Annotated in this window: 61 protein-coding genes and 1 tRNA gene; 21 read left to right on the top strand and 41 right to left on the bottom strand. The window is 56.7% G+C overall.

All coding sequences use genetic code 11. From position 1 onward, the window contains the following. A partial coding sequence (locus AC2FND_RS06750; RefSeq protein WP_496768715.1) for an SDR family NAD(P)-dependent oxidoreductase occupies positions 1-390 on the bottom strand: 390 nt, incomplete at its 3' end. A gap of 151 nt (positions 391-541) precedes the next feature. On the opposite strand from AC2FND_RS06750, the gene AC2FND_RS06745 reads away from it, so the two are divergent. The 3 genes from AC2FND_RS06745 (at position 542) to AC2FND_RS06735 (ending at position 2,868) form a co-directional block, all read left to right on the top strand. Then, positions 542-1,543, top strand: a complete 1,002-nt coding sequence (locus tag AC2FND_RS06745; protein ID WP_496768713.1) for an NADPH:quinone oxidoreductase family protein — start codon at positions 542-544, stop codon at positions 1,541-1,543. A gap of 123 nt (positions 1,544-1,666) precedes the next feature. Beyond that, on the top strand, positions 1,667-2,116 hold the full coding sequence (gene aroQ / locus AC2FND_RS06740; RefSeq protein ID WP_496768711.1) for a type II 3-dehydroquinate dehydratase: 450 nt from the start codon (positions 1,667-1,669) through the stop codon (positions 2,114-2,116). Then, positions 2,113-2,868: an autoinducer binding domain-containing protein gene (locus tag AC2FND_RS06735; protein ID WP_209503938.1), complete on the top strand. Its 756-nt coding sequence runs from the start codon at positions 2,113-2,115 to the stop codon at positions 2,866-2,868. The genes aroQ and AC2FND_RS06735 overlap by 4 nt, the downstream gene beginning before the upstream one ends. A gap of 354 nt (positions 2,869-3,222) precedes the next feature. Here the strand turns inward: AC2FND_RS06735 and tsf are convergent, their stop codons facing one another. The 5 genes from tsf to AC2FND_RS06710 all read right to left on the bottom strand — a co-directional run bounded on the left by tsf (position 3,223) and on the right by AC2FND_RS06710 (position 7,005). Next, entirely contained in the window at positions 3,223-4,098 is an 876-nt protein-coding gene (tsf, locus tag AC2FND_RS06730; protein ID WP_496768709.1) for a translation elongation factor Ts, read from the bottom strand. 76 nt (positions 4,099-4,174) lie between these two features. Then, positions 4,175-4,957 carry a 30S ribosomal protein S2 gene (gene rpsB, locus AC2FND_RS06725; protein ID WP_496768707.1) on the bottom strand — a complete coding sequence of 261 codons (783 nt, stop codon included), beginning with the start codon at positions 4,955-4,957 and terminating at the stop codon, positions 4,175-4,177. Positions 4,958-5,123: 166 nt separating this feature from the next. Further along, a complete protein-coding gene (olsA, locus tag AC2FND_RS06720; protein ID WP_496768706.1) occupies positions 5,124-5,999 on the bottom strand; it encodes a lyso-ornithine lipid O-acyltransferase in 876 nt (291 codons plus the stop codon). Continuing rightward, positions 5,965-6,720, bottom strand: coding sequence for an L-ornithine N(alpha)-acyltransferase (gene olsB, locus AC2FND_RS06715; RefSeq protein WP_496768704.1), 756 nt, complete (start codon positions 6,718-6,720; stop codon positions 5,965-5,967). Before olsB ends, olsA begins: the two co-directional genes overlap by 35 nt. 102 nt (positions 6,721-6,822) lie before the next feature. Continuing rightward, positions 6,823-7,005: a DUF3553 domain-containing protein gene (locus tag AC2FND_RS06710; RefSeq protein WP_050602459.1), complete on the bottom strand. Its 183-nt coding sequence runs from the start codon at positions 7,003-7,005 to the stop codon at positions 6,823-6,825. A gap of 42 nt (positions 7,006-7,047) precedes the next feature. On the opposite strand from AC2FND_RS06710, the gene AC2FND_RS06705 reads away from it, so the two are divergent. After that, positions 7,048-7,644 (top strand): histidine phosphotransferase family protein, encoded by a 597-nt coding sequence (locus AC2FND_RS06705; protein ID WP_496768702.1) that lies wholly within the window; start codon positions 7,048-7,050, stop codon positions 7,642-7,644. On the opposite strand, the gene AC2FND_RS06700 is transcribed toward AC2FND_RS06705, so the two are convergent. The 9 genes from AC2FND_RS06700 to AC2FND_RS06660 all read right to left on the bottom strand — a co-directional run bounded on the left by AC2FND_RS06700 (position 7,641) and on the right by AC2FND_RS06660 (position 15,098). Next, on the bottom strand, positions 7,641-8,903 hold the full coding sequence (locus tag AC2FND_RS06700; protein WP_496768700.1) for a glutamate-5-semialdehyde dehydrogenase: 1,263 nt from the start codon (positions 8,901-8,903) through the stop codon (positions 7,641-7,643). The two genes, AC2FND_RS06705 and AC2FND_RS06700, sit on opposite strands and share 4 nt — an antisense overlap. Positions 8,904-8,935: 32 nt before the next feature. Beyond that, positions 8,936-10,042 (bottom strand): glutamate 5-kinase, encoded by a 1,107-nt coding sequence (gene proB / locus AC2FND_RS06695; RefSeq protein ID WP_496768698.1) that lies wholly within the window; start codon positions 10,040-10,042, stop codon positions 8,936-8,938. Next, positions 10,030-11,064, bottom strand: coding sequence for a GTPase ObgE (obgE, locus tag AC2FND_RS06690; RefSeq protein ID WP_496768696.1), 1,035 nt, complete (start codon positions 11,062-11,064; stop codon positions 10,030-10,032). The genes proB and obgE overlap by 13 nt, the downstream gene beginning before the upstream one ends. A gap of 37 nt (positions 11,065-11,101) precedes the next feature. Continuing rightward, positions 11,102-11,638: a GNAT family N-acetyltransferase gene (locus AC2FND_RS06685; RefSeq protein WP_480472732.1), complete on the bottom strand. Its 537-nt coding sequence runs from the start codon at positions 11,636-11,638 to the stop codon at positions 11,102-11,104. Continuing rightward, positions 11,635-12,243 (bottom strand): LysE family translocator, encoded by a 609-nt coding sequence (locus tag AC2FND_RS06680; RefSeq protein WP_496768695.1) that lies wholly within the window; start codon positions 12,241-12,243, stop codon positions 11,635-11,637. Before AC2FND_RS06680 ends, AC2FND_RS06685 begins: the two co-directional genes overlap by 4 nt. Positions 12,244-12,339: 96 nt before the next feature. Continuing rightward, entirely contained in the window at positions 12,340-12,609 is a 270-nt protein-coding gene (gene rpmA / locus AC2FND_RS06675) for a 50S ribosomal protein L27 (protein ID WP_050602452.1), read from the bottom strand. An 11-nt stretch (positions 12,610-12,620) separates the two neighbouring features. Then, entirely contained in the window at positions 12,621-13,232 is a 612-nt protein-coding gene (locus tag AC2FND_RS06670) for a 50S ribosomal protein L21 (protein ID WP_496768693.1), read from the bottom strand. A gap of 220 nt (positions 13,233-13,452) precedes the next feature. Next, positions 13,453-14,256: a DUF2059 domain-containing protein gene (locus AC2FND_RS06665; RefSeq protein ID WP_496768691.1), complete on the bottom strand. Its 804-nt coding sequence runs from the start codon at positions 14,254-14,256 to the stop codon at positions 13,453-13,455. Then, entirely contained in the window at positions 14,256-15,098 is an 843-nt protein-coding gene (locus AC2FND_RS06660) for a DUF2059 domain-containing protein (RefSeq protein ID WP_496768689.1), read from the bottom strand. Before AC2FND_RS06660 ends, AC2FND_RS06665 begins: the two co-directional genes overlap by 1 nt. Before the next feature lie 123 nt (positions 15,099-15,221). Between AC2FND_RS06660 and AC2FND_RS06655 the strand changes: the two genes are divergently transcribed. The 9 genes from AC2FND_RS06655 to AC2FND_RS06615 all read left to right on the top strand — a co-directional run bounded on the left by AC2FND_RS06655 (position 15,222) and on the right by AC2FND_RS06615 (position 24,014). Next, a tRNA-Ser gene (locus tag AC2FND_RS06655) sits at positions 15,222-15,311 on the top strand. Positions 15,312-15,560: 249 nt separating this feature from the next. Further along, positions 15,561-16,115, top strand: coding sequence for a hypothetical protein (locus tag AC2FND_RS06650; protein ID WP_496768687.1), 555 nt, complete (start codon positions 15,561-15,563; stop codon positions 16,113-16,115). A gap of 209 nt (positions 16,116-16,324) precedes the next feature. Beyond that, positions 16,325-17,353 carry an alcohol dehydrogenase catalytic domain-containing protein gene (locus AC2FND_RS06645; RefSeq protein ID WP_496768685.1) on the top strand — a complete coding sequence of 343 codons (1,029 nt, stop codon included), beginning with the start codon at positions 16,325-16,327 and terminating at the stop codon, positions 17,351-17,353. Between the two features lie 75 nt (positions 17,354-17,428). Beyond that, complete coding sequence (locus tag AC2FND_RS06640; RefSeq protein ID WP_480537846.1) at positions 17,429-18,304, top strand: branched-chain amino acid ABC transporter permease; 876 nt, start codon at positions 17,429-17,431, stop codon at positions 18,302-18,304. Positions 18,305-18,307: 3 nt separating this feature from the next. Beyond that, a complete protein-coding gene (locus tag AC2FND_RS06635; protein WP_496768684.1) occupies positions 18,308-19,405 on the top strand; it encodes a branched-chain amino acid ABC transporter permease in 1,098 nt (365 codons plus the stop codon). After that, on the top strand, positions 19,402-20,166 hold the full coding sequence (locus AC2FND_RS06630; protein ID WP_496768682.1) for an ABC transporter ATP-binding protein: 765 nt from the start codon (positions 19,402-19,404) through the stop codon (positions 20,164-20,166). The genes AC2FND_RS06635 and AC2FND_RS06630 overlap by 4 nt, the downstream gene beginning before the upstream one ends. Continuing rightward, positions 20,163-20,936: an ABC transporter ATP-binding protein gene (locus AC2FND_RS06625; protein WP_480505203.1), complete on the top strand. Its 774-nt coding sequence runs from the start codon at positions 20,163-20,165 to the stop codon at positions 20,934-20,936. The genes AC2FND_RS06630 and AC2FND_RS06625 overlap by 4 nt, the downstream gene beginning before the upstream one ends. A gap of 5 nt (positions 20,937-20,941) precedes the next feature. After that, positions 20,942-22,828 (top strand): AMP-dependent synthetase/ligase, encoded by a 1,887-nt coding sequence (locus tag AC2FND_RS06620; protein ID WP_496768680.1) that lies wholly within the window; start codon positions 20,942-20,944, stop codon positions 22,826-22,828. A gap of 25 nt (positions 22,829-22,853) precedes the next feature. Then, entirely contained in the window at positions 22,854-24,014 is a 1,161-nt protein-coding gene (locus tag AC2FND_RS06615) for an ABC transporter substrate-binding protein (protein WP_496768678.1), read from the top strand. Between the two features lie 68 nt (positions 24,015-24,082). On the opposite strand, the gene rpsI is transcribed toward AC2FND_RS06615, so the two are convergent. The 3 genes from rpsI to AC2FND_RS06600 form a co-directional block, all read right to left on the bottom strand. Further along, on the bottom strand, positions 24,083-24,568 hold the full coding sequence (rpsI, locus tag AC2FND_RS06610; RefSeq protein ID WP_209503959.1) for a 30S ribosomal protein S9: 486 nt from the start codon (positions 24,566-24,568) through the stop codon (positions 24,083-24,085). Between the two features lie 6 nt (positions 24,569-24,574). Continuing rightward, on the bottom strand, positions 24,575-25,033 hold the full coding sequence (rplM, locus tag AC2FND_RS06605; protein ID WP_209503960.1) for a 50S ribosomal protein L13: 459 nt from the start codon (positions 25,031-25,033) through the stop codon (positions 24,575-24,577). 161 nt (positions 25,034-25,194) lie between these two features. Continuing rightward, positions 25,195-26,598 (bottom strand): aminotransferase-like domain-containing protein, encoded by a 1,404-nt coding sequence (locus AC2FND_RS06600; RefSeq protein ID WP_496768676.1) that lies wholly within the window; start codon positions 26,596-26,598, stop codon positions 25,195-25,197. A 99-nt stretch (positions 26,599-26,697) separates the two neighbouring features. Here AC2FND_RS06600 and AC2FND_RS06595 point away from each other — a divergent pair, with 99 nt between their 5' ends. Then, on the top strand, positions 26,698-26,925 hold the full coding sequence (locus AC2FND_RS06595) for a DUF1127 domain-containing protein (RefSeq protein ID WP_496768674.1): 228 nt from the start codon (positions 26,698-26,700) through the stop codon (positions 26,923-26,925). Positions 26,926-26,985: 60 nt separating this feature from the next. Here the strand turns inward: AC2FND_RS06595 and AC2FND_RS06590 are convergent, their stop codons facing one another. After that, positions 26,986-27,429, bottom strand: a complete 444-nt coding sequence (locus AC2FND_RS06590) for a PaaI family thioesterase (protein ID WP_496768672.1) — start codon at positions 27,427-27,429, stop codon at positions 26,986-26,988. 58 nt (positions 27,430-27,487) lie between these two features. Here AC2FND_RS06590 and AC2FND_RS06585 point away from each other — a divergent pair, with 58 nt between their 5' ends. From AC2FND_RS06585 to gluQRS, 4 genes are all read left to right on the top strand, one after another. Continuing rightward, on the top strand, positions 27,488-28,273 hold the full coding sequence (locus AC2FND_RS06585; RefSeq protein ID WP_496768670.1) for an enoyl-CoA hydratase: 786 nt from the start codon (positions 27,488-27,490) through the stop codon (positions 28,271-28,273). Between the two features lie 255 nt (positions 28,274-28,528). Beyond that, a complete protein-coding gene (gene trmFO / locus AC2FND_RS06580; RefSeq protein ID WP_496768669.1) occupies positions 28,529-29,869 on the top strand; it encodes a methylenetetrahydrofolate--tRNA-(uracil(54)-C(5))-methyltransferase (FADH(2)-oxidizing) TrmFO in 1,341 nt (446 codons plus the stop codon). Between the two features lie 37 nt (positions 29,870-29,906). Continuing rightward, complete coding sequence (locus AC2FND_RS06575; protein WP_496768668.1) at positions 29,907-30,521, top strand: class I SAM-dependent DNA methyltransferase; 615 nt, start codon at positions 29,907-29,909, stop codon at positions 30,519-30,521. Further along, positions 30,518-31,399, top strand: coding sequence for a tRNA glutamyl-Q(34) synthetase GluQRS (gene gluQRS, locus AC2FND_RS06570; RefSeq protein WP_496768666.1), 882 nt, complete (start codon positions 30,518-30,520; stop codon positions 31,397-31,399). Before AC2FND_RS06575 ends, gluQRS begins: the two co-directional genes overlap by 4 nt. Before the next feature lie 3 nt (positions 31,400-31,402). On the opposite strand, the gene hisI is transcribed toward gluQRS, so the two are convergent. Then, the gene (gene hisI, locus AC2FND_RS06565; protein ID WP_496768665.1) at positions 31,403-31,792 is read right to left on the bottom strand and encodes a phosphoribosyl-AMP cyclohydrolase; all 390 of its coding nucleotides are present in this window, start codon (positions 31,790-31,792) and stop codon (positions 31,403-31,405) included. Between the two features lie 48 nt (positions 31,793-31,840). Between hisI and AC2FND_RS06560 the strand changes: the two genes are divergently transcribed. Together AC2FND_RS06560 and AC2FND_RS06555 are read left to right on the top strand one after the other, a co-directional pair. Beyond that, on the top strand, positions 31,841-32,293 hold the full coding sequence (locus tag AC2FND_RS06560; protein ID WP_209503969.1) for an iron-sulfur cluster assembly scaffold protein: 453 nt from the start codon (positions 31,841-31,843) through the stop codon (positions 32,291-32,293). 58 nt (positions 32,294-32,351) lie between these two features. Next, positions 32,352-32,990, top strand: coding sequence for a MarC family protein (locus tag AC2FND_RS06555; RefSeq protein ID WP_209596212.1), 639 nt, complete (start codon positions 32,352-32,354; stop codon positions 32,988-32,990). A 184-nt stretch (positions 32,991-33,174) separates the two neighbouring features. Here AC2FND_RS06555 and AC2FND_RS06550 read toward each other — a convergent pair whose 3' ends face one another. The 5 genes from AC2FND_RS06550 to sciP all read right to left on the bottom strand — a co-directional run bounded on the left by AC2FND_RS06550 (position 33,175) and on the right by sciP (position 38,968). Continuing rightward, complete coding sequence (locus AC2FND_RS06550; RefSeq protein ID WP_280922355.1) at positions 33,175-33,297, bottom strand: hypothetical protein; 123 nt, start codon at positions 33,295-33,297, stop codon at positions 33,175-33,177. Between the two features lie 112 nt (positions 33,298-33,409). Continuing rightward, positions 33,410-35,500: an ATP-dependent DNA helicase RecG gene (gene recG / locus AC2FND_RS06545; RefSeq protein WP_496768663.1), complete on the bottom strand. Its 2,091-nt coding sequence runs from the start codon at positions 35,498-35,500 to the stop codon at positions 33,410-33,412. Continuing rightward, entirely contained in the window at positions 35,497-37,749 is a 2,253-nt protein-coding gene (gene ligA, locus AC2FND_RS06540) for an NAD-dependent DNA ligase LigA (protein WP_496768662.1), read from the bottom strand. The genes recG and ligA overlap by 4 nt, the downstream gene beginning before the upstream one ends. 123 nt (positions 37,750-37,872) lie before the next feature. Continuing rightward, positions 37,873-38,589, bottom strand: a complete 717-nt coding sequence (ctrA, locus tag AC2FND_RS06535; RefSeq protein ID WP_267364745.1) for a response regulator transcription factor CtrA — start codon at positions 38,587-38,589, stop codon at positions 37,873-37,875. A gap of 85 nt (positions 38,590-38,674) precedes the next feature. Further along, positions 38,675-38,968 carry a CtrA inhibitor SciP gene (gene sciP / locus AC2FND_RS06530; RefSeq protein WP_267364743.1) on the bottom strand — a complete coding sequence of 98 codons (294 nt, stop codon included), beginning with the start codon at positions 38,966-38,968 and terminating at the stop codon, positions 38,675-38,677. 128 nt (positions 38,969-39,096) lie between these two features. Here sciP and mnmA point away from each other — a divergent pair, with 128 nt between their 5' ends. Continuing rightward, positions 39,097-40,242, top strand: a complete 1,146-nt coding sequence (mnmA, locus tag AC2FND_RS06525) for a tRNA 2-thiouridine(34) synthase MnmA (RefSeq protein WP_480493209.1) — start codon at positions 39,097-39,099, stop codon at positions 40,240-40,242. Here the strand turns inward: mnmA and AC2FND_RS06520 are convergent. The 16 genes from AC2FND_RS06520 to AC2FND_RS06445 form a co-directional block, all read right to left on the bottom strand. Beyond that, positions 40,239-40,784, bottom strand: a complete 546-nt coding sequence (locus tag AC2FND_RS06520; protein WP_496768660.1) for a carboxymuconolactone decarboxylase family protein — start codon at positions 40,782-40,784, stop codon at positions 40,239-40,241. The genes mnmA and AC2FND_RS06520 overlap by 4 nt on opposite strands. 98 nt (positions 40,785-40,882) lie before the next feature. Then, on the bottom strand, positions 40,883-41,458 hold the full coding sequence (locus AC2FND_RS06515; protein ID WP_496768659.1) for a hypothetical protein: 576 nt from the start codon (positions 41,456-41,458) through the stop codon (positions 40,883-40,885). Then, positions 41,451-42,617, bottom strand: a complete 1,167-nt coding sequence (lpxB, locus tag AC2FND_RS06510) for a lipid-A-disaccharide synthase (protein WP_496768658.1) — start codon at positions 42,615-42,617, stop codon at positions 41,451-41,453. Before lpxB ends, AC2FND_RS06515 begins: the two co-directional genes overlap by 8 nt. Next, entirely contained in the window at positions 42,617-43,411 is a 795-nt protein-coding gene (locus AC2FND_RS06505) for an LpxI family protein (protein ID WP_496768656.1), read from the bottom strand. The genes lpxB and AC2FND_RS06505 overlap by 1 nt, the downstream gene beginning before the upstream one ends. Before the next feature lie 4 nt (positions 43,412-43,415). Next, the gene (lpxA, locus tag AC2FND_RS06500) at positions 43,416-44,201 is read right to left on the bottom strand and encodes an acyl-ACP--UDP-N-acetylglucosamine O-acyltransferase (protein ID WP_496768654.1); all 786 of its coding nucleotides are present in this window, start codon (positions 44,199-44,201) and stop codon (positions 43,416-43,418) included. Then, positions 44,198-44,671, bottom strand: coding sequence for a 3-hydroxyacyl-ACP dehydratase FabZ (fabZ, locus tag AC2FND_RS06495; RefSeq protein WP_209596189.1), 474 nt, complete (start codon positions 44,669-44,671; stop codon positions 44,198-44,200). The genes lpxA and fabZ overlap by 4 nt, the downstream gene beginning before the upstream one ends. A 73-nt stretch (positions 44,672-44,744) precedes the next feature. Further along, positions 44,745-45,323, bottom strand: coding sequence for an OmpH/Skp family outer membrane protein (locus tag AC2FND_RS06490; protein ID WP_496768652.1), 579 nt, complete (start codon positions 45,321-45,323; stop codon positions 44,745-44,747). Between the two features lie 6 nt (positions 45,324-45,329). Then, complete coding sequence (gene bamA / locus AC2FND_RS06485; protein ID WP_480505243.1) at positions 45,330-47,690, bottom strand: outer membrane protein assembly factor BamA; 2,361 nt, start codon at positions 47,688-47,690, stop codon at positions 45,330-45,332. Positions 47,691-47,818: 128 nt separating this feature from the next. Next, positions 47,819-47,947 (bottom strand): hypothetical protein, encoded by a 129-nt coding sequence (locus AC2FND_RS06480; RefSeq protein ID WP_267364732.1) that lies wholly within the window; start codon positions 47,945-47,947, stop codon positions 47,819-47,821. A gap of 79 nt (positions 47,948-48,026) precedes the next feature. After that, positions 48,027-49,379, bottom strand: coding sequence for an RIP metalloprotease RseP (gene rseP, locus AC2FND_RS06475; protein WP_496768650.1), 1,353 nt, complete (start codon positions 49,377-49,379; stop codon positions 48,027-48,029). Positions 49,380-49,383: 4 nt separating this feature from the next. Further along, entirely contained in the window at positions 49,384-50,556 is a 1,173-nt protein-coding gene (gene dxr, locus AC2FND_RS06470) for a 1-deoxy-D-xylulose-5-phosphate reductoisomerase (protein WP_496768648.1), read from the bottom strand. Next, entirely contained in the window at positions 50,556-51,338 is a 783-nt protein-coding gene (locus tag AC2FND_RS06465; RefSeq protein ID WP_480472661.1) for a phosphatidate cytidylyltransferase, read from the bottom strand. The genes dxr and AC2FND_RS06465 overlap by 1 nt, the downstream gene beginning before the upstream one ends. Then, the gene (uppS, locus tag AC2FND_RS06460) at positions 51,335-52,066 is read right to left on the bottom strand and encodes an undecaprenyl pyrophosphate synthase (RefSeq protein WP_480564851.1); all 732 of its coding nucleotides are present in this window, start codon (positions 52,064-52,066) and stop codon (positions 51,335-51,337) included. Before uppS ends, AC2FND_RS06465 begins: the two co-directional genes overlap by 4 nt. Positions 52,067-52,075: 9 nt before the next feature. Continuing rightward, complete coding sequence (gene frr, locus AC2FND_RS06455) at positions 52,076-52,639, bottom strand: ribosome recycling factor (RefSeq protein WP_209596181.1); 564 nt, start codon at positions 52,637-52,639, stop codon at positions 52,076-52,078. Positions 52,640-52,822: 183 nt separating this feature from the next. Next, positions 52,823-53,818, bottom strand: coding sequence for an acryloyl-CoA reductase (gene acuI, locus AC2FND_RS06450; RefSeq protein ID WP_496768647.1), 996 nt, complete (start codon positions 53,816-53,818; stop codon positions 52,823-52,825). Positions 53,819-53,922: 104 nt separating this feature from the next. Continuing rightward, positions 53,923-54,883 (bottom strand): dimethylsulfoniopropionate demethylase (locus AC2FND_RS06445; protein WP_496768645.1); only part of this gene is annotated, 961 nt, incomplete at its 5' end.

The following is a 54,883-nucleotide window of genomic DNA, read 5'->3' as shown; positions in this document are numbered from 1 at the left end:
CTGGGTCAGTTCGAATATCCCTGTCACGTTGACAGACATGACCTTTTCCCATGCATCGTAGGGAAACTGCCCCATAGGGGCACCCCAGGACACCCCCGAGTTGTTCATCAGGATGTCCAGTTTGTCCGTACGCTCCTGAATGTCAGAGACCAGCTTGCCTATACCGGCTGCGCTGCCAATGTCACCGGCAAAGCCTTCGGCGCTGCCCGGCGCGTCCAGCGCATTCAGTTCTGCAGCGACCTCGGCACAGGCGTCTCCTTTTCTTGAGGCAATGAGCACGCGCGCACCCGCCCGTACCAGCGCCTCGGCTGCCATGCGGCCAATACCTGTCGCTCCACCTGTTACCAATGCGGTTTTGCCGTGAAGCGAAAAGAGGGTGTCGGGGGTCATTCTGTACTCCTCAGTTTCTTTGTCACCAGTTCATCCTGATACAAATTGCGTTCTTCTTGCCGTTGCGGCAGGCGTTGGAACGTAGCGTTGACAAAAAACCATGCTGCACCAAAACTTCCTCGACACAAAGTACAGGCAGAACAGAGGCGGTATGCAAGCATTACTCAGCGTCGCACCGGGCGGACCCGAAACCCTGGAACTTACGACCCTACCCGACCCTAAGCCGGGCAAAGGTCAGCTTTTGATCGGTGTGAAAGCTGCGGGCGTGAATTTTCCGGACACGTTGATTATCCGCGATCTGTACCAGATGAAGCCGTCACGGCCTTTTGCTCCGGGCGGTGAGATCGCGGGTGAAGTTCTGGCTTTGGGCGAAGGCGTCAGTGGATTTAAACCTGGCGACCGTGTTTTAGCCATAACCGGACATGGTGGGTTTTCGACCCACTTCACACTCAATGCGGACACTGCGATCCGAATTCCTGATGCGATGCCCTATGAAGATGCCGCCTGTTTCATTTTCACCTACGGCACGTCCTACCACGCGTTGAAAGATCGGGCGGAGATTCAACCCGGTGAAACCCTGTTGGTACTTGGTGCCGCCGGAGGTGTGGGGTCAGCCGCCATTGAACTGGGCAAAGCCATGGGTGCCAGCGTGATCGCAGCCGTTTCATCACCTGAAAAGGCCGAATTCTGTAGCCAGATTGGTGCCGATGACGTGGTGATTTACCCGCGCGACATGGACAAGGATGCGCAAAAAGCCTTCTCAGCCGAAGTTAAGAAACTTGCAGGTCCTGACGGCATAGACGTCGTCTACGACGCTGTTGGCGGTACGCTGGCCGAACCGTCCCTGCGCAGCATGGCCTGGAAAGGCCGTTATCTTGTCGTCGGTTTCCCAGCGGGCATTCCGCGGATTCCCTTGAATCTGGCTCTTTTGAAAGGATGCCAGATCGTTGGTGTGTTTTGGGGCGCGTCAGTTTTCCGCGACCCAATCGGCCATGCTGACAACGTCAAGAATCTGTTCGATCTAAATACAGCCGGGAAAATAAGACCGCGAATTAGCGCCCGGTTCCCGCTAGCCCGCGCGCACGAGGCGCTTGAACAATTGTCGCGACGATCCGTTCTGGGAAAAATCGTTGTCACCATGGAGGAAAGTTGAGGCCGGGAATAAAACGGCGGACCGCTTCGCACTTCGGTTTTTAGGCTGTACTCGATCCGGAAAAGTCAGGTAGACAACCCAACCTTTAGGCGTCTATGTACCATTCATGGGGATCGTGAAGACATGCACAACGTTTTGGTATTGAATGGCCCAAACCTCAACCTGCTTGGCACACGTCAGCCCGAGGTTTACGGCAGCACCACTTTGAGGATGATCGAGGAGGATTGCCTGCGCCATGGCGCGTCCATTGGCCTTGAAGTCTCGCATCTGCAATCCAACCATGAGGGTGTGTTAATTGATGCGATCCACGGCGCACGCGGTGTGCAGGATGGCCTTGTGATCAATGCGGGGGCGTTCACACACACGTCGGTTGCGCTGATGGATGCCATCGCGTCAGTTGACCTGCCGGTTGTAGAGGTTCACCTGTCCAACATCCATGCAAGGGAAGCATTCCGGCACAAATCCTATGTCGCGCCTGTTGCTCTGGGGCAGATCTGTGGCTTTGGCGCCCAAGGCTATGTTTTTGCTCTGGACGCGCTTGCCGCCCATCTGAAAGCAGGTGACACGGCATGACCCTCAGGGATTATCTGCGGTTTGTCAGCTATGCCAAGACTCTGGAAGACCTGTGGGATGCGCATTGCCGACAGATGGCGGAGTTCGGGTTCGATCGTCTTATCTACGGCCACACGCAATACAGGACGGCAACCTCATTGGGTGATCCAGAGGACTTTGTCATTCTGACCAACCATAACCGTGCCTATGTGGATGGTTTCATCAAGGACGGTTTGTATTTTCACGCCCCCATGTTGAAATGGGCGCTGGACAATGAAGGCGCCGCCAGTTGGAAAATGTTGCTGGACATGCATTCTCGAGGGTCGATGACCGACAAAGAGCGCGAGGTTTTCGAGTTCAACAAGTCCATGGGTGTCGTTTCTGGTTACACCATCAGCTTCAACTCGGTCTCGGTGAGGTCTAAAGGGGCGATTTCCCTGTCCGCCAAGGAAGGGATGAGCCAGGAAGACATTGACGCGATCTGGCACGAGCATGGCGAAGACATTCTTTTGATGAACAACGTTGCGCATCTGAAGATCCTGACCTTGCCTTTCAACCCACCGAACCGGGCCCTGACAAAGCGTCAGCGCGAGGCATTGCAATGGGTCGGTGACGGCAAAACCACGCAGGACATTGCCCTGCTGATGGGCCTGACAGCGGCAACCGTTGAAAAGCATCTTCGACTCGCCCGTGAGGCGTTGTCGGTCGAAACGACAGCACAGGCTGTGTTAAAAGCGTCTTTGCATAATCAAATGTTCATTATGGAAGTTTAGGAGTGTTTTTCTGACGCTATCCAGCGTCAGTTTACCCTAGGTAAGGAAATCACTACTTTTCAAATCTAACTTAAAAGTTGCAAAGTGAGAGTGTTCCGTGAGTGGTGGCTTTAGCCAGGGAACATTCGATTGGATCTTTGCAATTTCAAAGCTCTCCAATCACTCTGACAAGGGGGCGCCTATTCGTCCGCGTACCTGTGTCGGAATTTTGGGGGGCCTCGACCATCCCCATCATGCGGGGCCCTCCAATCCTTCACTTCTTCGCTAATTCTAAGATGTGCCACCAACAAAAAAGGGCTACGCGACGCGTAACCCTTTCACTTTGTTCAGCAAGGCCCCTGTCGGAGCCTTTCTTTAGCCCTGAGCAGCTTTTGCGACTTCGGCAGCGAAGTCTTCTTTTTCCACAACGATGCCTTCGCCAACTTCCAGGCGAACAAAGCCGGTGATGGTTGCGCCTGCTTCTTTAGCAGCGGCTTCAACGGTCAGATCAGGGTTCACAACGAATTGCTGGCTCAGCAATGTCGATTCGGCGACGAATTTCTTCATGCGACCTTCGATCATCTTTTCGATCACCTGCTCCGGCTTGCCGGATTCGCGGGCGATGTCCATCTGAACCTGCTTTTCCTTCTCGACAATTGCCGGGTCCATGTCGGCCTCAGACAGGGCGGCCGGGTTCACAGCTGCGATGTGCATCGCAACCTGCTTGCCGATAGCCTCATCACCACCCGACAGAGCGACCAGCACACCGATTTTGCCCATGCCATTGGTCGCAGCGTTGTGCACATAAGACACAACAGTTTCGCCGGACAGCTTGGCCATGCGGCGCACCGACATGTTTTCGCCAATTGTGGCGATCTTGTCGGTCAGGGTGTCGGCAACGCTTTTTCCGCCCAGATCAGCAGCCAGCAGTGCTTCGATGTTGTCCACACCTTCAGCAGCGTTCGCAATCTTGCCGACCATTTCCTGAAACTCAGCGTTCTTCGCAACGAAATCGGTTTCCGAGTTCACTTCGACAGCAACACCGTTGCCACCGCTGACGTGAACAGCAACCAGACCTTCTGCTGCGGTACGGCCCGATTTCTTGGCTGCTTTGGCCAGGCCTTTGGTGCGCAGCCAGTCAACGGCGTCGTCCATGTTGCCGCCGGTTTCAGTCAGCGCTTTTTTTGCGTCCATCATGCCTGCGCCGGTCGAGTCGCGCAGTTCTTTAACCATTGCTGCTGTGATTGCCATCTTTTGGCTCTCCTCAATTCAAACGGAATTGGGGCAGGTCTACCCTGCCCCATATGTCATTTACGTGACGGGCAGCTTACGCTTCGGCAGGGGCTTCTGCGGCTTCTTCCGCAAGAGCTTCTTCAACCGGAGCTTCTTCGAATGCGCCCAGGTCTACGCCTGCTGCACCCATCTGCGCGGTCATACCGTCCAGAGCGGCGCGTGCGGCCAGATCGCAGTACAGAGCGATTGCGCGAGCTGCGTCGTCGTTGCCGGGGATGATGTAGTCAACGCCATCGGGCGAGCAGTTGGTGTCGACAACAGCCACAACCGGGATACCCAGTTTGTTGGCTTCTGCGATGGCCAATGCTTCTTTCTTAACGTCGATGACGAACAGCAGGTCCGGAACGCCGCCCATTTCGCGGATACCACCCAGCGACGCCTGAAGTTTGCCCTGGTCACGTTCCATGCCCAGACGCTCTTTCTTGGTCAGGCCTTCTGCGCCCGATTCCATGGCTTCGTCGATCTGGTTCAGACGGTTGATCGACTGGGAAACGGTTTTCCAGTTGGTCAGCGTGCCGCCCAGCCAGCGGTGGTTCATGTAGTACTGAGCCGACTTTTCAGCCGCTTCAGCAATCGGGCCAGCGGCCTGGCGCTTGGTGCCAACAAACAGAATGCGGCCACCCTTTGCAACGGTGTCACGAACAGCCTGCAGAGCCTGATCCAGCATCGGAACGGTCTGGGTCAGGTCCATGATGTGGATGCCATTGCGCGAGCCGTAGATAAACGGTCCCATGCGGGGGTTCCAACGCTGTGTCTGGTGACCAAAGTGAACGCCAGCTTCCAGCAGCTGACGCATGGAGAACTCGGGAAGAGCCATGCTATTTTCCTTTTCCGGTTTACGCCTGGGCGGGGGTGAAAGAAGCGGATGCTCCAACCGGCGGTCTTGATGAGGATGTCTCCCTCAAAAAGGCCAAACCCCGCCTGCGGGTTTTAATGGCGCGCGTATAAGGCAGGTTTGCGCGATGCGCAAGGGCCAATCGGCCTTATTTTTCAAGCTGCGCCAATGCGTGCGCATGCCTGACAGCGTCTTCACAATGGGCGGCCAGAGCCTTGCGATTTTCAAAGTCACTGACCCGTGCAGGCGCATGATAGATCAGTTCAACACTTCCCTGCCGACGTGCGCCTAGGGTCTTCAGCAAATGCGGCCCGAACTCCATATCGCCCCACCAGCCATAAAAGCGTTTTGGCTGGCCTTTGGGCGCGTGAAACACCACGGAAACGGGTTGGATATACATGAAATCACGTAATTCATCTGCAAAGAACGCGGCGAAAAGCGTTGTTTTGAAGGGTAAAATGCGAAGTCCATCTGTTGAAGTGCCTTCGGGGAAAAACAATAGTTTATGACCCACCTTCAGGCGGGTTTCAAACAGCTTGGTTTGTTCCTTGGCTTTTTTGCGATCCCGTTCGATGAACAGGGTTCCGGTCGCACGGGCCAGCCAGCCGATACCGGGCCATTTGGCAACTTCTGCCTTGGAGACAAAATAGACCCGCTTGCGCGCGTTCAGGGCGAAAATATCCAGCCAGGACGTGTGGTTTGCGACCACCGCGCCCCTCTCTTTCATCAGCGCGCCTGATGTGCAGTACCCGATACCAAGAATTCGAAACGCGTTTCGACAGACAAACTGCGTGATGAACGGCGTGACAGGTCGCCGGACACCGAAAAACGGATACTCGATCAGGCGAACAGCCAGAAGGATGATCAGGCCACCAAAGACAAGGGCCGCCAGCGGGACTCCGCGCAGAATGACCAGAACCCATCCAATAACGCCCAGCTCGATCGGATCGGGCGCGTCTTCACTATTCCAGAGCGGGTCGTTCACTGCGTCACGCCCCGCCATAAATTCGACGCTGCCGTTCATTCATGCGCGTCGTGTCGAGGATCAGGCAAACATCCGTTGTGTTGAAGCTGTGGTCGATAAAGGCGCCCTCGCCCACGAATCCGCCAAGCCGCAGATAGGCTTTGATCAGCGCGGGCACCTGCACCATGGCAGAGCGTCGATCCAAAGCCTCAGGCGCTACAAGGTCCATGCTCTGAAACACTTTCGGCTGCGCCCGCACCCGCAACTCGGGCGGTGCCAGATGGTTGTGGTGAAGCATGGATAAGGGCTGCGCCAATGTGGCCACGTCTGTTCCGTGAAAACTCGCAACGCCGAAAAGCACCTCAATTTCACGCGCGGCGACATAAGCGGCTAAACCGTTCCATAGGTGATACATTGCCGTACCCCCACGGTAGTCGGGGTGCAGGCACGACCGTCCCAACTCTAACAGTTTGCGCCCACTGTTCTTGAGAACGGTCAGGTCGTATTCATCTTCGGAATAGAATTGCCCCAGTTCCGCGGCACGTTCGCCCGGTAACATCCTGTAGACGCCAATAATTTCGCCGGTGTGATCATCATAAGCCAACATATGATCGAAATACGGGTCGAAACGGTCTTTCTCGAGGCCCGCATCATGATCGACCATCTCTCCACCGCCCCCCAACTCGCGCACGAAGACGTCATAACGCAGGCGTTGAGCTGCTTGCAGGTCGGCTTCGGTCTCGGCCAGTTTTACGGTGAAAGAAGGGCCAGTATCCGGCATATGGGGTGATCCGTGTTCTTTTGGCTGCTGATAGCGCAGTTTTTTAGCCAAAGGCAACAAGCCCCGCTTTGGGCAGCGTTGTTAACCTTTCCTAAACCACTTTCACGGATCAAAGACCGGCATCAGGGCGATGCGCGTTCCGTCGATCACCACTTTTCCCTGCTCACGAAAGTTGACGGTGATCTTGCCTGCAATGTTGGACTGAACCTGTCCGACACCCCATTCGGGAAAATCCGGGTGGCGGACAAACATGCCCGGTGCAAGTATAGCATTCATGTCTGTCATAGGGGCCTCCGGGACGTGCGGCAGATACAGTCGGAGGTACGCATGGGCGAGAGCAACGTCAACCTGGCCGAATTGATCGGTTCGCGGATTTGCCATGATCTGATCAGCCCGATCGGGGCGATCACCAACGGGCTTGAGCTGTTGGATATGGTGGGCGCCGTACAGGGCCCCGAGATGGAGTTGATTTCGGGCAGTGTCGGAAGTGCCGGGGCACGTATTCGCTTTTTCCGCGTTGCCTTTGGCTCGGCCAGTGATCAGCCGCTTGGTCGGACCGAAGTAACCGAATTGTTGAAAGATATCGAGCGTGCCGGGCGAATACAGGTCAACTGGAACCTGTCCGGGCCTGTGCCGCGTAATCAGGTCAAACTGGCCTTTCTGGCGCTTATGTGCTGCGAAAGTGCCATGCCACTTGGCGGCGCGGTCGAGATCGTAAATCAGGGCAACAATTGGATAGTGACCGGGGTTGCAGACAAGTTGAATGTTGATGGTGATCTTTGGAAGAACGTCGTGACAGGTCGGTTTCCCACCAAGATCACGCCCGCGCACGTTCAATTCGCGTTGCTGCCTGAAACGGCGGCTGCGATGGGTCGGCGGGTTGCCGTTGAAACTTCGGCAACCCGCGTGTCACTTCGGTTTTAAGCCCGGATCGTTCCGTTCCCGCGCACGAGATATTTGAAACTGGTTAATTGTGCGGCGCCGACCGGCCCGCGCGCGTGCATCTTACCCGTCGCGATTCCGATTTCGGCCCCCATACCGAACTCGCCGCCATCCGCAAACTGGGTCGAGGCATTGTGCATCAGGATTGCGCTGTCGAGACGCTCAAAGAAACGGGCCGCTGCCGCGTCATCCTCGGTCATTATGCAATCGGTGTGGTTCGAGCCGTGTTGTTGAATATGGGCAATCGCCGCGTCGATATCGGCAACAGGCTTCGCCGCGATCACGCTGTCGAGGAACTCTTTTCCCCAGTCATCCGCCGTAGCATCAACCGTACCCTCTCCAGCGAGAACACCGTCGGCGTGAACCTCGACGCCTGAATGGACCAGTGCCGCAACCACGTCGCGCCCAAGGGTTTCGGCGATATCCTGATGAACCAGCAAGCATTCAGCCGCACCGCAGATGCCGGTGCGACGGGTCTTGGCATTCAGTACCACTTCCAACGTTTTCTGCGGGTCAGCAGCCTTGTCGATGTAAATGTGCACGATGCCTTCGAGATGGGCAAAGACCGGCACACGGGCCTCTCGTTGTACAAGGCCCACCAGTCCCTTGCCACCGCGTGGAACGATGACGTCGACATAGTCGGTCAGCGTCAGCAACTCCTGCACAGCAGCACGGTCGCGTGTGGGCACGAGTTGAATGGCGTCTTCAGGTAGATTCGCGGCCTTCAGCCCTTCGATCAGACAGGTATGGATCGCAGCTGAGGAATGAAAGCTTTCGGATCCGCCACGCAGGATTACCGCATTGCCCGATTTCAGACACAGCGCCCCGGCATCCGCAGTAACGTTGGGTCGGCTTTCATAGATCACGCCGATAACCCCCAACGGTGTCCGGACGCGCTGGATGTTAAGGCCCGTGGGCATGTTCCATTCAGACAGAACCTCACCCACCGGGTCGGCCTGCTCCGCGACGGTTCTCAGCCCGTCCACCATGCCCTGAACACGCGCCTCATCCAGCATCAGGCGATCCATCATTGCGGGGCTCAGTCCCTTGTCGCGGCCGAATTCCAGATCTTTTTGATTGGCTTCGATGATCCGTGCCCGGTTGTCCCAAACCGCGTCGGCGGCTGCAATCAGCGCCGCGTGCTTTCGTTCAGCTGTTGCGAAAGCCAGTTCACGCGAAGCGGCTTTGGCACGTTTCCCAAGATCTTCCATCAGAGCAGGAATGCTGTTGAAGTCTTTCATATCGCGTGCCTTTCAGATCATCTTATTGAAGGTTAAAGGGCCAGGTCGTCCCGGTGGATCAGGGCCGCACGGCCGGGATAGCCCAGCGTCGCTTCAATCTCAGAAGACTTACGCCCCTTGATCGCATCGGCTTCCTGCGCCGTATACCGGCTGATCCCCTGAGCCAGACGGCGGGATTCCAGATCAAGGACGGCGACAGGATCGCCACGACCGAAATCTCCGGTCACTTCCACAATCCCGGCAGGTAGCAGGCTTTTGCCATTGGCCAGTGCCTTGGCCGCCCCCTCGTCCACGGTAATCTCACCCCGAGGTTTCATCGCCGAAATCCAGCGTTTGCGGGCTGCGTGTGGATCCAATGTCGCGGTAAACCATGTGGAATTGGCACCGTTTTCGAGCGTTTTCAGAGGGTTAAGAACCGACCCTTCGGTAATTGCCATAGCGCAACCACCTGCGGTTGCCATCTTGGCCGCCAACAGCTTTGTCTTCATCCCGCCTTTGGACAGTCCCGAACCCGCGTCACCAGCCATGGCTTCAATCTGGGGTGTGATCCTGTCGATTGTCTCGAAGCGCTTCGCCGAAGAATCTTCCTTTGGATTACCGGAATAGAAACCATCCACATCCGACAGCAGAATTAGTTGGTCGGCCCCTACTGTCACGGCGATTTGCGCGGCCAGACGGTCATTGTCGCCATACCTGATTTCGTCCGTTGCGACCGTGTCGTTTTCATTGACGATCGGCACGACGCCCAATCCCAACAGAGTTTCCAAGGTTGCGCGCGAGTTCAGATACCTGCGTCGATCTTCGCTGTCTTCAAGCGTCACCAGAACCTGCGCCGTGGTGATCCCATGGGGTGCCAACGCTTCTTCGTAAGCGCGTGCAAGCCGGATTTGCCCAACCGCAGCAGCGGCCTGCGACTGTTCCAAAGGCAGTGCCGCCAACGGCAGGCCCAATACACCGCGACCCAGTGCAATCGAACCAGACGAAACAAGGATTACATCTTTCCCCTGCCCCTTGAGCCAGGAAACATCCTGCGCCAACGACAGCAGCCAGTCAGACCGCAGAAGGCCAGTGTCGCGATCAACCAGCAAAGCCGACCCGATTTTTACCACCAGACGGCGTGCCGAGGTCAGGGTTGCCAAGGCTGTGCCTCCTCAGCGGGTTTCTGACGCACACGGTTGTCGTCAATCTGGCTGCGCAGCGCCCGCAGAACTTCGGTTACACCCAGATGTGCCACACCGGACATGGTCATGACGGGGCCGCCCACGGCCTCCTCAAGCTCTGCGACGGCAAGGGCGCGTTCTTCGTCATCCAGCGCGTCGATCTTGTTCAGAACAGTGATCCGGGGCTTTTCGGCTAGTTCCCCGCCATAAGCTTCCAGCTCGTGAATGATCGTGCGGTAATCATCTGCGACCGTCTCTGAGGTGCCGTCGACCAGATGCAACAATACGGCACAGCGTTCCACGTGGCCCAGAAAACGGTCACCAATGCCACGGCCTTCATGAGCACCTTCGATCAGGCCGGGGATATCGGCCACAACAAATTCGACGTTGTCCACGCCGACAACGCCCAGATTGGGATGCAGCGTGGTAAACGGATAGTCGGCAATCTTGGGCCGCGCATTCGACGTGGCCGCCAGAAAGGTTGACTTGCCCGCATTCGGCATACCCAAAAGACCCACATCAGCAATCAGCTTGAGCCGCAACCAGATTGTGCGGTCAATCCCTGCCTGCCCCGAATTGGCACGGCGCGGGGCCTGATTGGTGGCAGATTTGAAATGCAGGTTGCCAAAGCCGCCATTGCCGCCCTTGGCCAGCAGAACGCGTTGCCCGACTTCGGTCAGGTCGCAGATGACAGTTTCTTCGTCTTCGTCCAGGATTTCAGTCCCAACCGGAACACGCAGAACGATATCGTCCCCATCCTTGCCGGTGCGTTGCTGCCCCCGGCCCGGTTGCCCGTTTTTGGCGAAGAAGTGTTGCTGATAGCGGAAGTCGATCAGGGTGTTTAGCCCATCCACAACTTCGGCCCAGACAGACCCGCCTTTGCCGCCGTCCCCGCCATCGGGGCCGCCGTATTCGATAAACTTTTCGCGTCTGAAGCTGACGCAGCCGCTACCGCCGGCCCCGGACCGGATGTAGACCTTTGCGAGATCGAGAAATTTCATGTGTGTCCCCTACTGCAAAGGCCCCATCGGCCACAAGTCAGAGTTTTTTACTGTATGTCCAGGTGGGCACATTCGCATCGCGCGCCACCGAATAGCTTTCCGCATCGCCCAGATACTGGAACCCGCAATGGGTCAGAACCCGGGCCGAGGCCGGATTATCCTGAAACACACTGGCAAACATCGTCGCGTTTTCCAGCGGGTTGGCGTTAACAAGCGCTTCCACAGCCATCGAAGCAATGCCTGTGTTCCAATAGATCGGCGCGACCCAATAGCCAACTTCGGACTGATTCCGGTCCAGCCGCTTCAGCGAAATCACACCGATCAGTTCCGGACCACCGTCCTTGGTAGCATCCATGACCCAGACGTCCTCGTCCCGGTTGTCAGCCATCGAACGGGTTACAAAGGCTTCGATCGAACCGGGGGCCAGTGGATGTGCAATACTGGTGGTCATCCGCGCCACGCGCTCATCACCTGCGTAATGCTCGATAAGGCCCATATCCGACCGGCGCAGGGGGCGCAGGTCGAACCGCTCGGTTTCAATGACCGGCTGATTTATTATTGTCTCAAGCTTCATTGGTGTGTTCCTCCTCCGAACAACACGAACAGTACGGACGCGACCGTAAGACCCGCCAACGTCCACATCAGGTATTTTTCCGCCGGGCGACCTTCAACCGCATGCGCGATTCTATCCCCAGCAAAAGTCCAGATCGGGTGTAAAACGATCTGGCAGATCAACAAACTAAGAGCGATCGTGAGCGTGGCGTCAAAGCTGGAGGTCCCCGCAGCGACAAAGCCCGTAAAACCCGCAACAATCATGGCCCAGGCTTTTGGATTCAGCGGATGCACAATCAACCCCGCCCAAAATCCCGGAACTTCACCGACCGCAGTTTCACGCGACAGTCGCAAATTCGCGATCTTCCACGCCAGCCAGAAAATATATGCAGCCGAAGCATATTTCAGCGCCGCAAAGACTGTCGGGACTTGTTCCGCCAGTTGCAGCAGGCCAAAGCCTACGGGCCAGATAATCAGCTGCTTGCCAAGCACGACACCGGCCACAAAAGGTAATGCGGCACGAAACCCATAGCGCGCACCCGTTCCCAGCAGGACCATGTTGGCCGGCCCCGGCGTACCGACCTGAGAGGCGGCAAAGATCAGGAAACTGGTGGTTGCGACTGTCATCGGTTCTTTCGGTCACGACTGCGTTAAAACGAGAAAGGGGACCGGCACTTTGTGCCGGTCCCCCATGAATTTTTCTTAAACCTTCTGGGTCTCGGCTTACTCTGCGGCCTCCGCCACTGGCAGGACCGAAATAAAGGTGCGGTTTTTAAGTCCCTTGTGGAACTTCACGGCGCCATCGACAGTTGCAAAGATGGTGTGATCTTTGCCAATGCCTACGCCTTCGCCCGGCCAGAACTTGGTGCCGCGCTGACGCACGATGATGTTGCCTGCGATAGCGGCCTGGCCACCATACAGTTTTACGCCAAGGCGACGACCAGCTGAGTCGCGACCGTTACGGGAGGAACCGCCAGCTTTTTTATGTGCCATTCTCTCTCTCCTTAGCCTTTAGCCAATTCTTTGGCTTGCTCAACCCATTCGGGTTTCACTTTGACCGTTTCGATAGCAGCAATCTGCTCATCCGACAAGGCGGCCAGAGCGGCAAAGCTCGCGATACCGGCCTCAACCAGCTTCTTGGCGGCGGCAGGGCCGACACCGTTCAGTTGGGTCAGATCGTCAGCAGCGGCAGCAGCGGGTGCTTCAGCCTTGGCTTCGGCTTTCTTGGCAGGCTTTGCAGCGGGTGCCGCCTCGCCAGCCGGAGCGGAACCGGTTGCAGCTTTGATGCCCGATTTGTCGGCGCCCGACGCCAGAATGTCGGTGATTTTGACCAGTGTCAGTTTCTGACGGTGGCCAACGGTACGCTTCGAGCTGTGCTTACGACGGCGTTTGACGAACTTGATGACCTTGTCACCTTTGATCTGTTCGATCACTTCGGCCTGAACGCCTGCGCCTGCAACGAAAGGTGCGCCAACAACCGGAGCGTCACCGCCCAGCATCAGAACATCGTTGAATTGAACTTTTTCACCTGCGTCGGCAGCCAGTTTTTCAACGCGGAGGATATCGCCCGCCTGAACCTTGTACTGCTTGCCGCCAGTCTTGAGGACCGCAAACATGCGTCTTTCCTTTTCTAACCCGCGTTCTGTGGTCCCCTTTACGGGTGTTCTGGCCCCAAGAAACTTGAAAGCCACCTCGAACAGCGCGCCCTTTTCGGGCTGTGTGAATGGCCCCTGACAATGTCATGCGGGCCAAATAATAACGATACCCGGCGCGGAAAACCGGCCGGGATGCGCGCTTATCCATAGATTGCAGGTAAAAGTCAACACCAAAGCGGTGTCAAAGATCGGACGCCCTCAGCGCCTGTGCAACCGCCTGCCCTAGACGATAAGAAATATCATTGAATATGCGATCAAAGCCGTCAAACACGGCGTCATTCAGGGCCTGTCCCGTTTCGGTTCTGGAAAACGCGATATTTTCGCGCATCTCAGCCTCGTCCAAAGGGCGGTAGGCCATAAGAAGAAACGAGAAAAGCCACTCCTCGGTGTCCTCGGCCCGGCTGTCTTTCTGCAACAATAGCTCTGCCAGCAGTTCCTGATCGTCAGTCCGCGCATCAACATCAAGACCCTGAAAGAAGCTGTAGTCATACGTCAATGCCCCCTGAACATTCTTTTCGATCAGGTCATTTGCCTCGATATACTCCTTGACCAAAGCAAACTGAGCGGTGCTGCGTTCTGCGGATTTGTAGGCTTCTAGGGCCATGTCTTCGATTGCCTGATCCGACATCGCGCGCCGCGCCGAGTTTTCCAGCGTTACGATGGTCTGGCCAAGATCGCTTTCAAAAAACAAGATGGCCTGATCAAGCTGAACATCGGATAAACCATCTTTGAAGGCGTTCGTCATGTGTTGCCGCATCCAAAGCGGATCGTAGATACGGTTGACCTGCGACTCGAAAAAAGCGCCGCCCTTGTTGTCCAAAAAAGTATCGTCAAGAGTCTCGCGGTGGCCCTGCCCCTCGTGAACAAGGATTTCCATCACCTGTGTCAGACGCATGGCTTTTGCCAATCGATCGACTTTCCCATCGGCATAAAGCGGCAGTGCCCAACACAAGGCGACCACAAATGCCAGAATAGCGCGCTGCATCAAATGTCCTGTGCCGGATGCAATTCGGCCATCCGCGCGGCCAGAACCTCGAACCTCATGGCCATGATCTCATATTGGATGGCGTTCAACAGCTCGTAGACTTCCTGCATCAGCGGCTGTTCCAGCGCGTCAACATAAGTATCCACATCAGCGTCGGAAAAATCCTGATAGGTGTAGGCCGCACCCGCCAGATTAGAAAGTTGCAGTGACTGACGCATTGCCGGTTCATTTCGCTTGATCAATTCACGCAGTTCATCTCCGTTCAGCTGCAACTCGATGACGCCCGATGCGCTGGCCGCCAGCAGGAAGCGCACCTGAATTTCCTGCAAGGCACGCAACGCCGTATCTGCGGAATCGATCGCGGAATTCATGCGTTTAAAACTTTCGACCCGTTTCGATCCGCTTTTGATCAGGTCAGAGATGATCCTTTGGCCTGCCAATTGCTTGACGTCATCGTCTTCTTGCATGTGTGAGGCATTTTCGGCCTCGACCAGACGCTGCCCCAGATCAGACGCGTAAAACTCCACCGCGTGTAAAAGGGCCTCGTCGCTTAGGGTCTGCTCCAAAATGGACACCGCGGTGTCGTGCATTGCACCGACTTCAAAAACCTCGTCCGTCAAACGAGACCAGTCCGAACCGAACCCCTCGGGGTCGACACCCAACATCTGCGGCGCGGACCGTGAACTCAGGGCGATGCTTTCAAGAGCTACGTCAAAGCCCGTTGTGATCAGAAAAGCCTCAATCCGATCCCGGTTCGCTGCGGAAAGCTCGGGAGGAACCAGAACGAGTGCCAGAAACGAGGCGAGAAACCAAAAGGCGATGCGGCGTGCAAACTGTGTCATACCTTTCAGAGTAGGTGTTTTGCGCTGGCAGGCAACGGAAAATCCCGGCAATCACGATTTCCGGAATTTTCTGCTTGCGCCCCCGTTCGTTCCTGACTAAATCCCCCCCTCACAGACCCCCGCGGAGAGGTGCCGGAGTGGTCGAACGGGGCGGTCTCGAAAACCGTTGTGGGTGCAAGCCCACCCAGGGTTCGAATCCCTGTCTCTCCGCCACATTCCCAATATCGAAGGCTGTCAGAAAACGTCTTCCGGTCTGATTTGGGTTCTCAACAAAATTGCAAGTGGTCCGCTGTCAGAAACTGTAGTGGCCTAGGTCACCCGGCGTGTTCTTGCCGTGAAATCTGGTGCAATCAGCGTAGCACGGCCCAAACCTGTATTCTGCTGAGAATTCACAGGAATTCCCCTTTGTATCTCCGCTACATTTAACGCATCCCGGCGACACATTTTCCAAAGGAGACACACATGTCGCGTATTCTTATCCTGATCATCATCGCCGCTGTCGGTGTTGGTGGTTACTACTATCTCAACCAGTCCGAACAAACTCCGGCTGAACAAGTGCAATCCGCAGCGCAGGAGGCGGGCGATGCAGTGGCTGATGCCGCGTCAACCGCTCAGGAAGCTTCGACTGACGCGCTTGAAGACGCAACAGAACAGGCCAGCGAGGCAGCTTCATCCTTGACCGAACAGGCGCAGGAAGCCGCATCGTCGGTTGCCGATCAAGCCAGTGAGGCAGCTTCGTCTGTCGCGGAGCAAGCATCCGAGGCAGCACAGCAAGCCGGTGATCAGGTGGCGGCGCTGGCGGGTCAGGGACAGGAATTGCTGAGCTCCTGGATTCAGGAAGGCAAGCTGGACCCCACCAATTTCGACTATGAAGGTATCATGACCTCGATTCAGGACAGCACATTGGCCACGGATCTGAAAGAACAGGCGATCAAGATCGTAAATGACATTAAAGAGTCGCCTGAAACCATCGCCTTGAAGATTCAGGAACTGACCGCGCTGTTGACGCAGCAATAACAAAGAAGGGGCCGGTTGCCCGTTCCCGGCCCCTACCCCGCACGCCAATTTTCCAGTCGTGCCCTTACGTTATCGTTTCTCTGAATTGACCCAGTGTGTGGCTTTTGATTGGCTGCCCCGACAACACATCCTCACCCCGGGGTCGCCCGTTGGCAATCTCCTGTTTAAGGGGGTGTGCGCATTGAACAAGCCATCTTGAGGATGATCCCATGACTGACCTGCCCCAAACAATGAAAGCTGCCATCCTGAAACACGGCGGGTACTCGGCCACTTCGACCGGACCGGTTATCGAGGATGCAGCAGACTGGCTTGAAGCGGCAGAGCTGCCCGTTCCCAATCCCGGCCCCGGTCAGGTTTTGATCCGCCTGCGCGGGTCGTCGGTCAATCCGTCCGACCTCCACTTCATTAAGGGTGAATACGGCCAGCCGCGCGTCAAAGGTGCGGCGGCCGGTTTCGAAGGCTGTGGCGACGTCGTTGCAACCGGAAAAGGTGCCGAGGCGCTGAATGGACAGCGTGTCGCTTTCGTGGCCGCAGGTTCCGGTGCCTGGGCGGAATACATCGTGACGCAGATGCAAATGTGTATTCCCTTGCGTCCGGATATTTCAGATGATGACGGGGCCGCGCAAATCGTCAACCCTCTCACCGCGATGGCGATGGTGGACATGGCAAGGGAAGACGGCGATGCATTTGTGATATCCGCTGCATCCAGCCAATTGGGAAAACTGATGTGCAGCCTCGGGCGTGATCTGGGGTTGAAACCCATCGCGCTGGTGCGCCGGGCCGAGACAGTCGACATGCTGAAAAGTCTTGGAGCAGCCGAAGTACTTGTGACTTCCGACCCTGAAATCGTCGAGAAGTTTGCCGCGATAAGCACCACGCTGAAGCCTCGGGTCTTCCTTGATGCGGTGACGGATCAACTGTCCGAAAAACTGTTCTGCGCCATGCCCAACCGGGCGCGCTGGGTCAGCTACGGCAAACTTTCGACCGAAGCGCCAACGCTTTCTCAGACCGGCCAGCTGATCTTCATGGGCAAACGGATCGAAGGTTTCTGGCTGACGCAATGGATGATGTCGACACCGCCCGCTGACCAAATGCGGGTTGTGGCCGAAGTTCAGGCCCGCTTTGCCGATGGACGCTGGAAAACGGATGTTTCCGAACACCTTACACTCGAAAATCTTGTGTCGAATCTTGCCGATGCGCTGAAAAAGAGTGACGGAAAGGTGATTATCACCCCATAGTAGAACTCACCTGCGTTGCCGGAGGATACACGCGGGCGGAAGAAGACGCTGGAAAACCGGTGGAGGGAGGACAGTGTGGATAATGCGCAGCTGCTGATTAGCGGGCTGGCGAACGGGTGTGTCTACGGCCTGATCGCGCTTGGCTTTGTATTGATCTACAAGGCAACCGAAGCGGTGAACTTTGCGCAGGGCGATTTCATGATGCTGGGCGCATTTGTGACCATCGGCCTGACAAATACCGAATATATGGGGTTGCCGTTCTGGCTCGCTCTGCCTGTTTCATTGGGAATCATGGGGGCGCTTGGTTATCTTCTGGATCGCCTGATCATTCGCCGCCTGTTTGGTGAAAGCCAGACCGCCGTTGTCATCCTGACCATTGCTTTGGGCTTTGTGATCCGTTTCATTGCCGGTCTGATCTGGGGGCACGAGCCGCAAACGCTGCAAAACCCGCTTGCGGGCAAAGAAGTGCGTATGGGCGGTCTTGTACTGGGGATGGAAGATGTCGCGATAATCATCGTCACGGTGCTGCTGACATGGTCGCTCTATGTTTTCTTCAGCCGCACCAAACTGGGGCTGGCGATGCAGGGCGCCTCGCAAAACCAGCTGGCAGCTTATTACATGGGCATTCCCGTCAGGCGTGTTCAAGGATGGGTCTGGGCTTTGGCCGGAGGCGTTGCGGGAATTGCCGGAATTCTCTTTGCTGCAAAAGGTGCTGTGGATCCGACAACCGGATTGCTGGGTATCAAGGCGTTTGCCGCCGCCGTTATCGGCGGGTTCGGCAGTTTGCCGGGTGCATTGGCCGGAGGGCTGATTGTCGGTGTTATCGAACCCTTCGCCAGCCGGTACATTGCGGCAGGTTACAGCCAGGTCGCGCCATACGCTTTGCTGCTTGCCGTCCTGATCTTCCGACCAAACGGGCTGTTCAGTCAGGTCCGGGTCAAGAAAGTCTGAGCTATGCGGATCGTTTTCAAAACCGACTACATGCAGGATATTCGCCCCTGGAAAGACGGGTTCCAGCTGCGCCTTTATCTACTTCTTCTGTTTGTCGTCGCGGCCGCGCCTTTCGCGCTCGACGAATTCTATCTGGGTGAACTGACAAACGTTCTGATCTGGGCCATCGCTGGTCTGGGTCTGATGATCCTGACCGGACATACAGGGCAAGTCAGTTTGGGCCATGCGGCCTTTCTGGCCTTTGGCTGTTACGCCAACGTGGCCCTGATTGAGGCAGGCGTGCCGTTTCTGGTCGCGTTTCCGCTGGCCGGAATTCTGACCGGGATCGCGGGCGTGACCGTCGCAGTCCCTGCCCTGCGGCTTCACGGTATCTACCTGGCGATCTTTACGATGGCGCTTTCCATCCTGATGGATGACATCATCGTTCTGTCCGAGCCGATCACTGGTGGTGTCGCGGGTAAATATATCGGCGGGGTCGCGGTCTTTGGCCTTACGGTTGACCGCTGGGGGACGCCTGATCTTTTTTACTGGCTGGTTCTGTTCGTCACCGTTCTGGTCACGTTGGGATATATAAACCTGCTGCGGGCCCCGCTAGGACGCAGCTTCATCGCCGTGCGCGACTCCGAGGTATCGGCGCAGGCGATGGGTATCGATATCGCGCGAACAAAGATGATTTCATTCGCCCTGTCCTGTGCGGTTACAGGTTGGGCCGGCGCGTTAATGGGGCTGTTTGCCGGTGCGTTTAACAATGAAACCTTCAGCGTCCTGATCTCGATCCAATTGCTGATGATGATCGTTATCGGCGGGCTGGGCTCGATCCACGGCGCGTTTCTGGGCGCGATTGTCATCGGCTTTTTGCCGCAGTTTCTATCGATTTCAAAGGAATATGTCGGCGCGATCTTCGGCGGAAACACCGTTGCCATTCCGGGGCTGGAGTTCGGCATCTTTGGCATGATCCTGATCGGCTTCATCCTTTTCGAACCCATGGGCATCTATGGCCGCTGGCTGAAAATCCGCACCTGGTTCGAACTGTTTCCTTTCTATCGCAAGGACATGTTCAAACGGCAGAAATCCTATCTCAAGACGGAGCGTCTGAGATGAGCTTGCTTGAATTTGAAAACGTTACCTTGAAATTTGGTGGTCTGACGGCCGTGGACAATTTGTCCTTCGAGGTTCAGCAGGGCGAAGTCTTTGCCATAGTCGGGCCGAATGGCGCGGGCAAATCGACGGTCTTCAATCTGATCTCGCGCTTTTACGATCCGTTTTCAGGGTCGATCCGGTTTGATGGTCACGATCTGCTTCAGGCCAAACCATCAGGCGTGGCGGCCTTTGGTGTGGCGCGGACCTTCCAGAACATCGAGCTCTTCGAACACGCAACTGTCCTGCAAAACCTTTTGGTTGGACGGCATCGGCACCGCAAGACGAACCTGATTTCAGAACTCTTGTTCACCCCTGCGGTCCGACGGCAAGAGCTGGAGAACCGGGAAAAAGTTGAACAGATCATCGATTTCCTCGACCTGCAGGCCTATCGCGACAAGATGATTTCCGGGCTGCCTTACGGCGTGCGCAAAGTGGTCGAAGTTGCACGCGCCCTGGCGACCGATCCCAAGTTGCTGCTGCTGGATGAACCGGCCTCGGGACTGTCAGTGGAAGAGACGACCGATATGCGTTGGTGGATCGACGATATCCGGCGGCAAATGGGAATTACCGTGCTGATGGTCGAACACGACATGGGATTGGTATCAGGCGTGTCCGACCGGGTCCTGGCCATGGCAGATGGGGCAAAGCTGGCCCTCGGGCCACCGGCAGACGTGCAATCGCACCCGGCAGTGATCGAGGCATATCTGGGGAAAGCCTCATGAACGCTCCGATCTTGCAAGTTCGCAATATCGAAAGTTTCTACGGTCCGATCATGGCCATTCGGGGCGTTTCTCTGGATGTGCACGAAGGAAAAATCGTGTCGATCCTTGGCGCAAACGGCGCAGGCAAAACCACATTGATGAAAACCATCTCTGGAGTGATGGACCCGGAAAAGGGAACGATTACCTTTGACGGCGGTGACATCCAGGGCTGGGAGCCGCACAAGGTTGTCCAGCGCGGGGTGGTCCACATCCCGGAAGGGCGCGAAGTGTTTCCTCTGTTAACGGTTGATGAAAACCTAAGCCTCGGCGCCTACACCCGCAAAGACAAAGACCAGATCGAACAGGATCGTGAGCTGGTTTTTCGTTATTTTCCGGTTCTGAAAAGCCGTCGGTCGCAAGAGGCCGGAACCCTTTCGGGTGGGCAGCAACAGATGCTGGCCATAGGGCGCGGATTGATGGCCAGACCTCGTATCATGTTGCTGGATGAGCCGTCTTTGGGCCTGTCCCCTCTGCTGGTGCAAGAGATCTTTGGCATTCTCAAACGTCTGAACGAAGAACAGAATATGACGATGTTGCTGGTTGAACAGAATGCCAATGCGGCGCTGGAACTGGCGCATCACGGCTATGTCATGGAGGTGGGTCGCATCGTCATGGACGGGGCCGCGGATGCGCTTTTGCGATCCGAGGATATTCAAAGCTTCTATCTTGGAAAACAAGAAGAAGGCGCGCGCGAAAGCCGCCGCTGGAAGCGGAAAAAGACGTGGAGGTAAAACGGATGGACGCCACGCCCCTACCCCCACAGGTCGTGATAAACGGCGTTCAGTTCAACGCAACGGCAGGTCAGCGCCCGGTGCGTGTTGATGGCTGCATCACAATTGCTGAGTTGTTCCAAAGCCGATGTGCCGAACTGGGCAGCCGAACGGCGCATCGCGAAAAAGACCTGGGTATCTGGAAGTCCTATTCCTGGGCCGATTACTGGCAGCATGCCAAATGGATCGGGCTGGCCTTGCGCAAGCTGGGGCTGGAGCGTGGCGATGTGGTCTCAATCCTGTCCGAAGATCGCAAGGAATGGGCCTGGCTCGACATGGGTATTCAGGGCGTTGGCGGTATCGCTTCCGGCGTCTACACCACGGATTCCGCCAGTCAGTTGCAGTATCTGATCAACGACAGCGGCAGCCGGTTTCTGATTGTCGAGGATGAAGAACATCTGGACAAGTTTCTGGGAATTGAGACCGAGGTTCCCGATCTGATCAAGGTAATCATCCTTGAGGACGAAGGATTGCATGACCTGAACCATCCGCGCTGCATGATGATCGACGAGCTGTTCGCCTTGGGCCAAAAGGCAGAACTGGCCGAGCCCGGGCGCTTCGAAGCGGAAATTGCATTGGCCAAACCGCAGGACACTGCCTTGCTGGTCTATACGTCGGGCACAACCGGTCAGCCGAAAGGCGCAATGCTTAGCCATGAAAATATCCTGGCCGCCGTCGAATCCGCGGCACGGGCGCTGCCAGCGCTGCCTGGCGATGAACAGCTGTGTTTCCTGCCTCTGTGTCACATTCTGGAACGTAATGTCTCGGTCTATTTTCCTTTGGCGGCCCGCTGCACTGTCAATTTTGCCGAAAGCCCTGAAACCGTATTTGCAAACCTTCAGGAGGTCTCGCCGACAACCTTCACAGCGGTGCCAAGGGTTTGGGAAAAGATCTACTCACACGTCCAGATCCTGACGCAGGAAGCCACACCTTTGGGGCGGCTGGCATTCGGCCTGGCATTGAAAATTGGTGCGCGCCGTGCCGGATATCTGAGTGCCGGCCAACCTGTTCCAACCGGCGTCGCCACCAGATTCTGGTTCTGGGATCAGCTGGTTTTGAAAAACCTTCGCCGAATGCTGGGCTTGGACAAACTGCGACGAGGAGGAACGGGTGCTGCCCCAATCTCGACCGATCTGCTTAAATGGTACTGGTCCATCGGCGTGCCGTTAGTGGAAGGGTTCGGGATGACCGAAACTTCGGGCCTTGCCACGCTCAACACCACAGACAGCAATAAGATCGGAACCATAGGCAAAGCCGTCGAAGGGTGCGACATCCGCATCTCGGACGATGGTGAAATCCAACTGAAGGGCCTGAACATTTTTCAAGGATACTGGCGCAACAACGCGAAGACGGCAGAAACCTTCACCGCCGATGGCTGGCTGCGTACGGGGGATATGGGGTCAATAGATACGGATGGCTATGTCACCATCACGGGCCGCCTGAAGGATATCATTATCACCGCGGGGGGTAAGAACATCACCCCAGCCGAGATCGAAAGCCGCCTTAAGTTCAGTCATTATGTCGCGGACGCAATCATTATCGGGGACAGGCGCAAATTTCTGACGGCACTGATCATGATTGATCAGGAAAATGTCGAAAAATACGCGCAAGGCCATAAAATCCCATTCTCGAATTTTGCCTCGCTATGCGCAGCACCGGAAATCAGGCAGTTGATCAGTTCAGAAATTGCCGCTGTGAATGCAGAATTTGCGCGGGTCGAGCAGGTCAAGGATTTCCGTCTGATTGACGTCCTGCTGACCGCTGAAGACGACGAGCTTACAGCCACGATGAAGCTGAAGCGCGGATTGGTGGAAAAGAAACACGGGCATCTGATCGAAGACATGTACACTTGACCAAAAGATTAACGGGAGGAAAGAGATGAAGAAATTACGTAACAGGCTGGCGGTCGCATCATTGCTGACGGCAACGGCAACACTTGGTTGGGCGCAAACACAGGGCGTGACCGATGATGAGATTGTCATTGGTTCTGTCAACGACCTGAGCGGGATTTTCGCCGCAGTGGGTGTTCCGGCGACCAAAGGTGCAAATGTCGTCTTTGATCGGGTGAATGCGGCTGGTGGCGTGCACGGGCGCAAAATTCGTTACGTGGTCGAAGACAATGGCTATCAGATGCCGCGAGCCATGCAGGGCTATAACAAATTGCTCAATCGCGACAAGGTATTTGCCATGTTGCAGTCGCTTGGAACGCCGATGAACATGGCAGGATTCAAGCTGTTGGATCCCAAGGGCATTCCCAACGTGGCGCCACTTACTGCTGCGCGTCAGATGTTGCAGGAACCCATGCGGAACAAGTTCACCTCTTTCTCGACCTATTTCGATCAGGCGCGTGTCGGTGTGAACTATCTGGCAGGCGAGTTTGGATCAAAGACGGTCTGCACCATGTACCTGCCGACAGATTTTGGTGAGGAAATTCTAGAAGGCAGCAAGGCCGGAGCCGAAGAAGCCGGGATCACTTTTGGATCAGAAACCACTCACAAACCGGATGAGACGGATTTCGTTGGATCGCTGAGCAAGCTCAAGGAAGAGGGTTGCGATATCGTCACCATGGCGCTTGGGGTGCGGCAGGCGATCACTGTCGTGGGCACCGCTAAGAAAATGGGCCTGACCGATATGAAATTTCTCGGCACCTCGGCCAGTTTCCTGACGGTCGTGGCGCAGGTACCCGGTGGCGTGACCGATGGATTCTACGCGGCGGCTTCGTGGCAGGATCTTTGGGCGCGTGCGGATCAACCTGCTCCGGCGGCATTTATCGAGGAGTACAAGGCAGCCACGGGCGAAGATCCGGTCGGATTTGCCATGCTGGGTTATTCGGCGGCTGAAATGATGGTCAAGGCGTTAGAAGCCGCAGGACCCGATCTGACGCAGGACAGTTTCATCGCAGCGATGGAAACGCTGGATTATCAGGACGATCTGGTTGGCAACCATATCACCTATGGCCCTGAAGACCATCAGGGCGCGGATACTGTGTTCGTCAACGTTGTTGATAACGGTGCGTGGAAACTCGTTTACGAAGAATGAATCCCTGACCAGCGCAAAGCAAAAGGGCTCGCAAGTGCGAGCCCTTTCTTTTGGGTATTCCCGGCGAATTAACGCTTCGAGAACTGGAACGAACGGCGGGCTTTGCGCTTACCGAATTTCTTACGTTCCACAACGCGGCTGTCGCGGGTCAGGAAGCCAGCGGCTTTCAGGGCACCACGCAGGTTCGGATCATAGAGTTGCAGCGCTTTCGAGATGCCGTGCTTGACCGCACCGGCCTGACCGGTCAGGCCACCGCCTTTGACGGTTGCAACAACGTCGAATTCACCTTCTACGCCGGCAACCTGGAACGGCTGGCGCAGGATCAGCTGCAGAACAGGGCGTGCAAAATAGACGTCCTGATCTTTGCCGTTCACGGTGACTTTGCCGGAACCCGGCTTGATCCAAACGCGGGCAACAGCGTCTTTACGTTTGCCAGTGGCGTAGGAGCGGCCCAGCTCGTCACGTACGGGTTCACGCACGATGACTTCTTCGGCCACGGTTTCAACGCCTGCGACGGCGCTCAGCTCTTCGAGAGTATTGATCTGATCAACCATCGGTCATTAGCTCCGGGTGTTTTTCTTGTTCATGGACTTGACGTCCAGAACTTCGGGGGCCTGGGCCTCGTGCGGGTGCTCGGCACCGGCATAGATACGCAGGTTGGTCATCTGCTGGCGCGACAGGCGGTTGCCTGGCAGCATGCGCTTGACGGCCTGGAAGACCACGCGCTCGGGGTGTGCACCTTCCAGAATCTGCTGTTTGGTGCGCGACTTGATGCCGCCGGGGTGGCCAGTGTGCCAGTAGAAGTTTTCTTCGCGCTTCTTACCAGTCATCTGGATTTTGTCAGCGTTGATCACGATGACATTGTCGCCCATGTCCATGTTCGGAGTAAACGACGCTTTGTGCTTGCCACGCAGGCGCATGGCGACGATCGAAGCAAGACGGCCCAGAACAACGCCTTCGGCGTCGATCAGGATCCATTTCTTGTCGATGTCTGCAGGTGTTGCAGAAAAGGTTTTCATGGCAGGATAGTCCTGTTTGATGTGAAAGACCGCCCCAGCGGAGCGGCCCGAATTCGATGGACGGGTTTTATGAGGTGCCTGCACGCAGGTCAAGCGGCACTTTCCTTATTTATATAAATAAAAACAAAGTCTTGCAAAATAGGTATTATTTTACCCCACCTTCAAACGCTGATTTGTTCTGGCGGATTGTCCAATAGAACACGCAGGCGCTGCATCGCGTCCTCGAACCGTTCAAGCGACACATGACCATTCATGGCGATACGGACCGCGTTCGGCGCGCGCCCATCGCGCAGCGCGAACTCGTCGGCGGATCGGAGTTGTATCCCTTCCCGCTCGGCCGCGCGACTGAATGCAGCCGACCGCCAGCCAGACGGAAGGTTCAGCCAGACAAAGGGAACGTCAGGGGCCCAGTTCAGATCAAACCCACCCAAGGTATTGACAGCAACGCGTAGATAATCCCCCATCCGCGTACGCACATCCCTGGCAATCTGGCGCGTGCGCGGATCGGACAGCAGAAGGCGGGTCAATTCCGCCAAGGGTTGGGCCAATCCGAAATATCCGTATTCAGCGGACCGGCGCAGATCCACACTTCTTTCTCTGGGGGCGATAGCAAAACCCACACGCAATGCCGGTGTCAGAATTTTCGAGATTGATGACACATGCCATCCCCGTTCAGGCGCCAGCGCCCGAAAGCTGGGCTCTCGGGCATCGCCCATGCGATAGCAGTCATCTTCAATGATCTGCAAATCAAAGCGCCGGGCAATCTCAACGATTTCCTTTCGACGCGCCAACGGTGTGTGCGCGCCCGTTGGATTTTGAACTTCTGGCGACACGCAGACGGCCTGCGCTGTGGTCTGGCGCAGAACATGCTCTAGCGCCGCGGGATCGACACCCCATTTGTCCATCTTTACACCGACCACTTCCGCCCGCATCAGTTCACCTGCACGGCGGAACCCGGCGTAAGACAGGTCCTCGACCAGTACGACAGGTTTGGGCCCGCGCAGGATCGTCTGAAACACAACGCAAAGCCCGTTCTGGCCACCGTGTGTCAACACAATATCATCATGGGTCAGCGCGCCCAGCGGGAGGTCTGACAACCAGTCCACAACCGCCTGTCGTACGGGCTGATACGCATCGCGCGTCGGGTAATTCAGAAACAAACCCGGATCGGCTTGCGAAACTTTCTTCAGACATTCACGGATCAGGGACACCTGCCCCATATCTGCCAACCTTGGGCTGAACAGGCTTACATTGGCATTGCACTTGTCGTCCCGAAGGTGCAGTTGTCGCGCCCAAACGTCGTCAAGAATGGGCGATTTTGGCGGCGCAACAAATGTACCACGCCCGACTTCGGCTTGTAACAACCCCTCATCTGTCAGGATTGTATAGGCGCGCGCGACTGTCCCAGGTGTTATTTGCAGGCGATACGCCAGTTCGCGCACCGGAGGAAGTTTGACGCCGACTTCCAAAGATTTGTTATCTATGGCTTTTCGAATTGTGTCTGCGACTAGAGTGTATTTCGGTCCTTTGGATTTCGGCAGCACCTCTGGCCAAATTGTATCCATTACAATTCTTCCTTTGCTTTTGACACAATTTCGAATGTATCAGTCATGTGTACCAAGTACAGCTATTTTGTGTCAATACAATTTGAAAGGAATTCCGAGATGACACGCACAATGCACACCCCCGCCCTTCTGCTGCTGACCGACAGCCCCCGGCTGCCTCTGGCCGCCGCACTGGCCGTGCGGTTTGCGGCGGCGGTCACTCAATGGGAACGCCGTCGTCGCAGCCGCATTAACCTTAGTTATCTGGATGACCGCTTGCTGAGAGATGTCGGTCTGACACGCCATGATGCGCGCAGCGAGGTAAAGCGCCATTTTTGGCAGATTTAACTGATCCCCAGTCCCATTATTGGGACCTCTTCCTGGCCGGGGCTTGTCCCCGGTCTTTTTTTATCCGAACTTCGCCGCCGCAGACCCTGCAGGTGGCAGGGAATAGGTCATCGTCGCTCTGGCAACAGGGTCTTCCGCGCCGTCGGAATACATCAGCACGTCACCGACGGCCAAAGACCGGCCCAGTTTCAGCAGGCGACATCTGGCGATCATGTCCGTGTTGCCTTTTGGTTTGCGCAGAAAGTCCAGGGAACTGTTCGTTGTGACCGCCAGGGATTGACGCCCTTTTCGCGCCAGAACCATCGCGTATACACAAACATCGGCCAGCCCAAACATGGATGGCCCCGAAACCGTGCCCCCCGGCCGCAGATGCTGATCCTGCACAACAAGGCGCATGGTGATTGTATCTTGGGTCAGGTCTTCGACGACAAAGTCTTTATGCACCTGTGGGAAAACCTCCTTTAGGTATTGTGACAGTTCGTCCCGGTTCATTGCCAACGCCATGCTTTCCCTCCTGCTCATACCGACTTAGAGTTGGCCCAACATGGGATCGGAGGGCAAGATGGCAATTCTGGAACGTAACGACACCGGCGCTGTTGCAAGGCTTACAATGAACGCCCCAGAGCGGCTGAACGCGCTGAGCGACGAGATGCTTTCGGCGCTTCAGGCTGAACTGGACACGTTGCGTAAAGACACGTCGATCCGGGCAGTGATCCTGGCGGGTCAGGGCAAGGCTTTTTGCGCCGGGCACGACCTGAAACAGATGACGGCCGGACGCCAGTCCGAAGATGGTGGCAAGGCTTATTTCAATGACCTGTTTTCGCGCTGCGCGAAGGTGATGATGTCGATCCAGTCCCTGCCCCAGCCCGTCATCGCACAGGTCCACGGCATTGCAACCGCCGCCGGGTGTCAGCTGGTGGCCACCTGTGACATGGCCGTCGCCGCCGAAGGCACACGGTTTGGGGTGAACGGGGTCAATATCGGCTTGTTCTGCTCGACCCCCATGGTGGCCCTCAGCCGCAATATCCCCAGAAAGCAGGCATTTGAGATGCTGACAACCGGAGACTTCATATCAGCCGAACGTTCTGCCGATCTGGGTTTGGTCAACCGCGTTGTCCCCGAGACACGGCTTGAACACGAAGCCAATGCGCTTGCAGAACTGGTCGCCTCCAAACTGGGAGCCGCGGTCAAAATCGGTAAAGAGGCGTTTTATCAACAGCTTCTGATGCCGTTGGATCAGGCCTATGCCTATGCCGGCGACGTCATGGCGCAGAACATGCTTTACCGGGATACAGAAGAAGGCATTTCAGCCTTTATCGAAAAACGTCCCCCAAATTGGTCCCAATAAAGCAATTGTTTTGCACATTTTTCGCCACTGTTTTGAATTTTGCACTTTTCAAAAGGGCGACTCTGTGGCAAAGCTGGGTCGAGGCCAAGGCCTCAGGACACTTTTGGGTCGCCGTGGGCGGAAGGTCCCTCCAGCTGGTCTCTCTCACCAGCGCTGACAATCCCGCAGCGGCGACCCCAAGACACCTTCCATAAAATTCGCGAAACCGCTTTGCCTCAGTTGCGCCCGATTGTGGTCTGCCCTATGTGGCATCGCATGACACAAGTTTTGCATATTGTAGGCGGCGGCATGGCCGGGTCAGAAGCGGCCTGGCAAGCTGCTGAAATGGGCGTGGATGTTGTGATTCACGAAATGCGTCCGACCATCGGCACCTTTGCACACCAGACCGGCAACCTGGCGGAAATGGTGTGCTCGAACTCGTTCCGTTCGGATGATGATGAGCAGAACGCAGTGGGCCTGCTGCATTGGGAAATGCGCGCCGCCAATGGGTTGATCATGACAACAGCCGATGAACACCGCTTGCCAGCCGGTGGCGCTCTGGCTGTGGATCGTGACCCGTTTGCAGAAAGTGTGACTGCAAAACTTCGCGCCCATCCGCGCGTGACGGTAACCGACGAAGAAGTAACGACCCTGCCCGACGAAGGTCAGTGGGTCTTTGCGACCGGTCCCCTGACGTCGTCCGCGCTGGGTCAGGCCATCCAGGCCGAGACAGGGTCTGACGCACTTGCCTTTTTCGACGCCATCGCACCGATCGTCTATGCCGAGAGCATCGACATGAGCAAAGCGTGGATGCAATCACGCTACGACAAGGGCGAGACTGAAGAAGAGCGGACAGCCTATCTGAACTGTCCGATGGACCGGGATCAGTACGAAGCCTTCATAGATGCGCTTCTGGCAGCAGATAAAACCGAATTTCACGAAGGAGAGACAGCAGGTTACTTTGACGGCTGTCTACCCATCGAGGTTATGGCCGAACGCGGTCGCGAAACGCTGCGCCATGGTCCGATGAAACCGGTCGGGCTGACCAACACGCATGAGCCCGATGTGAAACCGCATGCAGTGGTGCAGCTGCGCCGTGATAACGCGTTGGGCACCTTGTTCAACATCGTGGGTTTCCAGACCAAGATGAAGTATGGCGCCCAGACCGACGTGTTCCGTATGATCCCGGGTTTGGAAAATGCCAGCTTTGCCCGGTTGGGCGGCATCCACCGCAACACGTTCATCAACTCTCCCACGCTTTTGGATTCGCAAATGCGGTTGAAATCCAAACCCAACATCCGGTTTGCCGGACAGATCACGGGCGTCGAAGGCTATGTAGAAAGCGCCGCGATGGGGTTGCTGGCTGGTCGGCTTGCCGCTGCTCAGATTTTGGGGCGTGACCTGCCAACCGTTCCGCAAGACAGCGCAATGGGTGCTTTGATCCATCACATTACGGGCGGTGCCGAGGCCAAGACCTTTCAGCCGATGAACGTGAATTTCGGCCTGTTTCGCCCCGTGGATGGCCTGAAAGGCGGGCGCCGGGGTCGTAAAGACCGGTACAAGGCCTATACCGACCGGGCCAAAGCTGAATGGAGTACCTGGTTGGAACATTGCTGACTGGACGCGTAATGCGGTCTCGGCCTAGCATGCTGGAATGAACGACACGTTTCTGAACAGCACATACAACCTCAGCACGCCTGAAGCGACTGAAGCGCACTATCAGAACTGGGCTGCGACCTATGAAAAGGAAGTTGGTGAACACGGTTACGCCACGCCGGGCCGTGTAGCTGCGGCTTTGTGGTCTTTCGCACCGAAGCCTCAGACACCTATTCTGGACTACGGCTGCGGCACCGGGTTGTCAGGGCTTGCCCTGCGCGCTGTCGGCTTTGAGGTCATCGATGGGATGGACCCAACAGAGAACATGCTTCAGGAAGCCGCCAGCAAGGGCGTTTACCGAACATTGACCGGATTCGATATCGCCAAGCCTGCGCCGTTGAAACGTGGGGAGTACACGATGATCACTGCTATTGGAGTGATTGGAAAAGGTGCTGCCCCGCCCGAGACACTGGATTTGTTGATGCACGCACTGCCCAAGGGTGGTTTACTTGGCTTTTCGCTGAACGATCATGCGTTGGCGGACCATAAATTCACCTGCCGTCTGACGGATTGGGTCGACATGGGGGCAGCACGTTTGTTATTTCGTGAACACGGCCCCCACCTGCCTGGGATCAACCTTAACTCTGACGTGTATGTATTAGAAAAAGCGTGACTCTTGTAACGCGCTTTGCGCCATCCCCAACAGGCCCCCTTCACCTTGGTCACGCGTATTCTGCGTTGGTTGCCAGCGATAGGGCCGCATCTGAAAGCGGCCGGTTCTTGCTGCGAATTGAGGATATCGATCGATCCCGCTCACGACAGCTATGGGAGGATCAGATATACAGCGACCTCAGATGGCTGGGGCTGACATGGCCTGAACCCGTAATGCGCCAATCGGATCGTATGGACGTTTACCATAAGGCGCTGGACCAGCTATGGGCGCAGGGGCTTTTGTATCCGTGCACGTGTAATCGCAAAGATATAGCAGCAGCAGCCAGTGCGCCGCAGGAAGGCGCGCCGATGCTTGGACCCGACGGGCTTGTTTATCCCGGGACCTGTCGAAAAAGGTTTGTTGGCAAAGATTTATCGATCCTTCCTCGTCCAACTCAGGACCCCTTGCGATTGGACGTGGTCAAGGCGTGTCGGGCAGTCCGCAACCCCGACAGGTATCGGTTTCTTGAGCTGGGTTCGGGTCCGGGCGGCGAAACCGGTATTACCACTTTCACGCCTGATGAGTTGATAACCACCATAGGTGATGTTGTTCTGTCTCGCCGTGACATGGGGACGTCGTATCATTTGTCCGTCGTACTTGACGATGCTGCTCAGGGCGTAACACAGGTGGTTCGAGGACGGGACCTGTTTGACGCGACCCGCATCCACGTTCTGTTGCAGGCGTTACTGAACCTGCCGACACCCGAGTATTTCCACCATGATCTGATCCGCGATGGTGCAGGCAAACGGCTGGCCAAACGCGACGATGCCCGCGCGATTTCAAAATACCGGGCCGAAGGAGCCAGCCCCGACGACATTCGCCGAATGGTTGGGCTTTGACCCCTACTCCATTGGCGCCATCAGTTCAGTTTCGATCCCATCCCGAACGGCGGTAAAAAAACAGGTTCGTCGGTTGGTATGGCAGGCTGCACCGGTTTGACGGACCAGAACCAATAGGCAGTCCCGGTCGCAATCGATCCGGAAATCCACCAATTCCTGCACATGGCCCGAGGTTTCGCCCTTGATCCAGAAGGCCTGCCGCGAGCGCGACCAATAGGTTACCCGCCCGGTTTCAAGGGTCTTCTCAACCGACTGCACATTCATCCAGGCCATCATCAGAACTTCGCCTGATGTTTCATCCTGCGCAATCGCCGGGATCAGACCCGCCTCATTAAATCTCAAGGTAAAGGGATCAAACACGACTGGGTCAGACATCTTAAAAACCTTTTGCAACCGGTGGGCTGGCCACTATGTATGGGTAACACACGACGAGGGAAAGCCATGAGCGGCGAGAACGACCTGATTAAGCTGTACTCCGGGCGCATTCTGGCGCTGGCTGCGGATATTCCGTATCTTGAACGACTGGAAGATCCCGATGCAACTGTTAAGAAACGCTCACCTTTATGCGGATCGACTGTAACTGTGGACATCAAGGTTCGCGATGGTCAGATCAGTGCCTTTGGTCAGGACGTCAAGGCCTGTGCTTTGGGGCAAGCGTCCGCCTCGGTCGTCGGAGATGCAATAATTGGCGCGTCGCGGGCGCAGGTCGAAGCTGCGCGCGATCAGTTGGCGGCCATGCTCAAGACTGGTGGCCCTGCACCCGATGCGCCGTTTGACGGGCTTGAAGTGCTTATGCCCGCACGGGATTATAAGAACCGCCACGCGTCGATCCTGCTGGTTCTGGATGCCGCGGCTGAGGCTATGGCGCAGGCTGAACAGGCAAACTGCGCCTGATTATAGCTATTTGGCGTAAACCCGTTTACCCTCAGCACAGATTTCAGGAGGGATGGGTTTGAATAATTTGCTCGAGCATTTCGTGACGCTTTGGGTCGTTATCGACCCGATTGGAACAATTCCCGTTTTCATCGCAGTTACGGCCGGATTGGACGCGGCAGGCCGGCGGCGGACAGCGCTGTTAGCAGCCGTGATAAGTGCTGCCGTATTGCTGTTCTTCCTAGTATTTGGTCAGGTGCTGATTGAAGCGCTGGATATCGGGCTGAATTCGTTTCAGGTCGCTGGCGGTATTATCCTGTTCCTTTTTGCCCTGACGATGATCTTTGGTGAGAGCAAACAAGAGGTTGAACAAAGGCAAGCCGAAGAAGACCGTGAAGACGCGTATCACCAGCAGAACCCGGCGATCTTCCCGCTTGCCGTGCCTTCACTGGCATCGCCCGGTGCAATGCTGGCAATCGTTATCCTGACGGACAACCACCGCTACAGTATCGCAGATCAGGGTATCACAGCGCTTGTCATGCTTTCTGTATTGCTGGTTGCGTTTGTGCTGATGCTATTGGCCGAGCCCATCATTCGGCTGATCGGTCATTCAGGCGCGGCAATCATCAGCCGTGTCATGGGCATGATCTTGGCCTCGGTAGCTGCTAACTCAGTCCTGTCCGCGCTGTTGGAAATCTTCAAAACCGGCCAATTGTAAAAAAAGCCGCCGCGCTTTCCGGGCGAAAGGGCGGCGGCAGGTATTGCGTGTCTCGTGTGGGGTCCGGTGTACCGCGCGGGGCCGAGGCATGGCCCCTCAAGGGGTTTGGGACAGGCAGGTCACCCTTGACTGAAATGGGGATGACAGCGCGGATTTTTCGGCACGAGATCGCAGGCAGAAAGGCTTAAAAACCAACCGGTAGGTGAAGAGCCACCATCAGCATCACGACCAAAGACACCACGCCAACGGCATCCTGCAGGATAGTCGATTGCGCGCGGCAGAAAGCGGTCTTGATCTGGGTCAGCATAGGGTCACCTCCGGTCAGAGTTTTAATCCTTTGTTGACCTTTTGTTCTCATATTTCCAAGCGCAGGTAAAGAACTTTTTGAGAACATTTGTGAACTTTAGAGAACGTTAAAGCTAACCCACTGAAATCAAACGGATCGCCTGATCCTGTTTCATCAGCCAAAGCAGAACACGCGCGGCCTGTCCCCTGTCCGAGGTCAGTTTGGGATCGGTCGTTAGCAGCGCCCGCGCATCGGATTGGGCGACGGCCATCAATCCTGCCTGACGTTCCAGGTCCGCGATATGGAATTTTGGCAACCCGGATTGCGCAGTCCCGATCAGATCGCCCGCGCCTCGCATCTCAAGGTCAGTTTCCGAGATTCGGAAGCCATCCTCTGTCTCGCGCAGAACCTCCAGCCGCTTGCGCCCACCCTCGCTGAGCGGTGGTTGATACATCAGCAAACAGGTGGATTCCGCATCCCCGCGCCCAACGCGCCCCCGCAACTGGTGCAATTGCGCCAGCCCAAAGATCTCGGCCCGTTCAATGACCATGATCGTTGCGTTGGGTACGTTCACGCCGACCTCGATCACCGTCGTGGCAACAAGCACCTTTGTTTGCCCGTTCTGAAACGCGGTCATCGCGGCGTCTTTGTCAGCAGGTGGCATCTGACCATGAACCAGCCCCACAACGCCCTCACCCAAAATGGCCCGCAGGCGTTTGAAGCGTTCCTCGGCCGCTGTAAGGTCTGAAACTTCGGATTCGTCGACCAGAGGACACACCCAGTAACACTGTCGCCCCTCATCAATCGCGCGCCGCAGGTGGGCGATGACTTCGTCCATACGCTGTGTGCTGACAATTGCCGTTTTGATCGGTTTTCGCCCCGGAGGTTTTTCATCCAACACCGAAACATCCATATCGCCATATTGCGCCAGCGCCAGACTGCGCGGGATGGGGGTGGCGGTCATTACCAGAACATCGGCTCCCTTGCCTTTTTCCGACAATTCCATCCTCTGCCGCACGCCAAACCGGTGCTGTTCGTCGACGATGGCCAATCTCAGCGCCTTGAATTCAACATCGCTTTGAAACACTGCATGTGTGCCAACCAGAATGTGAATATCGCCTTGTTTAAGCGCCTCAAGCTTGGCACGCCGCTCCGCGCCCTTGTCACGTCCGGTAAGCAGTTCCAGAACCACTCCGGCCTGCTCCGCCAGGGGGCGCAATCCTTCCAGATGCTGGCGTGCCAGAATTTCAGTCGGGGCCATCATCACGCCCTGCCCGCCTGCCTCAACCGCGATCAGAAGGGCCATGAAGGCAACCAGCGTCTTACCGGCGCCGACGTCGCCCTGTAACAGCCGGTTCATTCGGGCGTCAGACGCCACATCAGCCGAAATCTCATCAATGGCGCGCGTTTGTGCGCCAGTGGGGCGATATGGAAGGCTTGCCAACACCTTTGATTGCAGTGCCCCGGTTCCAACGCTGACGATCCCCCGCGACTTGCGCTCTCGCTGCCGGGCCAGAGCGAGCGTCAGCTGATGCGCAAACAACTCGTCATACGCCAGCCGCTGTCGCGCGGGGGCAAACGGCGCGACATCATCAGCGCCGCGCGGATTGTGACCGGCGTGAATGGCCGAAGCCCAATCCGGCCAGTTTTGCTGTGACACCTGCGCCGGATCGATCCATTCCTCTAGCTTGGGAGCGCGTGCCAATGCACTGCGACTGGCCTTGAATGCTGTTTTCTGGGTCAGCCCTTGCGTCAGGTGGTAAACCGGTTCGAATTCCGGGATATCTCCGGCTTGTTCAACGGGCAGCATGTGGTCCGGATGCACCATCTGTGCCATGCCGTCGAACAGTTCCAACTTGCCGGAAACCACGCGGCGTGATCCTTGCGGCAACACTTTCTTCAGATACTCACCACGTGCGTGGAAAAAGACCAGCTGGAAATCGGCCTGACTGTCTTCGACATGAACGCGGTAGGCCCCCCCCTTGTTGCGGGGTGGCCTGTGCAGGCCAACTGTCACGTCGACAGTCAGAGTGGCCGGCAGGTCCACCCCCTGAATTGTATCCCGCCTGCGCCGATCCACCACGGCATAAGGCAGGCTGAACAGAACATCGCGCGGGGATACCGCCCCGGTCTGTGCCATGGCTTGTGCGGTCTTGGGGCCGACGCCATCCAACGTTTCCAGCCCCGCAAATAGCGGGAAAAGCTGTTCGGGCCGTCCGCTCATGCGCCTTCTATCAGCTGAAGCCAGCCATCCTCGTCCAAAGTTTCGATCCCAAGTTCCGCTGCCTTCTTCGCCTTTGACCCGGCCCCGGGACCCGCAACCAGAATATCGGTTTTCTTGCTGACAGATCCGGAAACCTTCGCGCCCAACGCCTCGGCCCGCGCTTTCGCCTCGGCGCGGGTCATCTTTTCCAGCGTTCCGGTGAACACTACGGTTTTACCCGCGACCGGACTGTCCGAGGCTGGCGCGTCGGGGGCGATAACCGTCAATTCGCTGCGCAGCGTGTCGAAAGCCCGTCGTTCCTCTTCATTGGCAAATGCGTCCGACAGCGAAAGGCCAAGCGTTGCGCCAATACCGTCGATGCCGATCAGCTCTGTCCAGGCGGCATTGGCATCTGCACCGACATTGGCATCCGCGATGGCTGCGTCCCGCACTTCTTTCACGCGCGCGCGACGCCCTTCAAGCTGGGCCGCCGCACGCTCGGCATCTTCCGCCTCATCCGCCCGCCTTTGGGCCAGCGCAGCCGGGCGTGCAGTGTCCAACGCGAGCGCCATTGCATCCCAGTCGCGGTAAAAAAGTGCCAGATCACGCGCGCCCACTTCACCAACATGTCGAATGCCCAGTGCGAACAACAAGCGCGCAAAGGGTATTTTCCGTTTTTCATCAATGGCTTCGAACAGGTTCCTGGCGGATGTTTCGCCCCACCCGTCCCGGTTTTTCAACCGCGTCAGACTAGCTGAGTCCCGCTGTTCCAGCGTGAAGATATCAGCTGGCGCATTGATCGGAAGGGTTGGATCACCATAGAACATTTCAATCTGTTTTGCACCCAGCCCTTCTATATCAAAAGCTTTGCGGGACACGAAATGTTTCAGCTTTTCAACGGCCTGCGCAGGACAGATCAGGCCGCCGGTGCACCGTCGAACCGCGTCGCCTTCTTCGCGGATCGCATCGCTCTCGCATTCGGGGCAATGTGTCGGAAAGGCAAAGGGACGTGCATCGGCGGGGCGTTTGGACAAGTCGACATCCGACAGTTTGGGGATCACGTCGCCCGCGCGATAGACCTGAACCCAATCGCCCACTCGGATATCTTTTCCATCACGGATCGTGCCGCCTTTGGCGTCGCGCCCGGCGATGTAATCCTCGTTGTGCAAAGTGGCATTGGAGACGACCACCCCGCCAACCGTTACAGGATGCAACCGTGCCACGGGGCTGAGCGCCCCTGTGCGACCAACCTGAATGTCGATCGCCTCCAATCTGGTCCAGGCCAGTTCGGCTGGGAATTTATGTGCGATTGCCCATCTTGGCGTCGTTGAGCGGAAACCCAAACGCGCCTGCAACGACAGATCGTTTACCTTGTAGACAACCCCATCGATGTCATACCCCAAGGTCGCACGCTGCGCTTCGATATCCCGGTAATGAGCGATCATGTCCTCAGTCGTGGTACATAGCCGGGTCAAGGGATTCGTGGGGAACCCAAGGGCCGCAAGACGCTCAATCGCTCCCATCTGGGTATCCGCCAAAGGTTCTGACAGTTCACCCCAGGCATAGGCGAAGAAGCGCAACGGGCGCGATCGGGTAATTTCCGAATCCAGCTGACGCAGTGACCCTGCCGCCGCATTGCGCGGGTTGGCAAAGGACTTGCCCCCCCGTTCAGCCTGCCGCTTATTCAACGCTTCGAAATCAGAGTGAGACATGTAAATCTCGCCCCGGACCTCAAGAATTTCGGGCGCGTTTTCAATCTGCTGTGGAATATCAGAGACGGTGCACGCGTTGGCCGTCACGTTCTCGCCAACTTCACCGTCGCCCCGCGTTGCGGCCTGAACCAGCTGTCCGCTCTCATAGCGCAAGGACAAAGACAGGCCGTCAATCTTGGGTTCGGCTGTGAAAGCCAGCGGCGCGCCTGCATCAAGGCCCAGATATTTGCGAATCGAGGTGTCGAAATCGGCAATGTCCCCATCGTCGAACGCGTTGCCCAGTGACATCATTCGGACGGCATGAGTAACTTTCGAAAACCCGTCCGCCGGTTTGGCACCGACTTGCTCTGTTGGGCTGTCAGCACGTTTCAAGTGGGGGAAACGCGCCTCGATCTCGGCGTTTCTGCGTTTGAGGGCATCATAATCCGCATCCGACAACTCGGGCGCATCTTCTGCGTGATACAGAGTGTTGGCTCGCGACAGGATGTCCGCCAACCGCGCCAGTTCGGCACGCGCCTCATCATCCGTCAGGTCTGATATGGGAATGGAATTGCTCATGGCCTCGCCCTGTCACGCGTTCTTGGACCTCAGTGATAGGGCGAGGTCATGGCCAGGTCCAGATGTGCTGAGCCGTGAGTGCAACGTGCCGCCCTGGACTACCAGCGACACAAACGGTTCAAATCAGAGGCCGACCGCCATTCTCGTCTCGTCCAGAGTGTTGCTTTGCGGATCGCGCAACACGTAACCCCGGCCCCATACGGTTTCGATATAATTCTCGCCACCCGTTGCGTTGCTGAGTTTTTTGCGCAGTTTGCAGATGAAGACGTCGATGATCTTCAACTCGGGTTCATCCATGCCGCCGTAAAGGTGGTTCAGAAACATTTCCTTGGTCAGAGTCGTGCCCTTACGCAAGCTGAGCAATTCCAGCATCTGGTACTCTTTTCCTGTCAGGTGCACGGTTTTTCCGTCCACCTCAACGGTCTTGGCGTCCAGATTTACAGCCACGCGACCAGTGTGGATGATGGACTGCGAATGCCCTTTCGACCGGCGGATGATGGCATGAATGCGAGCCACCAGTTCTTCGCGATGGAAGGGTTTGGTCAGATAGTCATCCGCGCCAAACCCGAAACCTTTGATCTTGCTGTCCGTATCATCTGCGCCCGAAAGGATCAGGATAGGTGTTTCCACCCGGGCAATCCGCAACTGGCGCAACACTTCATGCCCGTTCATATCCGGCAGGTTCAGGTCCAGCAAGATCAGGTCGTAATCGTAGAGCTTTGCCAGATCGATACCTTCTTCGCCAAGATCCGTTGCATAAACGTTTAGGTTCGCATGCGTCAGCATCAGTTCGATGCTTTTAGACGTGGTCGGATCATCCTCGACAAGAAGTATACGCATTTTCACTGCTCCAATTCGGGTCAATAATTCCAATTAAAATCAAACCTGACCAAGAATGGTTAATCTGACGTTACCGTTGAATCATTTATTCCCGCTCTCCCTTAGGTTGTCGATATTTTTTTAAGGCCGTGGCTTTCAAAGCCTCGACACCGTGTTCCGCGACTAGGGAAACCCAGCCGTTGAACTCTTCGTCACTTATGCCGTATTTCTGTTTTGCCTCAGACAGGCTGATCAGCCCGTAAAGCACACCACGCACGACCAGAATCTTGCGTGAGGCCACCCACCGCCTTGTGCTTGTCGGCGGCAGATCGGCGCGCGTCAGTATGGACCCATCCGGCAAAGAAACAGACCTTGGCCCTTCCACTTTGTGCAAATACATCGCTTTACCCTTTTTGCTGCATCAAAGCTGACGCCAGCCTACTTAAGGTCGTATGAAACCGCCTCTTGAGAGTGTGTAGAATTTTCCTATATTCTGCCGGTCTTTCTTAACCCGGACAGGAACCGCCAATGGCCCTCGACACCGAGACCCCGCTGAACTCGCTTGGCTTTGCCAAACCGCCGTCGGAAACACGGGTGGTTGTGGCCATGTCAGGGGGCGTCGATAGCTCTGTCGTCGCGGCCTACTTGGCCGATCAGGGCTATGATGTGGTGGGGGTGACACTGCAACTCTATGACCATGGCGCGGCTCTGGCCAAGAAAGGGGCGTGTTGTGCCGGGATCGATATCCACGATGCGCGCCGTGTGGCGGAAGAGCGCGGGTTTCCCCACTATGTTCTGGACTATGAAAACATCTTCAAAGACGCGGTGATCGATGAGTTTGCGGAAAGCTATCTGGCAGGCGCAACACCCGTCCCCTGCATTCGCTGCAACGAGCGGGTAAAATTCAAGGACCTTCTGGAAACCGCCAAGGATCTTGAGGCCGACTGTATGGCCACCGGGCACTATATCCAGCGCAAAATGGGGCCAGACGGCCCGGAACTGCACAGCGCCGAAGATGCTAACCGGGACCAATCCTATTTCCTGTTTTCGACAACGCCGGAACAGCTTGATTTCCTGCGCTTCCCGCTTGGTCACCTGCCCTCAAAAGACGCGACCCGCGAAATGGCGGCTCAATATGGGTTGTCTGTAGCGGACAAGCCCGACAGTCAGGACATCTGCTTTGTGCCCGACGGCAACTATGCCAGCGTCATTGAAAAGCTGCGCCCCGGTGCTGCGGAACCGGGCGAGATTGTTCATGCCGATGGCCACGTACTGGCACAGCATAACGGTGTGATCCACTATACGATCGGCCAAAGGCGCGGCTTGGGCATCGGCGGCCTGAGCGAGCCGCTTTATGTGGTCAAGCTGGACGTGGACAAGAAACAGGTCGTCGTCGGCCCCAAAGAGATGTTGGCAACGCGTGTCGTTCCCGTGCGTGAGATCAACTGGCTGGGCGATGAACCCTTCACTTCGCGCGAAGAATGGCACCTTTCAGTCAAGGTCCGTTCGACCCGCCCCCCGCGCGAGGCCATTATTCGACCGCTGTCCGACACCACTGCCGAAGTTGAATTGCTGACACCCGAAGAAGGCATCTCGCCCGGTCAGGCCTGCGTCTTCTATGCCTCGGAAGGCAGCCGCATTTTTGGTGGCGGCTGGATCTGGCGCGGATACTAGGCCGAAACCGGTTCAACCTCTGGTTCGATCTGGATCTGAAGCGCATCGTTGAACCGGTTGAATGCACCGCACAATGCGATGCGCCAGGTTAACTCGACAATCTGGGCATCGCTGAACCAGTCCCGCAGGCCGGAAACCTCGGCGTCGCGCATACGGCCTGATCGTGTCGTTACAGCCTCGGCGTATCGCACGACGGCCTTGTCGCACGCGTCCAGTTCGGGGTGGTTGTCGACATCTAGCAAACGCGCAGCGCCTTCGGGGCTGAGACCTGCAACCGTCAACAGCGGAGTATGATGTGAGACGCAGTAGTCACAGGCGTTCAATTTGGAAACCGTCACCATGGCCAATTCCAGCGCACGACGCGGCAAGGTCTGCTGTTCCCGCAACGCCGTCAACATGCCCGCGATATGTTCCAGAACCGGTGGACAATGTGCGGCGACCCGGGCCCAATTGTCGAACGAGCCATAAGCACCCAAAACCGCATGTGACACGCGTGTCTCGTCTGCCATCTCGGCGTCCGCCAAAGGGGGGATGCGGGTCATGATTAAATCTCCTTTTCCGCTAGGATATCTTAAGTCCGCTCCGCAGCAACAGACGCTCGCGGATCACAAACCCGAGACGGAACGCCGGAACAAGCCTGTTACAGGGTATCCGTGGGCGAATTGAAGAGGATATAGAGCCCGACGCAGACCATGATGTATGGGGCGATCCGATCCATACGGGCAACGCGTGGCCCCAGGCTTTTGGCCCGAGGGGCGCCCCAGGCGGCGGTAAAGACCAGAACTGAAGCAGCCAATGCTGCGCCAATCAAGGCGGCAACACGGTATGAAGGGGCAGAATCCGCCAATAGCGGTGTCATGACCGCGAAACTGTCAATCGACAGGCTCAGGAACAGGGTAACCACCGATGTTACGGCCCCTTTTGCCTCGGTTTCTCCAGAATTGGCCCCGACGAACTGCCGCCAGATACCGCGCAGACCAAAGACCAGTGGCACAAGACCCAGAAACCCGATCCAAAACGGCGCGCCACTCTGGTCAACGCCCAATGCGACGGTCATGGCCATTGTCAGAACGATTGTCTGTGCGACAGCAAAGCCAATGATGGCGCGGCGCTGCTCGATCACCAATACCAAACCCAGCAAGACGGCCAGATTGTCCAGATTAGTGGATATCATGGCAATCCCGGCTGAAGCGGCGAACAGCGCGTGATCAAGCATTCTTAATCTGCATTCTGTCCAGCACAGCCCGTGCCGCCCGCAATCCCGGAGCATCTCCTCCGCGCCCCAACCGTTCCATTGTCAGGTTCATCGCGAGTTTCTGAGCGTCAGGGGCGTTGGTCACATCATGCAGGGCTTTGGCGATCATTTCTGGTTGGCAATCGTTCAGCAGGCATTCAGGCACGGCGCGTGTTTCAGATACCAGATTGACCAATGTAACAGTGTCCAGCTTGACCATGCGTTCAGCCATTTTCTGGGTTAGCCAATTGAGTTTGTAGGCGATCACCATAGGTGTATTCTGCGCGGCCAGTTCCAACGAAACAGTACCCGAAGCGGCCAGCGCAATACATGCCGTGCCAAAGGCCGCGCGTTTTTCGACCGTGGCTAGCCCGGCCCCCATTTGTCGCGGGTCGAGCACTTTTGGTGCACCCGGCCAGTTTTGCGTCAGAGCGTTGACCAAATCAGTTGTCGCACCCACGGTTGGAACCACGACGCGATAACTTGGATGGTCCTTCAAAAACAGCTGCAATGCCTCACCGAACGTGTCTGCCAGACGCTCAATTTCACCCCGGCGCGATCCGGGCAGAGCCAGCAGGATTGGTGCATCGCCCAGGTCGTACTTGCTCCGGAATGCCGAAATCTCGGCCGGTGTTGCCGTCGGTTCGCTGGTGACCGGGTGGCCGACAAAGTCGCACTCCATCCCGGCCCGCTCCATGTATGGCGGCTCGAACGGAAGCAGTGCCAGCACATGGTCGATGACCTTTGCCATTTTATCCGCCCGCCCCGGACGCCAGGCCCAGACACTGGGCGCAACGTAGTGCACGGTGCGAATATCACTGGCACCTTTGACGATTTTGGCGACACGCAGGCTGAAATCAGGGCTGTCGATGGTGATCAGAACATCCGGCCGCGTGTCCAACACTGCGTGCGCGGTCTCCGAGATCCGACGCTTGAGGTGGAAAAACTTCGGCAGAACCTCGATCAAACCCATCACCGAAAGCTCCGACATGGGAAACCGGCTGGTCAGCCCCTGAGCCGCCATCAAAGGTCCGCCCACCCCGTCGAATTCAATATCGGGGATCAGTGTTTTCAGCCCCTCCATCAACGCGCCGCCCAGCCGGTCGCCCGAAGGTTCACCGGCGACCAGAAAGACGCGCATCAGACCGCCCGCTCGCGAATATACAGGAACAGCCCAAGACGGTTACATTCGGCGACGACCTGTTCTTTTTCCAAAACCAGTACACCGCCCTTTTCCAGAACGATGCCAGACAAGCCTGCCGCGACCGCATCCGTGACGGTATCGGGCCCGATGGCAGGCAGATCAGCACGCCGGTCCTGATCGGGCTTTGGGCCTTTGAACAATATGCCGCCGCCCGCGTCCGGGCGTTGCGTCAGGGATTGAAGCATCCAGGCGGTTCCAAAGACACCCTCGACTGCCAACACCTGCCCTTTTGAGACGGCACAGGCCTGACCAATATCCGCAGCCCCCATGGCCCGCAGAATTCCGGCAGCACGGTCTGCATCTGTCATGTCACTTTCGGATGGATGCACTTCGGTCAGACAGCCCAAAGGCGGCAACAGGCTTGGGGCGATTTCCTGCGCTGCCCGGACTCGCATACCGGCACCTTCCAGCAGGCCAATGATAGCCCGCAATGCTCCGTCATCACCCGACAGCATGGCCTGCTGGATCACCGGAACCAACGGCATCGTTGCCGCGTCAATAAGTTTGGGATCAACCTGCGGGCGCCGAACTGCACCGGCCATGCAGATCTCGGTCACGCCCCTTGCCTGAAGCCCTGCGATAAAACTGCCAAGCTGTTCAAGCGGAAACACGACATCTGCGACCAGATCATCCGGCAGGAACCCTTCCATCGCGCAGATCAGCGGGCGTTCCGCCAGTTGGGCAACCAATTCGGTCGGCAGCGCCCCGGTTCCCGCAATCAACGCAAGCATGTTCCTATTTCCTCGGTGTCAGGAACGACCGATCGCTGTGTCCGGTGACAAAATCAACGATCCGTTGCACATAGTCACTTTCGTTACCCTGACCAAGACGGTTTGCGCGATCCATGAACGTTCCATCGCCTTCAGACAGCTCCTTGAACGCGGAACGCAATGCCGAGATGTCTTCGCGCGAAACACCTTTACGCTTGAGACCCACGAGGTTCAGACCTTCAAGCTCACCCCTGGATGCCTGTACCAGACCGTAGGGAATGACGTCCTTTGGCACCATGGTGAGCGCACCGATGATCGCCCCACGACCAACACGCACCCACTGGTGCAGGCCCGAAATACCACCGACGATCACATCATCCTCGACAATACAGTGACCGGCTGCTCCGGCGTGGTTCACCATGATTACCCGGTTGCCGATTTGCACATCATGGGCCACGTGAACGCCTGCCATCAGCAGGCAATCATCCCCGATCCGGGTTACACCGCCGCCACCTTCGGTCCCGGTATTGATCGTCACGTGCTCGCGAATGCGGTTGCGCTGACCGATTTCAAGGCGCGTATTTTCACCGCCGAATTTCAGGTCCTGCGGAATCTCACCGATCACCGAAAAATTAAAGATCACGGTGTCTTCGCCGATCGATGTATCACCGGTCACAACAACATGAGACTTCAACTCGACGCGGTCCGCCAGTTTTACATTGGCACCCACATAGCTGAAAGGACCGATGATGCAATCCTGCCCGATCTGCGCCCCGTCTTCGATAATCGCGCTGGGGTGGATACCGCTCATGTTGTTTTTTCCATATCCCAATCGACATAGGCCGAGAATTCTGCTTCCGCTGCCACTTCACCATCAACAGTGGCCCGGCCACTGAACTTGAAAAGCTTGCCACCCTTCTTGCCGCGAACCGTTTCGACATGCATCTCCAGCACGTCGCCAGGAACAACTTTCCTGCGAAATTTGCACTTGTCTATGCTCATGAAATAGATCAGCAACTCGGTGTCGATGACATCCATCCCTACGCCCAGCATTACGCCTGCGGTCTGCGCCATCGCCTCGACGATGGTAACACCCGGCATGATCGGTGTTCCCGGGAAGTGGCCCTGGAAATGCGGCTCGTTCATGGTGACGTTCTTGATACCTCGGGCCGATTGATAGCCAGAGATGTCCACCACCTTGTCGACCAGCAAAAACGGATAACGATGCGGCAGGATCCTTTGGATCAACTGAATATCGGCACTTTTGGTTTCCGTTGTCATGATGCGGTTATCCTGTTCTGGATGTTTCTTTTTCAGCGTGGTTAGCAATACAGCCTCGCAAGGGCAAGCGAACCTATTCGCTTGTGTCCTTTTGAAGTCCGCTGCCATCGCCAATTGCCGTGTTCACGCGGATTATCGCAGCCTCTGTGATATCTGACGTGCTCACAACGACATTGGAGCGTTCGATGATCACGCTGGCACCAAATTCGCGCAGCAAATCGACAAGGATCGGGCGAACTATATCGAAAAACGTTTGTTGCGCTTCCTCGCTGCGACGTGCCAGCGCGTCAAGCTTTGCCCTTTGCCCGTCGCGATGGGACTGAACCTTGACATCGAACGCTTCGGCCAGTGGGCGAAACTCCTCTGCTGGCATAGTCGCGCGCTTTTCGGTCAGGTCTTTTTCTTCTCGGCTGAGTTCCGCGACAATCCGTTCATTTTCTTCCGCCAGCATCGCGCTTTCTTTTTCGATCTCGCGCAGTACGCGCTGCCCGAATGCCGAGTTCTTGAACAGCTGCTCGCCGGACAACGTGACCACGCTGGCTTGCGGAACACCCAGTTGCTGTGCCTCAGCCGAAGGGGCCTGAAACAGCATCAAAAATGCACACAGGGCCCAAAGCGGGCCCTGTATCAAGGTAAAGAACCTGTTCGTCATCGCAGATCAGAACCGGGCCTGAATGGTCAGGTCAAAGTTCTGCTCCTTGTCGAACGTTTCCTTTTTCAGAGCTTTCGAGAAGTTGAACTGCAAAGGTCCAAACGGCGTTTCCCACAAGACCGAGATGCCGATTACGTGACGAATGGACCCGTCTGCACCAACGATATTTGCCCCTGCAGTGTTCACATCGTTGATGTTGTAAAGGTTTCCAACATCATAGAACAGACCGCCCCGCAGGCCCAGCTCCTCGGGCAGACCCAAGGGGAAATCGGTTTCAAAACGCGCGACCCAGTAATAGTTGCCGCCGATGGCATCATCCTGGCCGTTGGACAAATCACGCGGGCCAAGACCTGCAGGCTCAAAGCCGCGGAAGGTGCTGGGACCTAACACAAATCGGTCAACTGCACGGCTGAAACCATTACCAGACCAATTCAGTGCGCCAAGTTCCAGAGTTGCACGCAGAACAACCTCTTCGTTCCAGACCCGTGTTTGAGCGATACCGCGCGCGGTGGTTTTGAAGTATTTGTTATCGCCGCCAAGGCCTGCCGCATCGACGCCCACTTCGAACAGAACACCCGAGTTCGGGTTCAGACCACCAATACGGCTGTCATAGATGTAGGAAAGTCCGAGCGAGCTGGACGTCCGTTTTCCCTGCGCGATCTCGGACGCAATCACCGCTCCGCTGGTCTGATTACTCTGCTGTGTCATTTCGCTGCGGTCCCAGCCGTAGCGCAGCCGAAGAGCAGACAGTTCCCCAATTGCGTAGGTCAACTGAGGTCTAAAAAACAACGAGCTCGTGTCGTAACTTGCAAAGCCCGAATTGGTTGCCGACAGACCCAGTCCAAGGTCGAAACGAAGCTTGCGGCCAAGCAGATAGGGTTCGGTGAAGTTAATGGTGTACTGTTCCGAATCCTGCGCTGTTGACAGCGACACGCCAAGATTCTGACCACGCCCCAGGAAGTTTGCCTCGTTCAGGCCGATTGCAATCCCAAAACCGTCTGTGACCGAGTAGCTGCCGCCCAGGCTGAGCGAACCTGTAGGTTGTTCTTCGACATCCACATCCAGAATGACTTGGCTGGGGGACGACCCTTCCCGAGGTTCGACCTCGGCAACGGCAAAGAACCCGAGCGCATTGATGCGTTCCGCGGCCTGACGGATTTCACGCGGGTTGAAGGGGTCACCTTCTACAGTGTCGAACTGGCGGCGGATCACACGGTCCAGCGTGGTGGTGTTGCCTTCGATATCGATCCGCTCGACAAAGATCCGCGGACCCTTCGTCAGAACAAATTCGATATCCAGAGTAAGGTCGCGGTCATTGCGCGTCACACGTGGTTCCACCCGCAGGAAGTCAACACCCTGTTTCAAGCCAAGACGTTCCTGCCGCGCGATCGAGTTTTCCACCAGCGTCGGCGTATAGGTCACGCCAGGTTTGATTTTCAGCGCATCCTGATACGGCGCCGCATCAACACCAGGAATTTCGCTAACCGTCGTGATTCTTCCAAACGAGAATTTTTGGCCTTCGGTGACGTTCATCACCAGAAAGAACGCATCCCGTTCGCGGGTAAACTCGACGTTGGCGCTGTTCACACGGAAATCGATATAGCCCCGCGACAGGTAGAAATCGCGAATGACCTGTTTGTCGAATTCGATGCGGTCGCCGATAAACGTGTCGTTGCGGAAGAAAGTCCGCAGGAACGTTGCCTGTTTGGTTTCCAGAATCCGGCGCAGCCTCCGGTCCGAAAAGGCGCGGTTGCCGACAAAGCTGACGCGCTCGACCTCGATGGTCGTGCCTTCTGCCACTTCAAAAACCAGATCGACGCGATTATCGCTACGACGGATGATGCGGGGAATGACAGTTGCCGCGACGCGACCCTGCGCCGAATACACTTCGGCAATGGTATCAGCGTCCGCTTCGGCCGCCTGAGGTGTAAAGACCCGGCGTGGTTGCGATGAGATCACATCCAAAAGAACATCGTCTTTGACGCGAGCATTCCCTTCGATGCTGATCTGGTTGATCGTTGGGTATTCCTGAACCTGAATGGCCAGAGTCGTGCCGCGCGGCGTCAGTTCAACTGTCTCAAATACACCACTGTCAAGCAAACGCTGATAGGCATCGTTAAGCTGCCCGGCAGTTACAGTCTGGCCCGGTTCGATTCCGGTCCGAGCGATAATTGTTCCGGTTTCGATCCGGCGGTTCCCCTCAACATCAAACGAGTTGATCGTGTAGCTTTGCGCCGATGCCGCATGTGGAAACGCCAGTAAACTTACCGCAACAAAAAGGAAAAAAACCGTTAGCGCCTGCCACAAAATATTGTTTGTTGGCTTATGCCCCCCGCAGGATGTGCCTGCGTCTCGCCTGTCAGTCATTTTATGCTCTACCCAGAATTTTGAGACTTTAATGCTGAGTAACGGGATTGAATGAGCTTGTCAAAAGGCGATATCGAAGCAGTCAGGCTGACAGCCACGCGACAACAGGCCTACGATTTTCCGAAGAATCACATTCCCGCCAGATAAGCGGCTCCAGCCATCGCCAACGCTGTAACGGCAAAACTCAGCATAACGTCCCAGTTCAACATGAAGAGGAAGCTAAAGCTTTGATACGATTTTTTCAGCGTTTTGGACATGACTGTTCCCTTTAGACGGGAATACTGTAACGTCGAAATATGGCGGGAATGCGGCTGGAATTTGCTCCAGCCGCCACATTCAGCAGAACAGGTCGTTGCTGACCGAAAACAGCATCAGCGTCAGGATGATCGCAATTCCAATGCCCATGAGCACACGCAACGCTCGGTCGCTGGGTGGTTTCCCTGCAATGGCCTCGTAGGCGTAGAAAACCAGATGCCCGCCATCCAATGCAGGAATGGGAAACAGGTTCAACAACCCGACCGCAGTCGACAGGACAGCGATGAAAAAGATAAAGTTCTGCGCCCCCTGGCTGGCCATTGCCCCCGAGGTTTCGGCAATTCCGATTGGCCCTGAGATGTTGCAGGTACTGATTGCGCCCGTCACCATGTGCCACATGCCAGACAAGGACCCTTCAATGATGCGACCAGTCTGGATGACACCGCCCCTAAAGGAATCGAAAAGCCCAGCCGGTACGGTTGCCGGCTCCAGCATCATGCCACCGACGATTCCGATGCGCCAATGCGTGACAAAGCCACCATCAGGCTGGGGCTCGTCCGTGCGCCGCGGCGCAAGGGCAAATTCCAACTCGGACCCATCCCGCCAGACCTCAAGCAGTAAGACGCGACCGTCCGATCCTTCGACATGATCCTTTAGCTGATCGAAGGCAAAGATCGGTTCACCGTTGACCGAGGTGATGACGTCCCCTTGCTTCAGCTGGATATCCATCGCCGCGCTGCGCGGGGCAACCTGACGGATCAGCGGCGGGAACATCCAAGGGGCCTGAACCTCAAGGGGTTCACCGTCCCGGATCACAGAATAATCCAGAACCGGTTGAACAGGCAGGTCGTCGATAAACTCCTTCCATGCACCTTCTTCGTCATAGTCCGGCGTAGGACGACCGGCGATAGCCGTGATCACATCGCCTTCGCGTAACTCCTGCACGGTGCCCGGCAAAGGCTGCAACGCGCCAACGGTCAGGGGTTCGCGCGAAACGCCCTGCGACCAGAAGATCAGGCCAAAAACGAGAATTGACATGGCAAAGTTAAAGGCCGGGCCAGCGGCGACAGTGGCGGCTCGTGCCCATAGCGGGGCACCGTGCATGGTGCGGCGCAACTCCTCAGGACTTTGGGTCGCGATGTCTTCCATCGCTTCTTCATTCTTGCCCGAGGCCGCATTGGCATCGCCCAGAAACTTCACGTATCCACCAAAAGGCAACGCCGCGATCTGCCACTTGGTTCCGCGCTTATCCTTGCGGCTCCAGAGCACCGGCCCAAACCCGAGCGAAAAGACTTCGGCATGGATACCAGACCACCGGCCCACAATGTAATGGCCATATTCATGCACGGCCACAATGACCGACAGCGCAATAACAAATGCAACAATCGTCCACAGCAGATTGCCGAATTGCGGGATCAGCGAAAGTACGTCCAAATTTCTATCCTGCTCGTTCCATCAAAGTGTTATCGACCCACTGACGTGCCAGATGGTCGGTTTGCTGCACGTTATCAAGTGTCATCGGGGCATCAATAAGGCCGCCCGTTGCGTCAAACCTGTCCAATACGGCAGAAACGGTATCCGCCATATCAAGAAAGCCGATCCGGCCCGCAATGAAGTGATCCAGCGCGCGTTCCTTGGCGGCATTGAATACTGCGCCAGCCAGCCCACCACGCTGCATCACGTCCCAGGCGAGTTTCAGGGCTGGATAGCGTGTCAGATCCGGTTCGTTAAAGCGCAGCTGTCCCAGCTTTGCGAGGTCCAGCCGCTGAACCGGCAGCTCCTGCCTGTCGGGCCAGTGCAACGCATACCCAATGGCGTGGCGCATGTCGGGGGCGCCCATATGTGCCATCATTGCGCCATCTCGAAACCCGACCATTGCATGGACAATGGATTCAGGATGAACCAAAACTTCGATTTGATCCGGAGATACTCCGAAATATTCTTTTGTTTCTATTACTTCCAACGCCTTGTTGAACATCGAGGCACTGTCGATTGTGATCCGCTGTCCCATATCCCAATTCGGATGGCTGGACGCTTGTTCGACGGTGGCGGTTGCCAGATCCTTCAGCGGCCAGTCGCGGAACGCTCCGCCACTTGCGGTGATAATCACGCGTTCGACCGTTTTGATATCTTCGCCGACCAGCGCCTGAAACACGGCAGAATGCTCACTGTCGACCGGAAGCAAACGCGCGTCATAGTTTTTTGCAGTTTCCAGAACCAGTGATCCGGCGCAGACCAGTGTTTCCTTGTTGGCCAAGGCCAGTGTCGTCCCTTGTTTCAGGGCTTCGATCCCAGGCGCAAGGCCTGCTGCCCCGACGATTGCTGACATGACCCAATCCGCCGGACGCGCGGCAGCCTCGGCAATTGCGCGCGGCCCGGCCGCCACTTCGACCCCACTGCCCGCCAAGGCGACGCGCAGGTCCTCCAACCTGTCTTCGTGTGCCGTGACAGCCAAATCGGCGCGCAACCGACGAGCGTCATCGGCAAGCTGTTGAATATTCGCGCCGCCGGTAAGCGCCACCACATCATAGTCTTCGGGATTACGCGAAATCAGATCAAGCGTGTTTTGCCCGATCGAACCCGTGGCGCCAAGAACGGAAATCCGTCGCATTACATCTCACCCGGCGTGTACAGAAGACCTGCGATCAGAACAAACACCGCAGCCCCCATCATGCCGTCGAACCGATCCAGAAAGCCGCCATGGCCGGGGATCAGGTTCGAACTGTCCTTGACCCCGAACTTACGTTTGATCGCGCTTTCGATTATGTCACCCGCCTGGCTGGCCATTGATGCGAAAACGGAAACAACAACAAAGGCAAATCCGAAACCCGCGTGGCTTGCGAAGGCGATACCGACACAGGCCGCGGCAGCCCATCCGCCTGCCGTTCCCGACCATGTTTTCTTAGGGCTGATCTTTGGCCAGAACTTGGGCCCTCCGACCATTTTGCCCACAAAATAGCCCGCCACATCCGTGGCCACCACCACCGCTATCAGCCAGACCATCCAGCCAAATCCCGAGTTTTCGCGAATGGAAATGAAACCCAAACCAGCCGCGACAATCCAGACCGCGAACAAGCCGTACAAGGTTTTCGAGCGGCTGATCTGTCCCATACCCACCAAAGCTGGCGCAAGCACGACAGGGAGCGTGTATAGCGCCGGCAGGTGGTAGCTGAGGATAACGGCAAACGCACTCAGAACGCCCAACTGCACGGCCACACCCTGGCTTTCAGGGTCAATCATCCGAACCAGTTCCCAGGTCATCAGGCCACAAGCAGCTGCAATGAAGACCTCGAACCAGAGACCGCCAAGCCAGACTTCGATGGCCCCTATCGCAACCAGAACGGCGGCAGAAAGGACCCGGCTCGTCAGATCAGACCACCGGCCATCACTCATGCCAGAACCGCCCCGTACCGACGCTCTCTGGCCCCATAGTTGCGACAAAGCCTCTCGAGTTCTGCGGCGGTGAAATCCGGCCACAGCGTATCTATGAATTCGTACTCGGAATAGGCGGACTGCCACAGCAGAAAGTTCGAAATCCGTGCTTCTCCACTGGTGCGAATGACAAGGTCAGGATCCGGAAGAACGCGTGTATCCAGATACTTAGGTAACGTTTCTTCATCCACATCCTCGGGTCTAAGCCGCCCGTCGGCCACATCCCGCGCGAGACGTTTGGTGGCGCGCGCCACCTCGTCCCGACCGCCATAGTTCAGGGCGACCGTCAGATGAACAAGGTCGTTGTCCTTGGTTTCCTCTTCCAGTGAATCCATCAATTCGGTCAGTTTCGAATCCAACCTTACCCGATCACCTATGAACCGAACCCGGATGCCATTGTCCGCCAGGGTCCGTGTCTCCTTGATGATGTAGCGCCGAAACAGGCTCATCAACCCGGCCACCTCAACCTGCGTTCGCTTCCAATTCTCGGTCGAGAATGCAAACACTGTCAGGTACTTGATCCCCAGATGCGGGCAGGCCTCGACAACCTCGCGAACACGCCGCGCTCCGGCATGGTGCCCAAACAGCCTTGGGCGACCACGCGCCTGTGCCCAGCGGCCATTGCCATCCATGATGATAGCGACATGGCGCGGGCCGCAGACCGGATCGGTTTGGGGATCTTTCGGCATCAGACCAGATCAGACCTGCATGATTTCAGTTTGCTTGGTTTCAAGCGCTGTATCGACTGCCTTGATCATCGCATCCGTCAGATCCTGCACTTCGCTTTCCCACAGCTTCTGATCGTCTTCAGACATACCGTCCGCCTTTGCCTTCTTGATCTGATCCATGCCATCCCGGCGCACATTGCGGATCGCGATCCGGGCGCTTTCCGCATATTGGCCGGCGACCTTGCCCAGTTCACGGCGACGCTCTTCGTTCAACTCGGGAATCGGCAGCATGATGATGGTGCCGTTCAGCTGCGGGTTGATGCCCAGGCCGCTTTCGCGAATGGCTTTTTCAACCTTCCCGACCAATGACTTATCCCACACATTTATAGTGACCATGCGCGGCTCTGGCACGTTGACGGTGCCCACCTGGTTGATCGGTGTCATCGAACCATATGCGTCGACCATGACAGGTTCCAGCATTGAGGCCGATGCGCGCCCGGTTCTCAGCGAGGCAAATTCGGTTCTCAGATTGACCATTGCGCCATCCATGCGGCGTTTCAGGTCATCGGTGTCCAGTTCGAAGTCGTCAGACATGCTGCTCACTCCCCGTATTCAGGTACTCTTTGGATGGGTCTTACGCCATCACATTTGGGATGTATAGCAATCATGAGGCGGTTTTGTACCAATGGCCAGAGGTGTTGCGATCATTTTGTACCAAACGCGCCTCCCCCAAACCCAACCCGGCGCATCAGGTCAGGTTTGGGTCGTCCTCTGGGCTCAGGTATTTACATCGACAACAACGCGCCCTTTGACTTGCCCTTTCAGGATATCGGCACCCAATTGCGGAAGGTCGGACAAAGCCGCCGGTTGAATCATGGCCTCAAGCTTTTCCATCGGCAGGTCGGTCGCGATCCTTTGCCAGGCACGAACCCGGTTTTCATAGGGCTGCATCACACTGTCGATGCCAAGAAGGTTCACACCGCGCAGCAGGAAGGGAATCACCGTTGCAGGCAGCGCCGCGCCACCCGCCAGACCCACGGCCGCGACCGAACAGCCGTATTTCATTTGCCCAAGCAAACGCGCCAGCATCGCGCCGCCCACGGCATCCACGCAGCCAGCCCAGGTTTCACTTTCCAACGGGCGCTTGGTTGTCTCATTCAGCTCATCGCGAGGCACTATTGTCGTTGCACCAAGCGATTTCAGGTAATCGCCGGTTTCAGGTCGCCCGGTCACGGCGGCCACCTGATAGCCGAGATGACCCAGAATGGCTGTTGCCACCGAACCGACACCACCGGCCGCCCCGGTTACCAGAACCGGGCCGCGATCGGGGGTCAGCCCGTGATCCTCCAACGCCATCACGGCCAGCATCGCGGTAAACCCGGCAGTCCCAACAGCCATCGCCAGCCGGGCGTCAAGCCCATCCGGCAGAGGCACAAGCCAGTCCGCTTTGGCACTGGCTTTCTGCGAATAACCACCCCAGTGCGCTTCACCTACCCGCCACCCGGTCAGAACGACCTTGTCACCGGGCTTGTAACGCGCGTCGGAAGATGCCTCGACGGTACCGGCATAATCAATTCCGGGGACATGCGGATACGCCCGCACCAAACCGCCCCCCTTGGGGGACAGACACAGACCGTCCTTGTAGTTCACTGTGGAATATTCAACCGCGACCGTGACGTCGCCATGGGGCAGATCATCCAGCGTGAGCTGCCTGACCGACGCGCTCGCCAAACCGCTTTCTTCGTCCTTGTCCATCACAAGTGCATTGAACATCTCTCAATTCCTTTCGTGTTTCTGTAACCGGCCCGTTGCTTCACCTGGCCCTAAATATCCCGGGGGAGTCGCGCAGCGACGGGGGCAGCGCCCCCAAATCCCCTTTAAATCCAGAAATGTGACTGCACGGTCGCGCGGCGCATTCCATCTGGCGTTTCCACGTCCAGCTCCGTTCCCGAATCCCAATGGCTCAGGCGTACCATGCCAATGGCGACGTTGGTGTTGAAATCGGGTGACCACGCGGCCGAGGTCACCTGCCCCACACGCTTGCCGTCCGCGTAAAGGCCCCAAGGTCGGTCACAGCCCGGCACCGGATCGCCCGCAATGGCGACGGGGCGGATTTGCTGAACAGGCCCCTCCTTGGCCACACGCAGCAACGCGTCCCTGCCGATACAGCCAATCGCGGTATGTGTATTGCAGAACTTGCCCAAACCGCACTCATGCGGGGTGTTGTCGTCGGTCATGTCATTGCCATAAGACAGCAGACCACCTTCAATCCGTTCGATCAGGTTCGGGCATCCGGCGCGCACCTGCAAATCTTCCCCTGCTGCAAACAGGGCGTTCCACAGGGGCATGCCGATATCGCTGCCTTCCACATAAATCTCGAACCCGCCCTGTTTGGAATAGCCCGATCGCGCCACAGCCAGATCGCGACCTTCAAACTGGAACATATCGAATTTGAAGAACCGGATGTCGCGCACCCGGTCGCCAAAGACACGCGCCATCAGATCGTCAGCTTTGGGACCCTGAACAGCAAGAGGTGACACATCCGGTTCGTCCACCAGCACATCCAGACGATATCCAACGGCGATTCCCTTGACCCACAACAACAGGTCGCTGTCAGCGATTGAAATCCACCAGCGGTCTTCGGACAGTTTTACCGCAACCGGGTCATTCAGCATGCCTCCGGTTTCGTCCACGATGGGGACATAGAAACATTGCCCCGGCAACATCCCCCGTAAATCGCGCGGGGTCAGCATCTGCATCAGGCGCGCGGCGTCCGGTCCGCGCAGCTCGATCTGCCGCTCGCATGCGACATCCCAGACCTGCACGTGGGATTTCAGG

Source organism: Ruegeria sp. BHSB056 (assembly GCF_059613305.1).
This window is presented reverse-complemented; position numbering and strand designations above follow the sequence as displayed.

What these genes read in the sequence shown, in the direction of transcription:
- AC2FND_RS06745 (WP_496768713.1), top strand. Translation starts at nt 542, where the DNA reads ATGCAAGCATTACTCAGCGTCGCACCGGGCGGACCCGAAACCCTGGAA.
- aroQ (WP_496768711.1), top strand. Translation starts at nt 1,667, where the DNA reads ATGCACAACGTTTTGGTATTGAATGGCCCAAACCTCAACCTGCTTGGC.
- AC2FND_RS06735 (WP_209503938.1), top strand. Translation starts at nt 2,113, where the DNA reads ATGACCCTCAGGGATTATCTGCGGTTTGTCAGCTATGCCAAGACTCTG.
- tsf (WP_496768709.1), bottom strand. Translation starts at nt 4,098, where the DNA reads ATGGCAATCACAGCAGCAATGGTTAAAGAACTGCGCGACTCGACCGGC.
- rpsB (WP_496768707.1), bottom strand. Translation starts at nt 4,957, where the DNA reads ATGGCTCTTCCCGAGTTCTCCATGCGTCAGCTGCTGGAAGCTGGCGTT.
- olsA (WP_496768706.1), bottom strand. Translation starts at nt 5,999, where the DNA reads ATGAACGGCAGCGTCGAATTTATGGCGGGGCGTGACGCAGTGAACGAC.
- olsB (WP_496768704.1), bottom strand. Translation starts at nt 6,720, where the DNA reads ATGCCGGATACTGGCCCTTCTTTCACCGTAAAACTGGCCGAGACCGAA.
- AC2FND_RS06710 (WP_050602459.1), bottom strand. Translation starts at nt 7,005, where the DNA reads ATGACAGACATGAATGCTATACTTGCACCGGGCATGTTTGTCCGCCAC.
- AC2FND_RS06705 (WP_496768702.1), top strand. Translation starts at nt 7,048, where the DNA reads ATGGGCGAGAGCAACGTCAACCTGGCCGAATTGATCGGTTCGCGGATT.
- AC2FND_RS06700 (WP_496768700.1), bottom strand. Translation starts at nt 8,903, where the DNA reads ATGAAAGACTTCAACAGCATTCCTGCTCTGATGGAAGATCTTGGGAAA.
- obgE (WP_496768696.1), bottom strand. Translation starts at nt 11,064, where the DNA reads ATGAAATTTCTCGATCTCGCAAAGGTCTACATCCGGTCCGGGGCCGGC.
- AC2FND_RS06685 (WP_480472732.1), bottom strand. Translation starts at nt 11,638, where the DNA reads ATGAAGCTTGAGACAATAATAAATCAGCCGGTCATTGAAACCGAGCGG.
- AC2FND_RS06680 (WP_496768695.1), bottom strand. Translation starts at nt 12,243, where the DNA reads ATGACAGTCGCAACCACCAGTTTCCTGATCTTTGCCGCCTCTCAGGTC.
- rpmA (WP_050602452.1), bottom strand. Translation starts at nt 12,609, where the DNA reads ATGGCACATAAAAAAGCTGGCGGTTCCTCCCGTAACGGTCGCGACTCA.
- AC2FND_RS06670 (WP_496768693.1), bottom strand. Translation starts at nt 13,232, where the DNA reads ATGTTTGCGGTCCTCAAGACTGGCGGCAAGCAGTACAAGGTTCAGGCG.
- AC2FND_RS06665 (WP_496768691.1), bottom strand. Translation starts at nt 14,256, where the DNA reads ATGCAGCGCGCTATTCTGGCATTTGTGGTCGCCTTGTGTTGGGCACTG.
- AC2FND_RS06660 (WP_496768689.1), bottom strand. Translation starts at nt 15,098, where the DNA reads ATGACACAGTTTGCACGCCGCATCGCCTTTTGGTTTCTCGCCTCGTTT.
- AC2FND_RS06650 (WP_496768687.1), top strand. Translation starts at nt 15,561, where the DNA reads ATGTCGCGTATTCTTATCCTGATCATCATCGCCGCTGTCGGTGTTGGT.
- AC2FND_RS06645 (WP_496768685.1), top strand. Translation starts at nt 16,325, where the DNA reads ATGACTGACCTGCCCCAAACAATGAAAGCTGCCATCCTGAAACACGGC.
- AC2FND_RS06635 (WP_496768684.1), top strand. Translation starts at nt 18,308, where the DNA reads ATGCGGATCGTTTTCAAAACCGACTACATGCAGGATATTCGCCCCTGG.
- AC2FND_RS06630 (WP_496768682.1), top strand. Translation starts at nt 19,402, where the DNA reads ATGAGCTTGCTTGAATTTGAAAACGTTACCTTGAAATTTGGTGGTCTG.
- AC2FND_RS06625 (WP_480505203.1), top strand. Translation starts at nt 20,163, where the DNA reads ATGAACGCTCCGATCTTGCAAGTTCGCAATATCGAAAGTTTCTACGGT.
- AC2FND_RS06620 (WP_496768680.1), top strand. Translation starts at nt 20,942, where the DNA reads ATGGACGCCACGCCCCTACCCCCACAGGTCGTGATAAACGGCGTTCAG.
- AC2FND_RS06615 (WP_496768678.1), top strand. Translation starts at nt 22,854, where the DNA reads ATGAAGAAATTACGTAACAGGCTGGCGGTCGCATCATTGCTGACGGCA.
- rpsI (WP_209503959.1), bottom strand. Translation starts at nt 24,568, where the DNA reads ATGGTTGATCAGATCAATACTCTCGAAGAGCTGAGCGCCGTCGCAGGC.
- rplM (WP_209503960.1), bottom strand. Translation starts at nt 25,033, where the DNA reads ATGAAAACCTTTTCTGCAACACCTGCAGACATCGACAAGAAATGGATC.
- AC2FND_RS06600 (WP_496768676.1), bottom strand. Translation starts at nt 26,598, where the DNA reads ATGGATACAATTTGGCCAGAGGTGCTGCCGAAATCCAAAGGACCGAAA.
- AC2FND_RS06595 (WP_496768674.1), top strand. Translation starts at nt 26,698, where the DNA reads ATGACACGCACAATGCACACCCCCGCCCTTCTGCTGCTGACCGACAGC.
- AC2FND_RS06590 (WP_496768672.1), bottom strand. Translation starts at nt 27,429, where the DNA reads ATGGCGTTGGCAATGAACCGGGACGAACTGTCACAATACCTAAAGGAG.
- AC2FND_RS06585 (WP_496768670.1), top strand. Translation starts at nt 27,488, where the DNA reads ATGGCAATTCTGGAACGTAACGACACCGGCGCTGTTGCAAGGCTTACA.
- trmFO (WP_496768669.1), top strand. Translation starts at nt 28,529, where the DNA reads ATGACACAAGTTTTGCATATTGTAGGCGGCGGCATGGCCGGGTCAGAA.
- AC2FND_RS06575 (WP_496768668.1), top strand. Translation starts at nt 29,907, where the DNA reads ATGAACGACACGTTTCTGAACAGCACATACAACCTCAGCACGCCTGAA.
- AC2FND_RS06560 (WP_209503969.1), top strand. Translation starts at nt 31,841, where the DNA reads ATGAGCGGCGAGAACGACCTGATTAAGCTGTACTCCGGGCGCATTCTG.
- AC2FND_RS06550 (WP_280922355.1), bottom strand. Translation starts at nt 33,297, where the DNA reads ATGCTGACCCAGATCAAGACCGCTTTCTGCCGCGCGCAATCGACTATC.
- recG (WP_496768663.1), bottom strand. Translation starts at nt 35,500, where the DNA reads ATGAGCGGACGGCCCGAACAGCTTTTCCCGCTATTTGCGGGGCTGGAA.
- ligA (WP_496768662.1), bottom strand. Translation starts at nt 37,749, where the DNA reads ATGAGCAATTCCATTCCCATATCAGACCTGACGGATGATGAGGCGCGT.
- ctrA (WP_267364745.1), bottom strand. Translation starts at nt 38,589, where the DNA reads ATGCGTATACTTCTTGTCGAGGATGATCCGACCACGTCTAAAAGCATC.
- sciP (WP_267364743.1), bottom strand. Translation starts at nt 38,968, where the DNA reads ATGTATTTGCACAAAGTGGAAGGGCCAAGGTCTGTTTCTTTGCCGGAT.
- mnmA (WP_480493209.1), top strand. Translation starts at nt 39,097, where the DNA reads ATGGCCCTCGACACCGAGACCCCGCTGAACTCGCTTGGCTTTGCCAAA.
- AC2FND_RS06520 (WP_496768660.1), bottom strand. Translation starts at nt 40,784, where the DNA reads ATGACCCGCATCCCCCCTTTGGCGGACGCCGAGATGGCAGACGAGACA.
- AC2FND_RS06515 (WP_496768659.1), bottom strand. Translation starts at nt 41,458, where the DNA reads ATGCTTGATCACGCGCTGTTCGCCGCTTCAGCCGGGATTGCCATGATA.
- lpxB (WP_496768658.1), bottom strand. Translation starts at nt 42,617, where the DNA reads ATGCGCGTCTTTCTGGTCGCCGGTGAACCTTCGGGCGACCGGCTGGGC.
- AC2FND_RS06505 (WP_496768656.1), bottom strand. Translation starts at nt 43,411, where the DNA reads ATGCTTGCGTTGATTGCGGGAACCGGGGCGCTGCCGACCGAATTGGTT.
- lpxA (WP_496768654.1), bottom strand. Translation starts at nt 44,201, where the DNA reads ATGAGCGGTATCCACCCCAGCGCGATTATCGAAGACGGGGCGCAGATC.
- fabZ (WP_209596189.1), bottom strand. Translation starts at nt 44,671, where the DNA reads ATGACAACGGAAACCAAAAGTGCCGATATTCAGTTGATCCAAAGGATC.
- AC2FND_RS06490 (WP_496768652.1), bottom strand. Translation starts at nt 45,323, where the DNA reads ATGACGAACAGGTTCTTTACCTTGATACAGGGCCCGCTTTGGGCCCTG.
- bamA (WP_480505243.1), bottom strand. Translation starts at nt 47,690, where the DNA reads ATGACTGACAGGCGAGACGCAGGCACATCCTGCGGGGGGCATAAGCCA.
- AC2FND_RS06480 (WP_267364732.1), bottom strand. Translation starts at nt 47,947, where the DNA reads ATGTCCAAAACGCTGAAAAAATCGTATCAAAGCTTTAGCTTCCTCTTC.
- dxr (WP_496768648.1), bottom strand. Translation starts at nt 50,556, where the DNA reads ATGCGACGGATTTCCGTTCTTGGCGCCACGGGTTCGATCGGGCAAAAC.
- AC2FND_RS06465 (WP_480472661.1), bottom strand. Translation starts at nt 51,338, where the DNA reads ATGAGTGATGGCCGGTGGTCTGATCTGACGAGCCGGGTCCTTTCTGCC.
- uppS (WP_480564851.1), bottom strand. Translation starts at nt 52,066, where the DNA reads ATGCCGAAAGATCCCCAAACCGATCCGGTCTGCGGCCCGCGCCATGTC.
- frr (WP_209596181.1), bottom strand. Translation starts at nt 52,639, where the DNA reads ATGTCTGACGACTTCGAACTGGACACCGATGACCTGAAACGCCGCATG.
- acuI (WP_496768647.1), bottom strand. Translation starts at nt 53,818, where the DNA reads ATGTTCAATGCACTTGTGATGGACAAGGACGAAGAAAGCGGTTTGGCG.